The 57318-nt window shown below is 68.8% G+C and carries 53 protein-coding genes, 2 tRNA genes and 1 other RNA gene (1 of these 56 only partly in view); 22 read left to right on the forward strand and 34 right to left on the reverse strand.

Annotation, left to right across the window (positions count from 1 at the left end; genetic code table 11):
* Positions 1–165 precede the first annotated feature (165 nt).
* The 6 genes from ABZX37_RS38905 to ABZX37_RS38930 all read right to left on the reverse strand — a co-directional run bounded on the left by ABZX37_RS38905 (position 166) and on the right by ABZX37_RS38930 (position 3861).
* Positions 166–663 (reverse strand): YbaB/EbfC family nucleoid-associated protein, encoded by a 498-nt coding sequence (locus ABZX37_RS38905; protein ID WP_354748318.1) that lies wholly within the window; start codon positions 661–663, stop codon positions 166–168.
* The gene (locus ABZX37_RS38910) at positions 660–1040 is read right to left on the reverse strand and encodes a YbaB/EbfC family DNA-binding protein (RefSeq protein ID WP_354748320.1); all 381 of its coding nucleotides are present in this window, start codon (positions 1038–1040) and stop codon (positions 660–662) included. Before ABZX37_RS38910 ends, ABZX37_RS38905 begins: the two co-directional genes overlap by 4 nt.
* Positions 1041–2156, reverse strand: a complete 1116-nt coding sequence (locus ABZX37_RS38915; RefSeq protein WP_354748322.1) for a C40 family peptidase — start codon at positions 2154–2156, stop codon at positions 1041–1043.
* A complete protein-coding gene (locus ABZX37_RS38920) occupies positions 2153–2467 on the reverse strand; it encodes a hypothetical protein (RefSeq protein WP_354748324.1) in 315 nt (104 codons plus the stop codon). Before ABZX37_RS38920 ends, ABZX37_RS38915 begins: the two co-directional genes overlap by 4 nt.
* Positions 2468–2545: 78 nt before the next feature.
* The gene (locus ABZX37_RS38925; RefSeq protein ID WP_354748326.1) at positions 2546–3346 is read right to left on the reverse strand and encodes a thioredoxin domain-containing protein; all 801 of its coding nucleotides are present in this window, start codon (positions 3344–3346) and stop codon (positions 2546–2548) included.
* 5 nt (positions 3347–3351) lie between these two features.
* Complete coding sequence (locus ABZX37_RS38930; RefSeq protein WP_354748403.1) at positions 3352–3861, reverse strand: MauE/DoxX family redox-associated membrane protein; 510 nt, start codon at positions 3859–3861, stop codon at positions 3352–3354.
* A gap of 98 nt (positions 3862–3959) precedes the next feature.
* Between ABZX37_RS38930 and ABZX37_RS38935 the strand changes: the two genes are divergently transcribed.
* The 4 genes from ABZX37_RS38935 (at position 3960) to ABZX37_RS38950 (ending at position 8954) form a co-directional block, all read left to right on the forward strand.
* Positions 3960–4790 (forward strand): glutamate ABC transporter substrate-binding protein, encoded by an 831-nt coding sequence (locus ABZX37_RS38935; protein WP_354748328.1) that lies wholly within the window; start codon positions 3960–3962, stop codon positions 4788–4790.
* Positions 4787–7207 (forward strand): ATP-dependent helicase HrpB, encoded by a 2421-nt coding sequence (gene hrpB, locus ABZX37_RS38940; protein ID WP_354748330.1) that lies wholly within the window; start codon positions 4787–4789, stop codon positions 7205–7207. Before ABZX37_RS38935 ends, hrpB begins: the two co-directional genes overlap by 4 nt.
* Before the next feature lie 77 nt (positions 7208–7284).
* Entirely contained in the window at positions 7285–8199 is a 915-nt protein-coding gene (locus ABZX37_RS38945; RefSeq protein WP_354748332.1) for an ATP-binding cassette domain-containing protein, read from the forward strand.
* Entirely contained in the window at positions 8196–8954 is a 759-nt protein-coding gene (locus ABZX37_RS38950; protein ID WP_354748334.1) for an ABC transporter permease, read from the forward strand. The genes ABZX37_RS38945 and ABZX37_RS38950 overlap by 4 nt, the downstream gene beginning before the upstream one ends.
* Here ABZX37_RS38950 and ABZX37_RS38955 read toward each other — a convergent pair whose 3' ends face one another.
* Positions 8955–9506: a TetR/AcrR family transcriptional regulator gene (locus ABZX37_RS38955; RefSeq protein WP_354748335.1), complete on the reverse strand. Its 552-nt coding sequence runs from the start codon at positions 9504–9506 to the stop codon at positions 8955–8957.
* 52 nt (positions 9507–9558) lie between these two features.
* Between ABZX37_RS38955 and ABZX37_RS38960 the strand changes: the two genes are divergently transcribed.
* Positions 9559–10698: an FAD-dependent monooxygenase gene (locus ABZX37_RS38960; RefSeq protein ID WP_354748337.1), complete on the forward strand. Its 1140-nt coding sequence runs from the start codon at positions 9559–9561 to the stop codon at positions 10696–10698.
* Here ABZX37_RS38960 and ABZX37_RS38965 read toward each other — a convergent pair.
* Both ABZX37_RS38965 and ABZX37_RS38970 read right to left on the reverse strand, forming a co-directional pair.
* On the reverse strand, positions 10670–11317 hold the full coding sequence (locus tag ABZX37_RS38965; RefSeq protein ID WP_354748339.1) for a response regulator transcription factor: 648 nt from the start codon (positions 11315–11317) through the stop codon (positions 10670–10672). The genes ABZX37_RS38960 and ABZX37_RS38965 overlap by 29 nt on opposite strands.
* On the reverse strand, positions 11314–12861 hold the full coding sequence (locus ABZX37_RS38970; protein WP_354748341.1) for a histidine kinase: 1548 nt from the start codon (positions 12859–12861) through the stop codon (positions 11314–11316). Before ABZX37_RS38970 ends, ABZX37_RS38965 begins: the two co-directional genes overlap by 4 nt.
* An 81-nt stretch (positions 12862–12942) precedes the next feature.
* Here ABZX37_RS38970 and ABZX37_RS38975 point away from each other — a divergent pair, with 81 nt between their 5' ends.
* Positions 12943–13152: a hypothetical protein gene (locus ABZX37_RS38975; protein WP_162834652.1), complete on the forward strand. Its 210-nt coding sequence runs from the start codon at positions 12943–12945 to the stop codon at positions 13150–13152.
* Positions 13149–13877 carry a hypothetical protein gene (locus ABZX37_RS38980; protein ID WP_354748343.1) on the forward strand — a complete coding sequence of 243 codons (729 nt, stop codon included), beginning with the start codon at positions 13149–13151 and terminating at the stop codon, positions 13875–13877. Before ABZX37_RS38975 ends, ABZX37_RS38980 begins: the two co-directional genes overlap by 4 nt.
* Here ABZX37_RS38980 and ABZX37_RS38985 read toward each other — a convergent pair.
* The 8 genes from ABZX37_RS38985 to hutH form a co-directional block, all read right to left on the reverse strand.
* A complete protein-coding gene (locus tag ABZX37_RS38985) occupies positions 13874–14095 on the reverse strand; it encodes a hypothetical protein (RefSeq protein ID WP_182895320.1) in 222 nt (73 codons plus the stop codon). The two genes, ABZX37_RS38980 and ABZX37_RS38985, sit on opposite strands and share 4 nt — an antisense overlap.
* Positions 14096–14106: 11 nt before the next feature.
* The gene (locus ABZX37_RS38990; protein ID WP_354748345.1) at positions 14107–15237 is read right to left on the reverse strand and encodes an inorganic phosphate transporter; all 1131 of its coding nucleotides are present in this window, start codon (positions 15235–15237) and stop codon (positions 14107–14109) included.
* A 239-nt stretch (positions 15238–15476) separates the two neighbouring features.
* Positions 15477–16775 (reverse strand): NAD(P)/FAD-dependent oxidoreductase, encoded by a 1299-nt coding sequence (locus ABZX37_RS38995; RefSeq protein ID WP_354748347.1) that lies wholly within the window; start codon positions 16773–16775, stop codon positions 15477–15479.
* Positions 16776–16954: 179 nt separating this feature from the next.
* On the reverse strand, positions 16955–18100 hold the full coding sequence (hutI, locus tag ABZX37_RS39000; protein WP_354748349.1) for an imidazolonepropionase: 1146 nt from the start codon (positions 18098–18100) through the stop codon (positions 16955–16957).
* Positions 18088–19392 (reverse strand): formimidoylglutamate deiminase, encoded by a 1305-nt coding sequence (locus tag ABZX37_RS39005; RefSeq protein WP_354748351.1) that lies wholly within the window; start codon positions 19390–19392, stop codon positions 18088–18090. The genes hutI and ABZX37_RS39005 overlap by 13 nt, the downstream gene beginning before the upstream one ends.
* The gene (locus tag ABZX37_RS39010) at positions 19389–20585 is read right to left on the reverse strand and encodes an allantoate amidohydrolase (RefSeq protein ID WP_354748353.1); all 1197 of its coding nucleotides are present in this window, start codon (positions 20583–20585) and stop codon (positions 19389–19391) included. The genes ABZX37_RS39005 and ABZX37_RS39010 overlap by 4 nt, the downstream gene beginning before the upstream one ends.
* Positions 20582–22243: a urocanate hydratase gene (hutU, locus tag ABZX37_RS39015; protein ID WP_354748355.1), complete on the reverse strand. Its 1662-nt coding sequence runs from the start codon at positions 22241–22243 to the stop codon at positions 20582–20584. Before hutU ends, ABZX37_RS39010 begins: the two co-directional genes overlap by 4 nt.
* 2 nt (positions 22244–22245) lie before the next feature.
* A complete protein-coding gene (gene hutH, locus ABZX37_RS39020) occupies positions 22246–23772 on the reverse strand; it encodes a histidine ammonia-lyase (protein ID WP_354748356.1) in 1527 nt (508 codons plus the stop codon).
* Positions 23773–23953: 181 nt separating this feature from the next.
* Here hutH and ABZX37_RS39025 point away from each other — a divergent pair, with 181 nt between their 5' ends.
* Positions 23954–24739, forward strand: coding sequence for an IclR family transcriptional regulator (locus ABZX37_RS39025; protein WP_354748358.1), 786 nt, complete (start codon positions 23954–23956; stop codon positions 24737–24739).
* A 2-nt stretch (positions 24740–24741) separates the two neighbouring features.
* Here ABZX37_RS39025 and ABZX37_RS39030 read toward each other — a convergent pair whose 3' ends face one another.
* Complete coding sequence (locus ABZX37_RS39030; RefSeq protein ID WP_354748360.1) at positions 24742–25677, reverse strand: alcohol dehydrogenase catalytic domain-containing protein; 936 nt, start codon at positions 25675–25677, stop codon at positions 24742–24744.
* 92 nt (positions 25678–25769) lie between these two features.
* Between ABZX37_RS39030 and ABZX37_RS39035 the strand changes: the two genes are divergently transcribed.
* From ABZX37_RS39035 to ABZX37_RS39050, 4 genes are all read left to right on the forward strand, one after another.
* Entirely contained in the window at positions 25770–28325 is a 2556-nt protein-coding gene (locus tag ABZX37_RS39035) for a LuxR C-terminal-related transcriptional regulator (RefSeq protein ID WP_354748362.1), read from the forward strand.
* Between the two features lie 469 nt (positions 28326–28794).
* Positions 28795–30402: an AMP-binding protein gene (locus tag ABZX37_RS39040; protein WP_354748364.1), complete on the forward strand. Its 1608-nt coding sequence runs from the start codon at positions 28795–28797 to the stop codon at positions 30400–30402.
* A complete protein-coding gene (locus ABZX37_RS39045) occupies positions 30399–31076 on the forward strand; it encodes a tRNA-dependent cyclodipeptide synthase (protein WP_354748366.1) in 678 nt (225 codons plus the stop codon). The genes ABZX37_RS39040 and ABZX37_RS39045 overlap by 4 nt, the downstream gene beginning before the upstream one ends.
* A 15-nt stretch (positions 31077–31091) precedes the next feature.
* Complete coding sequence (locus ABZX37_RS39050; RefSeq protein WP_354748368.1) at positions 31092–31832, forward strand: class I SAM-dependent methyltransferase; 741 nt, start codon at positions 31092–31094, stop codon at positions 31830–31832.
* Positions 31833–32219: 387 nt separating this feature from the next.
* Here the strand turns inward: ABZX37_RS39050 and ssrA are convergent.
* Positions 32220–32594: a transfer-messenger RNA gene (ssrA, locus tag ABZX37_RS39055) on the reverse strand.
* Between the two features lie 177 nt (positions 32595–32771).
* Here ssrA and ABZX37_RS39060 point away from each other — a divergent pair.
* From ABZX37_RS39060 to ABZX37_RS39080, 5 genes are all read left to right on the forward strand, one after another.
* Positions 32772–33464, forward strand: coding sequence for a sensor domain-containing protein (locus ABZX37_RS39060; protein ID WP_354748370.1), 693 nt, complete (start codon positions 32772–32774; stop codon positions 33462–33464).
* Positions 33461–34594, forward strand: coding sequence for a sensor domain-containing protein (locus ABZX37_RS39065; RefSeq protein WP_354748372.1), 1134 nt, complete (start codon positions 33461–33463; stop codon positions 34592–34594). Before ABZX37_RS39060 ends, ABZX37_RS39065 begins: the two co-directional genes overlap by 4 nt.
* 57 nt (positions 34595–34651) lie before the next feature.
* The gene (locus ABZX37_RS39070) at positions 34652–35293 is read left to right on the forward strand and encodes a response regulator transcription factor (RefSeq protein WP_009073303.1); all 642 of its coding nucleotides are present in this window, start codon (positions 34652–34654) and stop codon (positions 35291–35293) included.
* 101 nt (positions 35294–35394) lie between these two features.
* Positions 35395–35613, forward strand: coding sequence for a hypothetical protein (locus ABZX37_RS39075; protein WP_344269261.1), 219 nt, complete (start codon positions 35395–35397; stop codon positions 35611–35613).
* A 102-nt stretch (positions 35614–35715) separates the two neighbouring features.
* The gene (locus ABZX37_RS39080) at positions 35716–37017 is read left to right on the forward strand and encodes an acyltransferase (RefSeq protein WP_354748375.1); all 1302 of its coding nucleotides are present in this window, start codon (positions 35716–35718) and stop codon (positions 37015–37017) included.
* On the opposite strand, the gene ABZX37_RS39085 is transcribed toward ABZX37_RS39080, so the two are convergent.
* The 9 genes from ABZX37_RS39085 to ABZX37_RS39125 form a co-directional block, all read right to left on the reverse strand.
* Positions 37007–37903, reverse strand: a complete 897-nt coding sequence (locus ABZX37_RS39085) for an amidohydrolase family protein (RefSeq protein ID WP_354748377.1) — start codon at positions 37901–37903, stop codon at positions 37007–37009. The two genes, ABZX37_RS39080 and ABZX37_RS39085, sit on opposite strands and share 11 nt — an antisense overlap.
* The gene (smpB, locus tag ABZX37_RS39090; protein ID WP_116206697.1) at positions 37900–38382 is read right to left on the reverse strand and encodes an SsrA-binding protein SmpB; all 483 of its coding nucleotides are present in this window, start codon (positions 38380–38382) and stop codon (positions 37900–37902) included. Before smpB ends, ABZX37_RS39085 begins: the two co-directional genes overlap by 4 nt.
* Positions 38383–38520: 138 nt before the next feature.
* Positions 38521–39414 (reverse strand): permease-like cell division protein FtsX, encoded by an 894-nt coding sequence (gene ftsX, locus ABZX37_RS39095; protein WP_037359041.1) that lies wholly within the window; start codon positions 39412–39414, stop codon positions 38521–38523.
* A gap of 45 nt (positions 39415–39459) precedes the next feature.
* Entirely contained in the window at positions 39460–40149 is a 690-nt protein-coding gene (ftsE, locus tag ABZX37_RS39100) for a cell division ATP-binding protein FtsE (RefSeq protein WP_009073292.1), read from the reverse strand.
* A 98-nt stretch (positions 40150–40247) separates the two neighbouring features.
* Positions 40248–41351 carry a peptide chain release factor 2 gene (prfB, locus tag ABZX37_RS39105; protein ID WP_354748380.1) on the reverse strand — a complete coding sequence of 368 codons (1104 nt, stop codon included), beginning with the start codon at positions 41349–41351 and terminating at the stop codon, positions 40248–40250.
* Between the two features lie 64 nt (positions 41352–41415).
* Positions 41416–41916 (reverse strand): helix-turn-helix transcriptional regulator, encoded by a 501-nt coding sequence (locus tag ABZX37_RS39110; RefSeq protein WP_344268867.1) that lies wholly within the window; start codon positions 41914–41916, stop codon positions 41416–41418.
* A gap of 240 nt (positions 41917–42156) precedes the next feature.
* Positions 42157–42230 (reverse strand) — tRNA-Met (locus tag ABZX37_RS39115).
* 765 nt (positions 42231–42995) lie between these two features.
* Positions 42996–43069: transfer RNA gene (locus ABZX37_RS39120), tRNA-Met, on the reverse strand.
* 67 nt (positions 43070–43136) lie between these two features.
* Complete coding sequence (locus ABZX37_RS39125) at positions 43137–46106, reverse strand: UPF0182 family protein (protein ID WP_354748406.1); 2970 nt, start codon at positions 46104–46106, stop codon at positions 43137–43139.
* Between the two features lie 166 nt (positions 46107–46272).
* On the opposite strand from ABZX37_RS39125, the gene ABZX37_RS39130 reads away from it, so the two are divergent.
* On the forward strand, positions 46273–46827 hold the full coding sequence (locus tag ABZX37_RS39130) for a PPA1309 family protein (protein WP_344268864.1): 555 nt from the start codon (positions 46273–46275) through the stop codon (positions 46825–46827).
* Between the two features lie 94 nt (positions 46828–46921).
* Here ABZX37_RS39130 and ABZX37_RS39135 read toward each other — a convergent pair whose 3' ends face one another.
* Positions 46922–48043 carry a PDZ domain-containing protein gene (locus tag ABZX37_RS39135; RefSeq protein ID WP_354748382.1) on the reverse strand — a complete coding sequence of 374 codons (1122 nt, stop codon included), beginning with the start codon at positions 48041–48043 and terminating at the stop codon, positions 46922–46924.
* Between the two features lie 89 nt (positions 48044–48132).
* Here ABZX37_RS39135 and ABZX37_RS39140 point away from each other — a divergent pair, with 89 nt between their 5' ends.
* Positions 48133–49557 (forward strand): zinc-dependent metalloprotease, encoded by a 1425-nt coding sequence (locus ABZX37_RS39140; RefSeq protein WP_354748384.1) that lies wholly within the window; start codon positions 48133–48135, stop codon positions 49555–49557.
* 501 nt (positions 49558–50058) lie between these two features.
* Here ABZX37_RS39140 and ABZX37_RS39145 read toward each other — a convergent pair.
* A complete protein-coding gene (locus ABZX37_RS39145; RefSeq protein ID WP_344268851.1) occupies positions 50059–50568 on the reverse strand; it encodes a M48 family metallopeptidase in 510 nt (169 codons plus the stop codon).
* Positions 50569–50784: 216 nt separating this feature from the next.
* On the opposite strand from ABZX37_RS39145, the gene ABZX37_RS39150 reads away from it, so the two are divergent.
* The 3 genes from ABZX37_RS39150 (at position 50785) to ABZX37_RS39160 (ending at position 54303) form a co-directional block, all read left to right on the forward strand.
* The gene (locus ABZX37_RS39150) at positions 50785–51870 is read left to right on the forward strand and encodes a ThiF family adenylyltransferase (RefSeq protein WP_354748385.1); all 1086 of its coding nucleotides are present in this window, start codon (positions 50785–50787) and stop codon (positions 51868–51870) included.
* A 61-nt stretch (positions 51871–51931) separates the two neighbouring features.
* Positions 51932–53275, forward strand: coding sequence for an AarF/ABC1/UbiB kinase family protein (locus ABZX37_RS39155; protein ID WP_354748387.1), 1344 nt, complete (start codon positions 51932–51934; stop codon positions 53273–53275).
* A gap of 455 nt (positions 53276–53730) precedes the next feature.
* Positions 53731–54303 (forward strand): hypothetical protein, encoded by a 573-nt coding sequence (locus ABZX37_RS39160; RefSeq protein WP_354748389.1) that lies wholly within the window; start codon positions 53731–53733, stop codon positions 54301–54303.
* 434 nt (positions 54304–54737) lie between these two features.
* Here the strand turns inward: ABZX37_RS39160 and ABZX37_RS39165 are convergent, their stop codons facing one another.
* The 4 genes from ABZX37_RS39165 to ABZX37_RS39180 all read right to left on the reverse strand — a co-directional run.
* On the reverse strand, positions 54738–54920 hold the full coding sequence (locus ABZX37_RS39165) for a hypothetical protein (RefSeq protein ID WP_354748391.1): 183 nt from the start codon (positions 54918–54920) through the stop codon (positions 54738–54740).
* Complete coding sequence (locus tag ABZX37_RS39170) at positions 54917–56071, reverse strand: methyltransferase domain-containing protein (protein ID WP_354748393.1); 1155 nt, start codon at positions 56069–56071, stop codon at positions 54917–54919. The genes ABZX37_RS39165 and ABZX37_RS39170 overlap by 4 nt, the downstream gene beginning before the upstream one ends.
* A 706-nt stretch (positions 56072–56777) precedes the next feature.
* Positions 56778–57125 carry a WhiB family transcriptional regulator gene (locus ABZX37_RS39175; protein ID WP_354748395.1) on the reverse strand — a complete coding sequence of 116 codons (348 nt, stop codon included), beginning with the start codon at positions 57123–57125 and terminating at the stop codon, positions 56778–56780.
* Between the two features lie 153 nt (positions 57126–57278).
* Positions 57279–57318, reverse strand: the end of a protein-coding gene (locus ABZX37_RS39180) for a hypothetical protein (RefSeq protein ID WP_354748397.1). Its footprint extends 239 nt past the window's final position; only the last 40 of its 279 coding nucleotides appear in the window; its start codon lies off the right edge, out of view; its stop codon occupies positions 57279–57281.

Consider the following 57318-nt stretch of genomic DNA (forward strand, 5'->3'; position numbering starts at 1 on the left):
GGATACCTCGACGAACCAGACACAAACACATCCTTCCCCAAGCCGAAGCCAAGGATCAGGGTGTCCGGCACACCGGGGGAACCTCACACAATCAAGCTTCGGGGTGCCCCACGCAACCACCACCCCCGAAGGGGGCGTCAGCCCCCGACAAAAAACCTCCCACCCTCACCGATCCGACCGCAACGAAGCCGGATCAAAGTCCTCCCACTCATCACTATCCACAGTGGACTCAACAGGAGCAGAAGCAGCAGGAAACCGCCTCTCCCCCACCCTCTCCCCCCGCAACCGCTGGAACTCCTCCACCGTCATCCCAGGATCATCATCCGAAGAACGAGCCGGCGCGGCCCGCCCGGACAACGCCTCCACGAGCAACCCAGCCTCCTCCCCCAGCAACAACCCCACCCGGTTGAAGCAATCCTGCTCAGCCTCAGCCATCGCCACCCGCACCACCTCAAGCACTAGAGCCGAGACCCGAGATGGATCCGCCGATGCCAACGAAGGCGCAAGCCACAACCGCTTCAACGCCCCCAGCGCATCCACCGTCACCTCAACCGACCCATCCACAGCATGAGCCGACCCCCGCGCCTCCGTCATCAACGAGGCGACCTGTCCCAACGCGGCCTCGCGAGACCGAGCCAGCTCAATAAGCTCTCGGGTCTTCACAACACCACCGGCTCTTCGTCGTAGAAATCCGGATCATCCTCAGCCAACGCCGCATACCCCAACGAAGCCACCGCTTCCGCACCCAAAACCGGTGCCAGAACCTGATGCATCCGATCCCCAGCCCGCCGCTCAGCCCGCCTCGACAGCTCCAGAATCTGCGAAGCAACAGCCTCCGACCCACTGCGCAAAGCAGCCCGAGTCAACGTCAGTCCAGTCAGCAACCCACCAGGCGCGACCTCGACCGAAACCCCGCCAGCAGCAGCCTTCCCCACCACCGGCCCAGCCCGCTCGAACCGCGCGGCAGCCGCCTCCCCGGTCCGGGAGGCCTCCTCCATCACCCGCGCCACGGCGCGATCCATGTCGAATTCAGCCACCACTCACCCCGTAGGCCGGTAGAACCCAATGAACTGCTGCCCGGCATTGGTCGTCCGGATCTTGCTGATCTGCACCGGATCCCCGGCCTCGACCATCTGCCCGTCGCCGATCACCATCGCGACGTGCCCGGACCACACCACCAAATCCCCCGGCAGCAACTGATCCATCGACGGCACCTCAGCCCCGACGGTCTGCTGCTTGGCCGTCCGAGGCAACTGCAGCCCAGCGTCCTGATAGGACGTCATGGTCAACCCGCTGCAGTCGAGCCCCTGCCCGCGCGCGGTCCCGCCCCATACATACGGCACACCCAGCTGAGACAACGCCGCCCGAACCGCTTTGGCCGCGGTCTCGTTCGGGGCCATCACGGTTTTCCCGCCCGGCAGGTTGATCCCGACCCCGCTGCCGGGCTGCGGCGGAACGGCCACCGGCAACCGCGGCTTCCCGGCGAACCCGCCGCCGCCTCCACCGCCGCCACCACCACTATCCCCACCGCCGCCGTGGCTGACGTGCGCCCCGTTGCTGTTGAACGCCTGCGGCACTGAGGTCGTGGCGCTGCTCGCGGAAGTCGAGTCCGACCCGCCGAGCCGCTGCCCCAGCCCGGTCAGTTTCCCGAGCGTCTCCTCGGTGAACGTCGCCGCCTGACCGGTCAGCTGCCCGATCTTCGTCTGCAGCTGCACCAGAATCTGCCGAGCCGCGGCCGCCCGGCTTTCCGGCGGCTGGATCCCGTTGACCGCGGCCAGCGCCTTCATCGAAGACGCGATCTCCCGCAGAATCTGGTCCCGCACCTGATCATTGCGGATCTCGCCGACGTGCAGCGTCTCCGCCGCCTCCGCGACCGCCCGCTCGATTTCCGCGCTCTCGTCGAGAAGGTCCTGGACTTCCTTCTCCAGGTCCTTCGACGTCGCGACCGCCCGCTCGGAGGTCGCCCCGGAACTGGCGTGCGCCAGGTTCACCCGCTGAGCACCCGCGTGCTGATTCGCCTGGCCGACGGACGTCTGCAGCGCGACATGCCCGTCGCGCGCGCCGTTGATCGCCGACGGATCGTGCTTCAGCTTCGCGGCGAACTGATTGGTGGTGTCCAGTCCGTTGCGGACCAGATGATCGACCGGAGCGTTCACGAAAACCTGCGCAACGCGTCGCCGTGTTCCTGCTCGACCGCGGCGTAATTGCCCTGCGTGCGCCGAGCGGCCTCGCCGACGTCGTGCCAGCCGCCGCCGAGCGCGTGCATCCGTTCCTGCAACGCCCGCATCCGCGCCCCGTACGCGCCGGCGAAGCCGGATTCGTCCCCGATCGCGGAAAACCCGTCGCCGGACAGCGTCGCGTGCGGACCGAGATGTGCTTTCGCCGCGGCGCGCACCTCGTCGCCGAGTGGGTCGACCTGCTTCGCGTAGTTCTCATACGCGCCGTCGTCGACATGAAAACCGGACACAACCCGCCCCTCCCCTGAGCCCTGCGGCCCAGGTTAGCGGACGGGTTGTGCCCGGACAGGCGAATTGACCGGATCAGGTCAGCCGTTGAGGATCTTCGTCAGCCAGTCGCCCTGGGCCGGGACGGCCTTGCCGTTGACCGCGACGGTGGGCGTGCCGAAGCCGACCTGGCCGTTGCCGAAGTCCTGCTGAAGGTTCTGGTCGCCCTGGATCTGCTGGAACGCCGCCTGCAGCGGCTGGTCGAAGGTTCCGGCGTTGACCGCCTGCGCGAACTTCGGGTCGCTGATCCCGAGGTCCTGGCCGAGCTTGATCAGCTGGGCCTTGTCGTACCCGCGGCCGCCTTCCTGCGGCTGGTTCTTGAACAGCGCGTCGTGGAACGCGGTGAACTTCTGCTGGTCGGCTGCGGCGAGCGCGGCGTTGGCCGAGTCGAGCGAGTAGCCCGGCGGGTCCGAGTTCTTGTTGAGCAGGATCACCATGTGGTAGCGCACGGTGAGCTGGCCGTCGTTGATCGCCTTCTCCATCCGCGGCCCGTAGTCCTGCTGCAGCTTCGCGCAGTACGGGCACAGGAAGTCCGCGTACAGGTCGATCGTCTTCGGCGCGCCCGGCTTGCCGACCGACACCACCGCCCCGTCCCGCTTCTCGACCACGCCCGGTCCGAGCGCCGAGGTCGTGCCCGGCTGGATCGCGCTGTCCTGCGTGGCGTTCTTGCTCGAGTTGATCCAGAGCACGCCGCCGATCACGAGCGCGGCGACCACCACGATGGCCACCACGATCGCGATGATCTTGTTCCGGTCGCTCTTCGAGCCCCGCGCCTGGGCGACCGACCTCGCGGCCGCCGCCTGCTGACGGCTTTTCCGCGCGTTGCGCGCAGCTCCACCCACTGTTCCTAATTCCCTTCCGCGATGCTCTTGGGGTAGTCGTCCGGGGACTCGTCCGAGTTCCCGGCGTTCCTGCCCTTGCCCCAGCCGAGCCAGCCGTCGACCGAGAACCACGTGCGCGGCCGTGCCAGCAGCCACACCGCGAGCAGGGCGAAGCCGGTGTCGCGCAGGATCTCCTGCGGGTACTCGGTCTGCCCGGCGTCCACGCGCCCGCCGCCGCCGAAGCAGCCGCAGTCGATGCTCAGCCCGCGCGCCCACGACTGCGCGATGCCCGCGACGAGCACGGCGAGCAGCAGCAGCGAGGCGCCCGCGACCCAGCGCGTGGCCAGCCCGGCCAGCAGCAGCAGCCCGAGCACCAGCTCCAGCAGCGGCAGCCCGGTGGCGACCGGGCGCACGAGCGCGTGCGGGAGGACGTCGTAGGCCTGCACGGCGATGTACGTCTGCCCCGGGTCGGCGATCTTCAGGCCGCCGGACACGAGCCACACGGCAGCCAGCCCGAGGCGGGCGAGCGTCCCGATGGTGTCGAGTACAGGTTGGGGCAGTCGGCGCACGCGCTTAGGCTAGCCGTCTGACCTGAGAACCATGTGAGCAGCCGAGCGGCGAAGCGGAGGCACCGATGCGGTTTCGCGCAGTGCTCGCCGCCGTGTTTCTGCTGGTCAGCTGCGTTTCCTGCGGATCGTCGACGGTATCCAAAGACGATCCGCTTCCTACCCGGGCGCGTGACGGCAACCACCTGACCATCGGGATCCGGTTCGACGCGCCGGGCCTTTCGCAACGAACTGTGGACGGCAGGCTCGCCGGTTTCGACGTCGATGTCGCTACTTTCGTCGCGCGCGAACTGGGTGTCGAGCCGGACCGCATCACCTGGCACGAGACCACCCCGGCGCGCCGCGAGACCGACCTGACCTCGGGCGCGGTCGACCTGGTCGTGGCCACCTATTCGATCACCGACAAGCGGAAACAGCAGGTCAGCTTCGCCGGACCGTACTTCGTCACCGGCCAGGACCTGCTGGTGCGGCTCACCTCGCCGGACATCACCGGCCCGGAAAGCCTCAACGGCAAGCGGCTCTGCTCGGTCACCGGGTCGACGCCGGCGCAGATGGTGAAGGACAAGTTCGCGCAGCGGGTGCAGCTGGTCGAGTACCCGCGGTACCCGGACTGCGTCACCGCGCTGCTGGCCAACCAGGTCGACGCGGTCACCACAGACGCGGTGATCCTCGCCGGGTACGCCGCGCAGAATCCGGAACTGCTGAAGGTGGTCGGCCGCCCGTTTTCCACTGAGCGGTACGGCGTCGGCCTGCGCAAGGGCGACACCGAGGGCCAGCACGCGGTGGACGACGCGATCCGGAAGATGGTGTCGACCGGGGCCTGGCGGAAGTCGCTGGAGACGAACATCGGGCCGTCGAACTATCCGTTCCCGAATCCACCGGAGATCACCGAGCAGTGACCGACCTAGCCTCGCTGCCGGACCTGCCCGTCCGCGCGGTGCTGCCGTCCGTGCTGAGCGCGCTCGACGACCACGGCGCCGCGGTGCTCGTCGCCCCGCCCGGCACCGGCAAGACCACGCTCGTGCCGCTCGCGCTGAACCGCGGCGAAGGACGCGTCGTGGTCGCCGAACCGCGTCGGCTCGCTGCCCGGGCCGCGGCCGGGCGGATGGCGGCATTGCTGGGCGAACCGGTCGGCGAGACCGTCGGGTACGCCGTGCGCGGCGACCGGAAGGTGTCGTCGCGCACGCGGATCGAGGTGGTCACGTCCGGTCTGCTGGTGCGGCGGGTGCAGCACGATCCCGAGCTGGCCGGGGTGTCGACGGTCCTCCTGGACGAATGCCACGAACGCCATCTCGACGCCGATCTGCTGCTCGCGCTGCTCCTCGACGTCCGCGCCGGGCTGCGCGACGACCTGCGGCTGCTCGCGACCTCGGCGACGGTCGCGTCCGGACGGCTGGCCGAACTGCTCGGCGACGCTCCGGTGATCACCGCACACGCCCGCACGTACCCGGTCGAGCTCAGCTATCGCGCTCCGACGCGCGGGGAACGTCCGGAAGCCGCGGTGGCATCGGCGGTCCGGCAAGCACTGTCCGAAGGGGACGGTGATGTGCTCGCGTTCCTTCCGGGCGCGGGAGAAATCGCGCGGACGTCGTCGCTGCTGAGTTCGCTGGACGCCGACGTGCTGCCACTGCACGGACGTCTTTCCGCTGCCCGGCAAGACGAAGCGTTGCGGCCACGGGACCGTCGCCGAGTGGTTCTCGCGACCGCCGTCGCCGAGTCGAGCCTGACCGTTCCCGGCGTCCGCGCGGTCGTGGATTCAGGCCTCGCGCGCGTCCCCCGAGTCGATCACCGGCGCGGTCTCGCCGGGCTCGCCACGGTGCGGGTTTCAGTCGCGGTGGCGGAACAACGCGCTGGTCGTGCGGGCCGAGAAGCGCCTGGTCGCGCTTATCGATGCTGGCCAGAGCACGAGCAGGCGACGCTCCCCGCGTACCCGGAGCCGGAAATCCGCACTGCCGAACTGGCGCGGTTCGCGTTGGAACTCGCCTGCTGGTCCACTCCGGACGGAACCGGGCTCGCCTGGTGGGACCCGCCCGGCGAAGGCGCGCTCGCCGCCGCGCGAAGCCTGCTTCAAACGCTCGGAGCAACCACTGCCGACGGTGCTGTCACGCCGCGCGGACAGAAGATGGCGGACCTCGGATTGCATCCCCGGCTGGCGCGCGCGTTGCTGGACGGCGCGGAGGCCGTCGGAGCCCGCGCTGCGGCGGAAGTAGTTGCCTTGCTCGACACTGGAGCGACGCTGACCGACGTCGAAGCCGAGCTGCGACGCCTCCGTTCCGCGCACGACGACGCGGCCCGCCGCTGGCAGCGAGACGCGAAACGGTTGGCAGGATTGGTCAATTCGCCAGCCAAAACCGCCCCGGACGCCGCGTTGGTCGTCGCCCTCGCACATCCGGAACGCTTGGCGCGGCGACGCAGTGGTTCGGCACCGGTGTATCTGATGGCCAGCGGCACCGCGGCCGAACTGCCCAACGGGAGCGGCCTGGGCGACGCCGAATGGCTGGCCGTCGCCGAAGCCACCCGCGACCCGGGCCGCGTGCACGGCACCATCCGGCTCGCCGCGACCGCCGACGAAGCATTGGCGACTCAAGCCGCGCCGACCCTGGTGTCCGAAGTGGACGAAGTGCATTGGGACGGCGACGTCGTCGCTCGCCATGTCCGCCGCCTGGGCGCGATCGTGCTGTCCGAAAAGCCTTTGCGCAAGCCGGATCCGCAGCTGGTCCACGACGCAGTGGTCGCCGGACTCCGCGCCGAAGGTCTCGGCTTGTTGCGCTGGAGCCAAGACGGCACCCGCCTCCGTGAACGTCTCGCCTTCCTGCACCGCGCACTGGGCGAGCCGTGGCCGTCGGTGGATGACGAAACCCTGTTGTCCGATGTAGACACTTGGCTGGACCTCTCGAGGGTCCGCCGACGAGCCGATCTGGCGAACGTCGACGCCGGAACCTCCCTGCGCGGCCTGCTCCCCTGGCCCGAAGCAGCGCGCCTCGACGAACTCGCCCCGGACCGGCTCGAAGTCCCGTCCGGCTCGCACTACCGCGTGGACTACCGCGGCGACCAGCCAGTGCTCGCGGTGAAGCTCCAAGAGACCTTCGGCTGGACCGAGACGCCATCACTCGCCGACGGCCGCGTGCCGGTGGTGCTGCACCTGCTGTCCCCCGCCGGTCGCCCGGCCGCGGTCACCGCCGACCTCGAATCCTTCTGGCGCACCGGATACGCCGCCGTCCGCGCCGACCTCCGAGGCCGCTACCCGAAACATCCGTGGCCGGAAGACCCCGCGACCGCCCAACCGACCCGGCACACCACCCGCAGGGCTCGCTGACCCCTGCCTAAAGTCGGGGTCGGTCCAGGACGGTCGGCCGATGTCCGAGCACCCCGCGCGGGCGCAGACTTCGCCCTATGATCACGTTTCGCGGATTGACGAAGCGCTACGGGCAGAAAACGGTGGTCAACGGCCTCACCTCGGTCATCGAGACGGGCACGGTGACCGGGTTCCTCGGCCCGAACGGCGCGGGCAAGTCCACCACCATGCGGATGACCGTCGGCCTCGACCGGCCGGAGTCCGGCGACGCGCTGATTCGCGGCAAACCGTATGCAGAACTACGGTTTCCGCTTCGCGAGGTCGGTGCACTGCTGGATGCGAAGGCCATGCATCCCGGACGCAGCGCGGGCAAACACCTGCTCGCGATGGCGCGCAGCAACGGAATCGCCGCCAGCCGCGTCGAGGAGGTGCTCGCGACGGTCGGGCTGAGCGACGTCGCGGGCAAGCGCGCCGGGACGTTTTCGCTCGGCATGAGCCAGCGGCTCGGCATCGCCGGCGCCCTGCTCGGCGACCCGGGCGTGCTGATGTTCGACGAGCCGGTCAACGGCCTCGACCCGGACGGAGTCCGCTGGGTGCGGCAGCTGATGCGTTCGCTCGCCTCCGAAGGCCGCACGGTCTTCGTGTCCAGCCATCTGATGAGCGAGATGCAGCTGACCGCGGACCGGCTGCTGGTCATCGGCAAGGGTTCGATCCTCGCCGACGCGGCGATCGGCGACTTCATCGCGGGCAACTCGAGCCGGTCGGTCGCGGTGCGCGTGCCGGACCCGGCCGAGCGCGCGAAACTCGCGGACTGGCTGCGGGGGAACGGCCGGACGGTGGCGCCCGGGGAGGACGGCGAACTGCTCATCGACGAGGCGGGCGTGGCCGAGATCGGGGATCTGGCTCACGAACTGGGCGTCCGGCTGCACGGGCTCGCCGAGCGGACCGCTTCGCTCGAGCAGGCGTATATGGAACTGACCGCCGGATCGGTGGAATACGGGGTTACGGCATGACGAAGCTGGCGATTTCGGCGGAGTGGACCAAGTTCTGGTCGGTTCGGGCGACGTGGTTGTCGCTGATCGGCGGGGTGCTGCTGATGGCGTTCTACTCCGTCGTGTCGGGGATCTCCCAGCACGTCGGGGATGATCGGCAGCAGTCCGCGCACGGCATTGTCAACGCCGGGGCGATCTACCTGGTCGAGTTCTGCGTGCTCGCGGTCGCGACGTTGTTCGTGACCAGCGAGTACACCAGCGGGTCGATTCGCTCGACGCTGCAATGGGTCCCGGTGCGCGCCCGGGTCACCGCGGCCAAGGCAGCGGTGCTGGTGCCGGTGCTTTTCGTTTACGGCGTGGTGGTCGCGGCTGTCGGCATGGGGGTCGCGTCGGTGCTGATGCGTGGGGCTGGGGGTTCCACGTCGCTGTCGCAGGGGACGATCACCGCGCTGGGCATGGGAGCGTATTTCGCGCTGCTCGGCGTGCTGTGCCTGGGGATTTCGTTCGTGCTGCGCAGCGCGGCGGGGACGTTGGTGGTGGTGATCGTGCTGCTGCTGCCGTTGCCGATGCTGATGTCGTCGTACGTGCTTCCCGGCGCGATGAACTATTTCCCGGCCTTCGCGGGGATCAACGCGATGGTGCCGCCCGGCGACGTGAACCCGTTGTTCGGCAGCATGCCGCCATACGGGCCTTGGGTCGGCGTGCTGGTCTGCCTCGTCTGGGCGGTCGCCGGAATCGGTGCCGGGACGGCGATGCTGAACCGCCGCGACGCCTGATCAGGCCTGCGACAACCCCAATCCGGCGAGCACGGCACGGGCTCCCTCCACCAGTTCGGCTTCGGCCGGCGGGTTGAGGGAGCCCGTGCCCGCCAGCGCGTCGAAGATCGATCCGTCGAGCCAGCCGATGAGCACGCGGGCGTGGTCCTCCGGCGTCGGAGAACCGGCCGCAGCGAGCACTTCCGCACACCGCCGACGCAATTCCAGCCCACCGGCGTCGTACCGGGCCCGCAACTCCGGCCGTCGGACCGATTCCAGCGCGAACTCGTAGCGCGCGAGCATTCTGGTGCGGCCGACGGTGATCGACCGGTACACCATCGTGCCCAGGAACTCCGCGAGTTCTCCCTCCGGCGGCGCGACTTCGGCCTGGTCCAGCGCGACCATCCGGTCCGCGGCCAGTTCCAGCAGCGCGGCACGAGTGCGCGCGTAATACGACGTCGAGCCCGCGGGCAGCCCGGCCGCCCGGTCGACGGCGCGGTGAGTCAGCCCGCGCATGCCTTCGGCCGCGATCACCTCGACCGCTGCGTCGCCGATCACAGCTATCCGTTCCACCACCGGGACACTACAGGTGTAGAGTCCTCTACAGACGTAGAGGAGGTCGGACATGGCTTCGCGACGCGCGGTCGTGGTCGGGGGCGGCATCGGCGGACTGGCCGCGGCGATCGGATTGCGCCGCGTCGGCTGGGAGGTCACGGTGCTCGAACGGGCACCGGAGCTCACCGCTATCGGCGCAGGAATCTCGTTGTGGCCCAACGCGCAGCGGGCGCTGGCCGAACTGGGGGTCGAACCTCGGATCTCAGCCCAGCGCGGTGGCGGGCTGGTCGACTGGCGCGGACGTCGGCTGGCCAAGTGGGACGCCGACCTCTTCGTGCGCAGCCACGGGTTGCCGCTCGGCGCGATCCACCGGGCGAACCTGATCGAAACGCTGCGGTCAGCCTTGCCGGACTCGTGCCTGAAGACCGGGGTCGAGGTCACGAACGTCGAGCAAAACGGCGTGGTACACCACGGTTCCGGCTCGATCGAGGCCGACCTGGTCGTGGCCGCAGACGGGATCAACAGCCCGATCCGGCAGGCGCTTTTCCCGGCCGCACGCGTGGAGTACAGCGGTGGTGCGGCGTTCCGCGGCATCGCCAAGCTGCCGCTGCGGCCCACGCTGAGCACGACGTGGGCGGCGGGTATCGAAATCGGGGTCCTGCCGTTGCTGGACGACGAGGTGTACTGGTGGGTCTCGGAAGCCCGCCCGGCCGGGATCCGCCACGACGACGTCCGCGCTTACCTGAGCGAGAAGTACGCTCGCTGGCACGAACCGATCCCGCAGCTCATCGACGCCACCCCGGAAATCCTGCTGCACGACACGCATCACCTGGCGACCCCGCTGCCCAGTTACGTCCGGGGCCGCATCGCGCTCCTCGGCGACGCGGCGCACGCCATGCCGCCGTTCCTCGGGCAAGGCGGTTGCCAGGCGTTAGAGGACGCGGTTGTGCTGGCCTCGCACGCAAAGGAGTCCACAGTGGACGAAGCACTCCGCCGTTATGACGCCGAACGTCGACCGCGCACGCAGAAGGTCGCGAAGGCGTCGATCCAGGCCGGTGCCAGCGGACCGCTTCTCCGCAACCCGGCGGCGGTCGCGCTTCGGGCGACATTCACCCGGCTGCTGCCCGCGGCGGTCACCACCCGGATCGGAGCCAGCATCAGCCGTTGGCAACCGCCGAGGCTTACACCAGCCCCGCCTCGAAAGCCGTGATCGCGGCCTGCACCCGGTTGCGCACGTCCAACCGGGTCAGGATCGTGCTCACGTGCGCCTTCACCGTGCCCTCCACCACGAACATCCGCGCCGCGATGTCCGCATTGGACAGTCCCTCGGCCAGCAACACCAGCACTTCCCGTTCCCGGTTCGTCAGCACGTTCACCCGCTCGCGCGCGGTCGCGGCCCGGCTGAACCGGCTGCCGGACAAGCGCGTGATCACCCGGTGCGCGACCTTCGGCGACAGGAAGGCCGCACCGTCGGCCACCGCGTGCACCCCGGCCAGCAGTTCGCGCGGATCGCCCGCCTTGAGCAGGAATCCGCTCGCGCCGAGGCCGAGAGCGCGTTCGATGTACTCGTCCTCGCCGAACGTCGTCAGCATGAGCACGCCGGTGTCCGGGAGCAGTTTGCGGATCTCCTCGGCCGCGGCGAGCCCGTCGAGGCCGGGCATGCGGATGTCGAGCAGCGCGACGTCCGGCCGGTTCGCGCGCGCCAGTTCGATCGCCGCCCGTCCGTCCGCGGCCTCGGCCACGACCTCGATTTCCTTGTCCGAGGCCAGAATCGCGGCCACGCCGGCGCGGATCATCGCCTCGTCGTCGGCCAGCAGTACGCGGATCACGGTTCGTCCTCACTGTAAAGGTCTTTGCTCGCCACCAGACCGTCCACAAAGCACAGCCGGTAGACGGCGTGGTTGAAGTTGAGCCAGCTCCGGCCGGCTCCGTAGTACTCGCAGGTGCTTCGGTAGGGCTGCGGCGGCACGTTGATCGCCGGAAGCGTCGTGCGCTGGCGGGAGGGCAGCATCGGTTCGACCGCCGAGTGCGGCATGCCGAGCTGGATCCGCTCGTACGAGTCCGGCGGCAGCTCCGACGACGACCACTGGGCCACGAACGCCACCCCGGCGCCGCCGATGATCACCCCGAACAGCCCCAGCGGCACCACGATCGCCTGCACCAGGCTCGACCGGACGGCGCGGCGGGCGCGTTCCAGCTCGCGCGCGGCCTGCCCGATCACCTCGTCGTCCTGCTCCGGCACGGGCGCGGCGTCGTGCGGCAGCCGCGCCGCCACCTCGAACCCGCCGTCGGACGGACCCGCGGTCAGGCTCCCGCCGACCAGCCGCACCCGCTCGTGCAGGCCGATCAACCCCCGCTTTCCGGACCGGACGGGCAACGGCCCGGCGGGCGGCGGCGCGTTCCGCACCCGGACATCAGTCGCCTCGTTCGTGCTGGTCACGTCGATCGAAACGGCCGCGCCAGGCGCGTACTTCGCCGCGTTCGTGAGCGCTTCCTGCACGACGCGGTAGACCGCCCGCGCGACCATCGGCGGTGCGTTGTCGAGACTGCCGAGCCGCGCGCCGATCTCGATCCCCGACGCCCGCGCGCGGTCGATCAGTTCCCCCAGATCGCCCTGCACCGGCTCGACCGGCGCGGCGTCCTCGCGGAGCACACCGATGATCTCGCGCAGCCGTTCCGTCGCCGTCGCCGCGCCCGCCCGGAGCTGTCCGGCGGCTTCGCGTTGCTTGTCGCCTAGTTCGCTGTCGACCTCCAGCGCCGCCGCCCGCACCGCGATCAGGCTCAGTTCGTGGCCGAGCGAATCGTGCATGTCGCTGGCGATCCGGGCCCGCTCCCGCAGCCGCGCCTCCTGCGCGACGAGCCGGTGCCTGCTCTCCATCTCCTCGGCGCGCCGCCACCCGTCCTGCGCCAGTTCGCGCCGCAGCCGCACGTGCCGGCCGAGCAGACACGGCGCGACCCCGGCGAACGCGAGCGTGCCGAGCACCGCGCCCCACGCGTCGAAGCTCGACGTCGGCAGGAGAGCGAGCGGGATCCCGGCCACCGCGATGGCGAAAAAGCTGATCATCGCCACGCGTGCCCTGGCCAGCCGCAAGCCGGCCAGGTACGAGATCACGACGATGAGGAAGAACTCCCACACCGCGACCCGGCCGCCCCAGCCGAACGCGATGACGATCGCCGTCGCCATCGCCACCACCAGTGCCACCGCCGGGTACACCCGGGCAGTCGCCATCGCCACGGTGACCGACGTCAGGCCGTAGGCGAGCTCCCAGCCGTTCGGGCTGTTCGGCGCGTCGAGCAGGACGAACCCGCACAACGCGGCCCAGAGCAGCACGTCGAACGCCACGCGCCAGCGGAACCGCGTCGCCTCCTTCATTCCGCTGACGCTACAAGGGCCGCCCGATTCGTCACCACTGCCGAAAGTCAAGGTCGGGATCGTGGGGCATGATGGGTCACCATGGCTGAACGCACCCTGGCCGAGCAGCTCGGCGCTCCGCTGCCTGACGGCATCGAAACCCTGCCTGAGCAGCACAAACAGGATCTGGCAGCGGCATTGCGCGACGCCCGGCACCGGCAGGCGCAGGCGCTCGCCCGCGCGGGTGAGGAGAGCCTGAAGTACGTGCCCGCCCTGCTGCGCGGCGCGGTGCGGAAAGCGGTCGGCCTGTGAATCCCGAAATCCTCAAGCTCGCCCGGGTGCTCGACGTCGACCCGGCCCAGCTCGATTACCTCGCCGACGTCGACCAGGGCGAGGTGCGGCTGCTGCGCGAGCAGATGACGACCACGCTGTTCGACGCGAACCTCGTTGTGCTGGAGCGGATGGCGCTGGCGAGCAAGCTGCTCCCGGCGGCGGTGACCTCGAAGATCGCGGAGAAGGTGTTCGGCCCGCTGCTGTGCGCGCGGATCGCCGGGCTGGTGGATGTGTCGCGCGGCGTCGACGTCGCGAAGCGGCTGTCGCCGAAGTTCCTCGCCTCGGTCGCGGCGGAGCTGGACCCGCGGCGTGCGACGTCGATCATCACGCGGATCCCGGTGACGACCGTCGTGGCGGTCGCCGAGGAACTGACCCGCCGCGAGGACTGGATCACGCTGGGCCGGTTCGTCGGCCACCTGCCGGACGACACGGTCCGCCGCTGCGTCGGCCTGCTGGACGACGCCGGTCTCCTGCAGACCGCGTACGTGCTGGACGACCGGAGCCGGATCGACCACGTGCTCGGCCTGCTCGGCAACGACCGACTGCCCGCGTTGGTCCGGACCGCCGCGGCGGACGAGACGCTGTGGGCACCGGCGCTGGACGTCCTGGCGCACCTAGACGAAACTCGCCGGGCAACGGTACGACCGCTGCTCGACGAGCTTCCGGAAGAACTGCGAACCCGCGCCGAGGCGGCGCTCGCCTAGGCCACGATCAGATAGATCCCGTACCCGATCACCGCGGCGCAGATCGCGAAGCACACGACCGCACCGGTCAGCTGAACCGTGCCGCTGCCGCCGTGCGCCCGGGCCGTCACGCGTTCGGACAGACCGCGCACGCCGTACGCGAACAGCCCGGTGAGCACGACCACCGCGGCCAAAGCCACCACGAAAACGATGCCGAGGGCACCCCAGTTGATCGCCATGTCGTGCTCCCTCAGGCCGCGACCGGGGCGGGCTCAGCGCCCTCCGGCTCGTTGTTGACGGTGGCCGGCGTGACCGGGTTGCGCCGCGACGCGAGCCAGATTCCCAGCGCGAGCAGCACTCCGACGCCGCCGACGAGGACAGTGCCCCAGCTGCCGCGAGTGGAGACCGCGGCGGCGATGGCCCCGACGATCGCGGCGGCGGGCAGCGTGAGCGCCCAGGCGATCACCATCTTGCCCGCGACGCCCCAGCGGACCTCGGCGAGTTTCCGGCCGAGCCCGGAACCGATGATGCCGCCCGAGGTGACGTGCGTGGTCGACAGCGCGAAGCCGAGGTGCGACGAGGCCAGGATGACCGCCGCGGAACTCGTCTCGGCGGCGAACCCTTGCGGCGTCTGGATTTCGGTGAGCTTCTTGCCCATCGTCTGGATGATCCGCCAGCCGCCGAAGTAGGTGCCGAGCGCGATCGCCGCGCCGGAGGCGAGGATGACCCACACCGGCGGGTTGGACCCGGGCGCGAGCGAACCGCCCGCGATCAGCGCGAGCGTGATGACACCCATCGTCTTCTGCGCGTCGTTGGTGCCGTGCGCGAGCGAAACCAGGCTGGCCGAAAGGACCTGGCCGGTCTTGAAACCCTTGCCGACGACGTCTTGCCGCGACTTGGCGGTGATCCGGTAGACGAGGAACGTGCCGACGATCGCGACGACGCCCGCCACCACCGGCGACGCGATCGCCGGGATGAGCACCTTTTCGACGACCTTCGCGAAGTGCACCGCGTCCGCGCCGGACGCGATCCAGGTCGCCCCGATCAGCCCGCCGAAGAGCGCGTGCGACGAACTCGACGGCAGCCCGACCAGCCACGTCACGAGATTCCAGACGATGGCCCCGACCAATCCGGCGAAAATCACCACCGGCGTGACCTTGGTGTCGTCGACGATGCCGCCGGAAATGGTTTTCGCGACCTCGATCGAGAGGAACGCGCCGACGAGATTCAATACCGCCGAGATCGCGACCGCGACCCGGGGTTTCAGCGCGCCGGTCGCGATGGAAGTGGCCATGGCGTTGGCCGTGTCGTGGAACCCGTTGGTGAAGTCGAAGGCCAGCGCCGCGACGATCACCACCAGGACGATGAGAGAAAAGTCCATGCCCGCTCTCCAGGTCGGAGTGTCCTGTGAGAGTGACGGTACCGACGCGGGCGGTGTCTCCAGATCCCTCAGCGAGTGGCCAGTAGTTGAACTCTAAATGAACGAGATCTTGCCGCCGCCGCTGGTTTTCCGCTGTTCACCTGCTGGTCCTTTTTCATCGTTGCCCCGATGGTTGGTGACCGCGCGCGGGGCTGAGCGCGAGGGCAGGAAAACTGCCCCCACGCTCTTCTCGCGGCTCTTTAGGAAACGGTCTTTAAGGACATTTCCGGCAACGGGTTCTGTCCCAGGTGCTGCGCACCGTTCGCCGCGGACTCGCGGACCGCGGCGAATCCGTACCGGCGCATTTCCGCCTCGTATTCCCCGATCGCGTCGGGATTGCCGCCGCGCAACGCGGCGGCGAGGGCGGCACCGTCGCGCATCGCGGTGTTCGCCCCGGCCCCGGCGGCCGGGCTCATCGCGTGGATCGCGTCGCCGACCAGGCTGACCCGCGACGGCTCCCACGGCCCGATCGGCACGCTGGTCCGGATCGAGACGAGGAATATCGTTTCCGGGAGCCAGCTCTCCACGATCCGGCGCACCTTCGGATGCCAGCCGGAGACCCGGTCGAGCACGAGTTTGTGCATCTCGTCCCCGGACAGCGCGCGGAGTTCGTCATCAGTCTTCCCGAAGATCTCTTGGCGAGCACCGAAAGCGCAGGTCATGTACGACTTGTCGGGGCTGAGCCGCACGCCGGGCGCGAGCCGCGCGCACGCGTCGGCGATCGGCTCCGGATAGTCGACCGGCGCGACTCCGATCATCGCCTTGCCCGGCCCGGAAATAATGTTGAACACCGAGAACATGGCCGGGTCGAAGAGTTCCCGGTTCGCCTCGGTGAGCGGAATCTTCCCGTACAGCTGGCGCAAGCCGGTGTCGGCCACCCGCGCGTACGGAAGATATTGGCGGCGCACCGGCGAATTCACGCCGTCCGCGCCGACGAGAACCGAGCCGCGCGCCTGCGTCCCGTCGGCGAAGTGCGCGACCACGCCGTTCTCGTGCGTTTCGTACCGCACGAACTCTTTGCCGAAGTGGACGTTGCCGAGTCCCTCGAACAGAATCTCCCGGAGGGTGAACCGGTTGACGTTGCGCTGGACATCGCCGTCGTCCAGTACGAACTCGGTGACCGGCTTCAGCTGGCTGTCGTAGATCGTGGTGACGTTGCGCGGCTGGCCCGACGTGGCCCGGAACAGCTCGTGCAGGTGCGGCGGGAGCACGTCCCGCAACGCCTGGTCGCCGCGGGAATCGATGTGCAGCCGATAACCCTGTCGGCGTGCGTCCAGCGCGGAGTCTCGTTCGTAGACCTCGCACGGGATACCGGCTTTGCGCAGCCCTTGGGCGAGACACAGCCCGCCGAGCCCGGCTCCGATCACGAGCACCGTGTTGTCGGCACTGCCTACGGCGGCATTGCCCGCGGCATTGCTTGCTGCGGCACTGCTTGCCGCGGCATTGTCTACGGCGGCATTGCCATTGCCCGTGCTGTCGGTGGCAGCGTTATTCGCCATCAGCGAAGTCCCTTCCGTACCAAATTCTGGTTCGAGAGGGACGCACTGGGCTGGCCCACGCCGGGCGCTTGGAAACAGAGCGAATGGATCGTCCAGCCTAACCCATACCGGACAATGGTCTTTCGCGCGTCCTGTTCCCTTTCACGTTAGCGCAGCCGCGGACTCGGTCGCCACCCGGATTAACGCAGCTTTGCCCCTTTCCGCCACACCGAGTGGGTCAACGGGACCCCGGGCCGATAAGCGAGATGCGTGGTGGACGGAGCGTCGAGTACGTGCACATCCGCCCGCGCACCCGGCCGCAGATACCCGACGTCCTCGCGGCGAAGCGCCCGCGCGCCACCGGCGGTCGCCGACCACACGGCCTCGTCGACAGTCATCCGCATCTGCAGCACCGCTGTCGTCACGCAGAAGGCCATCGACGTGGTGTACGAACTGCCCGGATTCGCGTTGCTGGCCAACGCGACCGTCGCACCAGCGTCGAGCAACCGCCTCGCCGGAGCGAGCGACTGCCTCGTAGACAGATCGCACGCGGGCAACACCGTCGCGACCGTGTTGGACGACGCGAGCGCTTCAACGTCGGCATCGCTCAGGTACGTGCAGTGGTCGACGCTCGCCGCATCCAGCTCCACCGCCAGCCGCACTCCGGGACCCTCGCCGAGCTGATTGCCGTGCACCCGCAGCCCAAGCCCGCGCTCCGCCGCCGCCTTGAGCACCCGCGCCGACTGCGCCTCGTCGAACGCACCGGTCTCGCAGAACACATCGGCCCACCGCACGTGCGACGCGACCGCGTCCAGCATCTCGCCGCACACCAAGTCCACATAGGACTCCGCGTCGGCACCCGGCGGCACGAGGTGCGCCCCGAGGAAGGTCACCTCATCCGCGACCGCACCGGCGATCCGCGCCGACCGAGTCTCGTCAGCGACATTGAGGCCGTACCCGGTTTTCGTCTCCAGGCAGGTGGTGCCCTGCGCAGCCGCTTCCTCGACATGTCGACGGAGATTCGCCGCCAGCTGCTCGTCCGAAGCCGCCCGCGTCGCATCGACGGTGACCGCGATTCCGCCTGCCGCGTAAGCCTGTCCGGCCATCCGCGCCTCGAACTCGGCGGTGCGATCGCCCGCGAACACGAGGTGAGTGTGACTGTCCACCCACCCGGGCAGCACCGCGCGGCCCTCGACGTCTATGCGCTCGTCGGCGTCTGGAGCCTGTGCGGCCGGACCGACCCACGCGACGGTCTCGCCGTCGAGCACCAACGCGGCATCGCGGAGTTTGCCCAGTTCCGGGTCGTTCGTGGTGAGCTCGCCGATTCCGGTGATCAGAACTGCCACAGCGCCTCGATCTCCTTGGCCAGTAAGGTTTCCGGTCGTTCGATCAGCACGTGCGCACCGTCGCGCACCACTTCCCGCCCCGCGACCACCACGGTACGGACATCCGCGGCCGCGGCGGCGAACAGCACGCCGGACGGTTCGATCCCGGCCGTACGCACGGTGTCCGTCGCGACGGTGACCAGGTCAGCCCCAGCACCAGCCGCGAGAGTGCCAGTCTCCGGCCAGCCCGCAGAGATGTGCTCGGTCCCGGCGGTGAGCAGTTCCTCCGCGGTGAACCGACCGCGTTCCTCGCTGGCGAGCCGGTCGTCCAGCTCCAGCGCCCGGGTCTCCTCGAACGCGTCGACCACCGCGTTGCTGTCGCTCCCGATGCCGAGCCGTGCGCCCGCGTCGAGCAGACTCCGGGCTGGTCCGATGCCGTCGCCGAGGTCCCGTTCGGTGGTCGGGCAGAAGCACGCGCCGCTCTTGGAATCGCCCAGCCACTTGATGTCCTGCTCGGTCAGGTGCGTCGCGTGGACCGCGGTGAGCCGCTCGCCGAGCACGCCGTAATCCCAGAGCAAACCGGTCGGCGTCCACCGGTACGCGGCCTCGCACTGCTCGTTCTCCGCGCGCTGTTCGGACAGGTGGATGTGCAACGGCCGGTCCTTCGGCACCGCGCTGTCCACCTTCGGCAGCTCGTACTCCGGCACCGCGCGCACGGAGTGGATCGCCCCGCCGACCCGGAACAGGTCGTCTTCCTTCAGCAGCGCGACGCGTTCCGCCCACTTCTCCGCGGAACCGTCCGAAAACCGCTGCTGCACCTCGTCCGGCGGCACGCCGATGCCGCCCGCGAGATAACAGGTGTCGAGCAGGGTCATCCGGATCCCGGCATCCCGCGCGGCCTGCCGCAGCGCGTCGCCCATGGCGTTGGGCGACGCGTACGGTTTGCCGCCCGGCCCGTGGTGCAGGTAGTGGAACTCGGCGACGCTCGTGTACCCCGCCAGCACCATTTCCGCGTAGACGCCGCGGGCGAGCCGGTAGTACGAATCCGGATCGAGCCGGGCGGCGAGCGAGTACATCCGCTCCCGCCACGTCCAGAACGTGCCCCGCTCGTGGTGCGTCCGGCCGCGCAACGCGCGGTGGAACGCGTGCGAGTGACCGTTGGCGAACCCGGGCAGAGTAAGTCCATTGAGGACAGTTCCGGTCCGCTCCGCGTTGGCGACCACCGAAACGATCCGGCCGTCGGCGATCTCGATCCGGACCGCGTCCGCGACACCCTCGGGCAGCCAGGCCCGTTCGCACCAGTAGGTGGTCATCTCGCGAGCCGCTCCAGCACCTCGGCGAGCGCCCGGGCACCGGCCTCGACGTCGTCCGCCTCGGCGAATTCCTCTGGCGCGTGACTGATCCCGGTCGGATTGCGGACGTACAGCATCCCGGACGGCACGAATCCCGCCAGGATCGCCGCGTCGTGCCCGGCACCGGTGGGCAGCTCAGGCGGAGCGCCCAGCCACTCCCCCAACGACCGCCGCAGCGACTCGTCGAACACCACGTCGTCGGAGTACGACTCGCGCGTGACGGCGAGCTGGCATCCCTCCGCTTCCGCAGCGTCCTGCGCCGCCCGGGTGATCTCCTCGACCAGCTCCGGCGTCGACGTGCCCGGCACCCGCGCGTCCAGCCAAAGGTCCACAGTGGACGCGATCACGTTCGTCCCGCCCGGCGTGGGCACGAGCCGTCCCACGGTCGCTCGAGCGTCCGACAACTTCCGCGCCAACCGTCGCACTGCCACCACGGTCTCGGCGGCGGGCAGCATCGGATCCACACGATCCGCGAGCAACGTCGCGCCCGCGTGGTTTCCCTGTCCGGCAAACGAGAACCGCCACCGGCCGTGCGCGATCACCGTGTTGCCGACCGCCACCGGCGATCCGAGGTCGATCAGCCCCCTGCCCTGTTCGACGTGCAGTTCCAGGAACTGCCCGATCAGCCCGAGCCGGTCCGGGTCCGCGCCGACGCGGTCGACGTCCAGCCCGGCCTTCGCGGCGGCCTCGGCGAACGTGACGCCGGACGGATCCCGCAACGCCCGGGCCCGGTCCGCGTCGATCGTCCCGGTGAGCAGCCGCGAACCGAGACACGGCACGCCGAAGCGCCCGCCCTCCTCCTCGGCGAACACGACCACCGCGAACGGCTTGTTCGGACGGAACCCCTTGGCCTGCAACGCTTCCACTGCCGCCAGCGCACTCACGACGCCGAGCGGCCCGTCGAACGCGCCACCGCCCGGCACGGAGTCCAAATGGCTGCCGGTGACGACCGCGTTCGCGCCGGGAGCGCCCCACCACGCCCACAGGTTGCCGTTGCGATCGGTCTCGACGTCGAGGCCCAGCTGCTGCGCCCGTTCGACGAACCACGTGCGCAGGTCGTGCTCCGGCGAATCGAACGCGTGCCGCGAGTAACCGCCGCGCCGGGCGTCGCGCCCGACGTCGGCGATCTCGCCGAGCAGCCCGGATGCGGTCACGCCTGCTCCCGCATCGGCACCCGCACGCCACGCTCGTCGGCGACCTCGGCCGCGCGGTCGTACCCAGCGTCGACGTGCCGGATGACGCCCATGCCCGGGTCGTTCGTGAGCACCCGCTCCAGCTTCTGCGCCGCCAGCGGCGTGCCGTCCGCGACGGACACCTGCCCGGCGTGGATGGACCGGCCCATGCCGACCCCGCCGCCGTGGTGAATGGACACCCAGCTCGCGCCGGACGAGGTGTTGACGAGCGCGTTGAGCAGCGGCCAGTCGGCGATCGCGTCGGAGCCGTCGGCCATGCCCTCGGTCTCGCGGTACGGCGAGGCGACGCTGCCCGAGTCGAGGTGGTCGCGGCCGATCACGACCGGGGCCTTCAGCTCGCCGCTGGCCACCATCTCGTTGAAGCGCAGGCCGGCCAGGTGCCGTTCGCCGTAGCCGAGCCAGCAGATCCGGGCGGGCAGGCCCTGGAACGCGACCCGCTCGCCGGCCAGCTTGATCCAGCGGGCCAGCGATTCGTTCTCCGGGAACAGTTCCAGCATCGCGCGGTCGGTCGCGGCGATGTCCTCCGGGTCGCCGGACAGCGCGGCCCAGCGGAACGGCCCGTTGCCCTCGCAGAACAGCGGCCGGATGTAGGCGGGCACGAAACCGGGGAAGTCGAACGCGCGCTCGCAGCCGCCGAGTTTCGCCTCGCCGCGCAAGGAGTTGCCGTAGTCGAACACCTCGGCGCCACGGTCGAGGAACCCGAGCATCGCGTCGACGTGCTCGGCCATCGACTCGCGCGCCCGGTCGGTGAACTCGTCCGGCTTCTTCGCCGCGTAGTCCTGCCAGTCGTCCACGCTGATGCCCTTGGGCAGGTAGGACAGCGGGTCGTGCGCCGAGGTCTGGTCGGTGACGATGTCCACCTCGACGTCGCGGCGCAGCAGCTCCGGCAGCAGTTCGGCGGCGTTGCCGACCACGCCGACCGACAGCGGACGCCGCTCCTTCTTCGCCGCCGTGACCCGCCGGATCGCGTCGTCCAGGTCGTCGGCCACCTCGTCGAGGTACCGGTGCTCGACGCGGCGGTGCGCGCGCTGGGCGTCGACCTCGATGCACAACGCCACGCCGTCGTTCATCGTGACCGCCAGCGGCTGCGCGCCGCCCATGCCGCCGAGACCGGCGGTGACGGTGAGCGTGCCGCGCAGGGTTCCGCCGAAGCGCTTCTTCGCCACCGCGGCGAACGTCTCGTAGGTGCCCTGCAGAATGCCTTGCGTGCCAATGTAAATCCACGAACCAGCGGTCATCTGGCCGTACATGGTGAGACCCTGCTGCTCGAGCCGACGGAACTCCGGCCAGGTCGCCCAGTCGCCCACCAGGTTCGAGTTCGCGATCAGCACCCGCGGCGCCCACTCGTGCGTGCGGAACACTCCGACCGGCTTGCCGGACTGGACCAGCAGCGTCTCGTCCTGCTCCAGCGCGGTCAGCTCGCGGGTGATCGCGTCGAAGCTCGCCCAGTTGCGCGCGGCACGGCCGGTGCCGCCGTAGACGACCAGGTCGTCGGGCCGCTCGGCGACCTCCGGGTCGAGGTTGTTGTGGAACATCCGCAGCGCGGCCTCGGTCTGCCAGTTCTTCGCGGTCAGCGAGGTGCCCCGGGCGGCGCGGACGGTACGGGCGGTGCTTGTCATGCTCAGGCCTCCAGTTCGGCCGCGGCCAGGACAGCGCCCGACCGCACGAGTTCTTCGGCGGCCGCGATCTCGGGCGCCAGGTGACGGTCGGGGCCAGGACCCTCGACCTTGGTGCGCAGCAGGTCCCGGACGCGTCCGGTGACCGGCGAGGGCTGCAGCGGCGCGCGGAAATCGAGCGCGCGGGCCGCGGTGAGCAGTTCGACGGCGAGCACGGTGGTCAGGCCGTCGACCGCCTTGCGCAGCTTGCGCGCGGCGGACCAGCCCATGGACACGTGGTCCTCCTGCATCGCGCTGCTCGGGATCGAATCGACCGAGGCGGGCACGGCGAGCCGCTTGAGCTCGCTGACCACGGCGGCCTGCGTGTACTGCGCGATCATGTGTCCGGAGTCGACGCCGGGGTCGTACGCGAGGAACGGCGGCAGCCCGTGCGAACGCGCCTGGTCGAGCATCCGGTCGGTACGGCGTTCGGCGATGCTCGCCACGTCCGCCACCGGCACCGCGAGGAAGTCGAGCACGTACGCGACCGGCGCGCCGTGGAAGTTGCCGTTCGACTCCACCCGGCCGTCGGCCAGCACCACCGGATTGTCCACAGCGGACCAGAGTTCCCGCTCCCCAACCAGTTCCGCGTGCGTCAGCGTGTCCCGCGCGGCTCCGTGCACCTGCGGCGCGCACCGCAGCGAGTACGCGTCCTGCACGCGGTTACAGTCCGGACCGCGGTGGCTTTCCACGATCTTCGATCCCTGCAGCGCCGCGAACATCCGCGCCGCGCTGGTCGCCTGACCCGGGTGCGGCCGCAATGCCTGCAGATCGGCGGCGAACGCGCGATCCGTGCCCAGCAACGCCTCGACGCTCATCGCCGCGGTGAGGTCCGCGACGTCCAGCAGCCGGTGCAGATCGGCGGCGGCGAGCAGCAGCATGCCGAGCATGCCGTCGGTGCCGTTGGTGAGCGCGAGGCCCTCCTTCTCGGCCAGCACGACCGGCGTGATCCCGGCCGCCCGCAACGCGTCCGCGGCGGGCTTTCGCTCGCCCGCGTGGAATACCTCGCCCTCGCCCATCAACGCCAGCGCGACCGCGGCCAGCGGCGCGAGGTCGCCGGAGCAGCCGAGCGAACCGTACTCGTGCACGACCGGCGTGATGTCCGCGTTGAGCAGCGCCGCAAGCGTTTGCGCCGTCTGCGGGCGCACGCCGGTGTAGCCGCTGGCCAGCGTGCGCAGGCGCAGCAGCATCAGGGCGCGCACCACTTCGGTCTCCACCGCGGGCCCGGCGCCCGCGGCGTGCGAGCGGATCAGGCTGCGCTGCAGCGCGGTGCGGCTCTCGACGGGAATGTGGCGCGTGGCGAGCGCGCCGAACCCGGTCGAGACCCCGTAGGTCGGCGACGTGGCGTCGGCAAGGTCTTCGATGTGCTGGCGAGTGGCGGCGAGGTTCTTCTCGACCGCCTCGGCGAGCCCGACGTGCGCGTGCCCGCGGACGACGTCGACGACCTGCGCCGCGGTCATCGGCTTCGAGCTCAGGAGGACTGGTTCCGGCATGCCGCCATTGCACCTCCCGGCGGGCTCCGGCGACAGTGCGGAGTTGGCGGTAGTGTCTGGTATCCAAGACAACACGTGGCGAGAGCCTCGGCTACCGGAGCGAAGGGACCCCTCATACTCCGTCTGGGCGGTGCGAGGGGTCCCCTCGCACCATTTCCTGAGGAGGCGGAGGAGTCCCCCGGTGAGCAGTTCCGACGTTCCCGCCCTGCGCAACGGCCTCTCCGTGCTGCGCCTGCTGGCCGGCCACGCGGGCCCGGTCTCGGCGGCGGCCGTCGCCCGCGACCTCGACCTGCCCCGGTCGACGACGTATCACCTGCTCAACGAACTGACCGCGGCCGGTTTCGTCACCCACCTGCCCGCCGAACGCCGCTACGGCCTCGGCATCGCCGCCTTCGAACTCGGCTCGGCCTACCTGCGCCACGACCCGCTGGAGCGGCTTGCCGGACCGCTGCTGCGCAAACTGGTCGACCGCATCGGCCACACCGCACACCTCGGCGTCCTGCACGGCAACGAATCGCTGTACCTGATCAAGGAACGCCCAGCCCGCCCCGAAACGCTCGTCACTGACGTCGGCGTACGCCTGCCCGCACACCTGACCGCCTCCGGCCGCGCGATGCTGCAGCATCTGCCAGCCGCACACGTCCGCGCCCTGTTCCCAGCCGCCGCGTCGTTCGTCTTGCGCACTCCGCGCGGCCCCAATTCGCTGGCCGCGTTACGCCGCACCTTGGCCACCGAACGCCGTCTGGGCTGGTCAGTGGAAGACGGTCACGTGACAGCGGGCTTCGCCTCTGTCGCCGCCCCAGTGTTCGACCATGGTTCCAGGCCGATGGCCGCGATCAGCGTGACGCTGCGCCACCTCTGCCCAGACGACCGTCCCTGCGAAGAAACCTTCCCCGTTCTAGCCGAAGCCGTCGCCGCGACAGCCGCGACGCTCACCACCCACATCGGCGGCAACCGGCCGGAATGAGATCACGGTTCGAGGACCACCTTGATCGCCCCAGCCGCACGGTCACCCGCGACGCGGAACGCCTCCCGCGCGTCCTCAAGCGGGTACCGGTGGGTGATGATCGTCCGCGCCAGTTCGGGATTCCCAGCCAGCATTCCCGCGACCTCCTCGACCTCCCGCACCCCGTCGTGGCGGCCGTAAGCGATGCTGCTGACGTAGGTCAGCTCCTTGACCTGGCTCACCGCACTGCCCGGTACCGGCATCCGGTCCAGGTAGACGCCTAACGGAACGATCCGCCCGCCCGGCCGAGCGGCCTCAGCGGCCCGATCAAGGCTGGTCGCGCTGCCCGCCGCGTCGATCACCACGTCGTACGCACCGTTCGGCCTGCCGAATCCGAGGCGTTCAGCCGCCTCCAACTGCGCCGGGTGCCGCGCTTCCAAATCCGCTTCGAAACCTTGGCCACGAGCGGCCGCGGCGGCCAGCAATCCGATCGAACCGCCACCAACCACGAGGATCCGTTCCCCCTCACGAGGCTGCGCGCGCCGCACCGCGTGCCAGGCCACCGCGCCGGGTTCGATCAGGCACGCGTCCCGGACGGACAGCTCCGGCGGCAACGCCAGCAGCGTGTACTCGGGCACGACGATCCGCTCAGTCATCCCTCCGTCGCTGAAGACCCCGAGGTTCCCGTGCCCCTCTTCAGTGCACCGCTGCGGATAGCCCGCGCGGCACTCGTCGCAGGCTCCGCCGTAGACGGTCGGCTCGACGAAGTACGTCTGGCCGGAGTCGTCCACTCCGGCGAACTCGTGGCCGTAGACGAATCCCATCACGCCGGAGCTGGCGAGCAGCACGTCTGTCCCGCAGATCCCGGCGGAAGCGACGGAAATCCGCACCCCTGGTTCGTCCGGCTCGCCGACCTTCACGACGCGGATGCCTTCGCCGGTGTTCACGACTGCCTGCACGTACTTCTCCCCTGGTCCGATCGGTTCCTCATCAGCCTGTGCGAGCACGAGGTGAGCGGCCCTCACCCCATCGGGGTGATTTGATCGACGCCATGAAAGTCGTGCGACGGCAGGTGCTGTTCGAACGGCTCACCGCGGCAGCGCGGGTGACGGTGGTGTCCGCGCCCGCGGGCAGCGGGAAAAGCATGCCGGTCCGGTCGTGGCTCGAGGATGCGGACCTGACCGACCGCGTTGCCTGGGTCAGCTCGCGCGAGACGTTCTGGCCGACGGTGCTCAACGCGCTCCGCCACGCCAGTCCACTCGTGCGACCGCTCACCCCAGCACCGGATCTCGACGCGTCGGCGATGGTGGAACGCCTGCTCACCGACGTCGCGCCGCTGACGGAACGGCTCTGGCTGGTGATCGACGACGTGCACGAACTGAGTGCCGCCGACGCCCGCCAGCTCGAACTGCTCGCCCTTCGTGCCCCGGCGCACCTGCGGCTCGTCCTGATCACGCGGCACGAGCTCCGGGGGCTGCACCGCGTGCGGCTGGACGGCGAGCTGACCGAAATCCGCGCGGCCGACCTCCGGTTCACCCTCGACGACGCGAGACAGCTTCTGGACTTCGCAGAGGTGAGGGTGTCCGGGCAAACGCTTGCGTCGCTGTTGGACCGGACCGAAGGCTGGGTTGCCGGGTTGCGACTGGCGGCCCTATCCCTTGCCGGGCACCCGGATCCGGAGCGGTTCGTCGCCGAATTCTCCGGCAGCGAGCGGACTGTGGCCGAGTACCTGCTGGAGGAAGTGCTGGAACGGCAGACCCCCGAAGTACGGGAGTTGTTGCTGCGGACGTCGATTCTCGAGCAGGTCAACGGAGAACTGGCCAACCTGCTCACTGGCAGCACGGGCGGTGAACGCATCCTCCAGGATCTGGAGCGAGCGAACGCCTTCGTGCACTCCGTCGACACCGGACGCACGTGGTTCCGCTACCACCGGTTGTTCGCCGGTCTCCTGCGCCTGGAACTGCGCCGCACCGCGACGGACGAAGCCGCATTGCACCGAGCCGCCGCCGAATGGCTCGCCTCCAACGGACGTCCGACCGAGGCGATCCGGCACGCCCAAGCCGCGCGGGATTGGCCGCTCGCCACGCGGCTGCTAGCCGACCACTGGCCAGCCCTCAACCTCGACGGCCGATCCGCCACCGCACACGACCTGCTCACCGGCTTTCCCGCGGAAGTCATTGCGGTACAAGCAGAACTCGCGACTCTGCGCGCCGCGGACGAACTGGCGCACGGCTCGGTCGAGTCCGCACAGCGATATCTGGACCAGGCAGAGCGAAATGCAGTCGCCGAAGACCGGCGAGAACAGGCGTCCTTCTTACGCGACCTCGTCCGGCTGATGCTGGCGCACCGTCTCGGCGATCTGCCCGCGGTGTCCGGATTGGCCCAGCGACTGCCCGCGCTCAACGAAGACCTGCGCGCGCTAGCCCTGATCAGCCTCGACAGCCCGGAATACTGGACTGCGAACTTCGCGGGCGCACGGCGTCACCTGGAACGCGGCCGCACCCGCGAACAGCGGCCGTACCTGGAGTTCAGCAGCCTCGCCTATCAAGCGGCGAACGAGTTCTTCCTGTCCTTCGACCAGGCCGCCGACCATGGCGGGCAAGCCGTCGCACTGGCCGAACGGCACGGCTGGACGGACGAACCGGCCGCCGGGGTCGCGTACATGACGCTCGGCGCGGTCCTTGCGTGGCAAGGACTTCTCGACGAATCGCAGCGGTGGGTCCGACGTGCCGAGCGGACGATCCGACCCGAAGCCCAACCGCTGGCCGGGATGGGCATCGCGCACGTCCGCGCGACACTGGCGATGGCACGCGGCCGGAACGCCGAGGCGGTGGCCGCTTTCAGCGTCGCCGACCGGCTGGCCCGGCTGCTGACCGCGCCGAACCCGATGACGCGCGCCATGCGCGGCTTCCAACTGCAGGCCTTGGTCCGGCTCGGCGAGACCGAGCGCGTCGAAGGGATTGTCGCGAGCTTCGACCGCCGTTATCGCGACCACGGCGAAGTGCGGATCGTACGCGCGATGCTGCATCTCGCCGCCGCCGATCCGCTTGCCGCGTCGGACGCTCTCGCGCCGGTGCTGGACCGCTCCGCGCCGGTGGTCTGGCCGACCTGGCGAACCCAGGCGTACCTGCTGGAAGCCGTCGCCCAGGACAGGCTCGGGCACGCGACCGCCGCCGGGCACGCCCTCGAACGCGCGCTCGATCTCGCCGAACCGGACGGCGCGCTGGTCTGGTTCCTGCTGCACCCGACGCCGGATCTGCTCGACCGCCACGCCGCACACCGCACCCGGCACGCCGGGCTCATCGCCGGCATCCGCGGTCTCCTGGCCGGACGGGCTTTCTCGGCACCGGCACCGCTGCTGGATCCGTTGAGCGAAGCCGAAATCCGCGTGCTGCGGTACCTGCCGACCAACCTGTCGATCCCGGAAATCGCCGACGCGCTGACCGTCTCGCGGAACACGGTCAAGACACACGTCCGGAATCTCTACCGGAAACTCGGCGCGCACCGCAGAGCCGCGGCAGTCGAACAAGCCCGCACGACCGGACTGCTCGCGCCGTCCTTGAGTGAAGCCCACCTCCCGGCAATTCCCCCAGAAAATAAACGCTAGCCCCAGAACGTCCTCACGAACGAGCATACCTTAACCGAAGCGCGCACCCGCGCAACCACGCCTTTCCAGCCGCGACAAAACCGACACAACGGCACTTCAGCGTCACCACGCCGGTTCCCCCACTTGTCGCAATACTCGCGTTGGCCGGTCCCAACGGACGATTGACAGTCACTATCCGCTCAGGTATAGCTCTTAATGGGTTTAAAGCGAAACTCAAAACATCAGGGGGCTTGAGTGGATTCGCTTCAGTACGTTTCTGCCTGTTCGCTTACCGGCCACCGGTAGGCCATCTTCACTGATCCGGGCGTCGCGGGGGCGATGCCCGGATCAGCTTTGCGCTGCCAGCCGAACATTCCCTCCAGTGATTCGAGCGTCATTCGAGTCGCTGCGATTACCCTTGCCCGCATTTGGCCAAGGGCGGCGAGCGGCCTTGTGATGCCGCATTCCACCGCATAGGAGCACTTCACCGATGAAACCGAACTGGGCTTTCAACCTGGGCGAACTGTTCGATCACCGAAGCAGTTCCGGCAAGCCCATGACGTTCCACCTGTCCCGGCCGCTGGACATCGACCGGGAAAGCCGCTCGACCCTGGACCTCCCCGCGCTGGCCGCACTGGTCAAGGACTCCGCGGGCGTGCTGAGCAAAGCGGGCGTGAAACCCGGCGATCGGGTGGTCGTCTACAAGGCCAATCATTTCGACTGCATTCTGCTGGCCGCCGCGATCGCCCGGATCGGCGCGGTCGCCGTGATGCTGTCCGGCATGCTGGGAAAGGAAGCGGTACAAGCCCTGATCCGGCGCGTAGCACCGGCGGCGGTCGTGACTGACGCGGAACGCATCGAACGCGCGGAAATCTCGCCAGCGGTGTTCCCCGATCTCGCCGGAAAGATCTTCAGCGTCAACGGCGATTCCCCGCACGCACAGACCTACGCGGACCTCAAAGCCGAGCCGCACCCGCACCCCGTCCCGCGCCGCGACGACGAACTCCTGATGCTCACCCACACCTCGGGCACCACCGGCATCCCCAAGCTGATCATCTTCCCGCCGGCCACCATTCAAAAGCAAATGGCCAGGCTGGAATGCCGCCATTTCCCGCCCCTGACGTTCCGCCGCAACGACGTCGTGGCCATGTTCACGCCCTACGTGCACGCGCGAGCCTTCACGTGGATCTATTCGGTGCTGACGCTGTCCCCGGCCACCGTTCTGGTCATGGACGACAGCTCCCCGGACGTGGTCGACCGGGTTTTCCGCCGCTACCGGCCGACTTTCATGGAAGCGCTGCCCATCGACTACGCGGCCATGGCCCCGCTGATCCGCACCGGCGCGGACAACCCGTTCGCCCGCATCCGCCTGTTCGCCGGGAACTTCGACGCGATCCGCTGGCCGGTCATCCGCCGTTTCCTGAACGCGTCCCGGCACCCGTTCCCGCTCTGGCGCGACGGTTACGGCCAGTCGGAAACCGGCGGCATGGGCATGACCGTGCTCTCGCGCCGCTCCGCGAACCGCCCGCGCGACCACAAACCCGGCCCGCGCGTCGTGGGCCGTCCCATGCCCGGTTTCGTCACCCTCAAGATCGTCGACCCCGTCACCTTCGAACCGGTCGACCGCGGCCGCCCGGGCCTGGTGCTGGCCAAAACGAAGGCCCGCTGCGCCGGCTACTACGGCGAACCCGAACGCTGGAAGGAAAAACTGGTGGGCGACTGGTGGAACACCGGCGACATCGGCATCCTCACCCCGACCGGGGCGTTGAAGATCGTGGACCGGGAGGTCAACGTCTCGTCCGGCATCGGCTACCTGGAATTCGAAGACACCCTGGTGGACCGCCTGCCTGAGGGCTCCGACGTGGCCATCCTCCCGCGCGAAAACGACGTGCCCCTCCCCGTCGTCGCGACCCGGGACGGCCGCCTGGACGAAGCCGACTGGTCCCGCGCCCGCACCGGCCTCCCCGACCTGGCGGACCCAGTAGTCATCGCGACGGCGGACATGCCAAGAACGGCAACGGGAAAAATTGTCCGGGAAGAACTCCGCCGCACCCACCTGAACACCGCGGCCACCCCCGGCTCCGGACGCTGGACATGATCAGCAACGGCTTCAGCGTGGAACCCCTGACCACGTCCTGCCGAGAAGTCTGGGAATCCCGCCGCCACGCGGTTTTCGGCGTCAGCCCAGGAAACAGCTACTTCAACGTGGACCGCCTGCGCGGCACTTTGGACTGGCTGCAAACGGAATTCAAGCAAATCGACGTCATCATCCCCGACAGCGCCCTGAAACACACCTTCACCGCCCTGGGCTACGACGAGGCCAAAGCGGCGAAGAAGGCCAGATCAGAAACCAACGTCCTGCGAAACCGAGTACTCCGAGCCTGGACCGACCTAGGCGGCCCAAGACCAGCCGACGGCCTGCACCGCATGTCCGAACTCTCGGCAAGCCCTGTCTACACCGAGGCCTTGGCGCACTGCGCCCACCTGACCGCGACAGACCCCACCCTGTCCGCCGCCAGCACAGAAATGACCAAAGAAGTCCTGGCCGCCAAAGGCTTAACGGGCGACGCCACCCCCGCCCAAATCGCCGAGGCGAAAAACTACCTCATCGCCGAACTACCATTCTTCGTGTCTTCGTGCAGAATCTTCGACGTAGACGCCTCCCTAAATTTCTATCACCAGCCCCTCCCGCTGGCGAACGTGATCTTCTCGGACACCTCAGCCCTGAAACCAGACCCCGGCCAGGGCTACGCCACAATCCGCCCCGTCTGAACACGGAGACCTCGCATGACCGAATCCGTAGACCAGTACGACCAGGTAGCCACCACCTTCGCCGACGTAGAAGCAGTAATCAGCTTCGTCCGGGAAAACCTGGAATGGCCCTCATTCCAAGAACTCCTAGGCGACCTGAGTGGCCTGCGAGTACTGGACGTAGGCTGCGGCGAAGGCAGCTTCACCCGCCGCATCAAACAACTAGGCGCCGCCCAAGTAGTGGGCACCGACCTGTCCCCCGGCATGATCGCCCTGGCGCAGCAAGCAGAAGCGCGGGCCCCGCAAGGCATCACCTACGAAGTCCAAGACCTGGCGACAATGCCGCCCCAAGGCGAGTTCGACGTGGTAACGGCCATCCACGTCCTGCACTACGCGGACACCCGGAAAACCATGCAAACCATGGCGAACACCATGCAAGCCAACCTAAAACCCGGCGGCCGCCTAGTCGTCCTGAGCGCGAACGCGGACTCAAGCGAAGAATCCGAAACCGCGGCGGGCTTCCGCACGCACCGCCCCGCCAACCCCCAGGAAGGCGACAAGTTCAAGGTAGCCGTCCTGACGACCCCGCCAACAGAAATCGAAGTACACCACTGGCCCACGGCAACCATCGTGGACGTCCTGCGCACCGCGGGCTTCACCAACATCGCCTGGGCCCCGGTAAAACCCTCGGCCACCGTCGCCCCCGCCGACCAAGACCGAGCCGCCCGCTGCGCGAAAAACCCGACAAGCCTAACCCTGACCGCCACAAAGCCGTAGCCCCGCGAAGAACCCGGCTCGCGCTCAACCCGACCGCGAGCCGGGTACCCAACAGAACCCACTAGTCAAGGCGCCAAGAACTTTCAACGACACCACCCGGCGCAGCCCGCGCCGACCAACACCCCCGCCGACCCGAACTCCAGCACCCGTCACGAACACGCGCCTGCCATCCCCACCAGCTGCCACCCCAACAGCAAAGCCAAACCCGCAGCGGACACCACCGCACCACGACCCTGACGGCAACCGTCCCACAAAACGCGCCCACCACGATGGGGGTCCAGGGGGCGCAGCCCCCTGGCGGGGGTTTGGGGGTCCGACCCCCAAAGGAGATGACGAAGAAGAGCCCTGGCCCACGCGTAAAGCGTGGGCAGGGCTCTCCCGCGAATCGAGTGGAGGTGCCGGGAATTGAACCCGGGTCCTCTAGCGCCTCCTCAAGGCTTCTCCGTGCGCAGTCCGCTCTGTCTCTGCTTGGCCCCTTCAGTCACGCGAACAAGCTGAAGTGACGAGCCCAGCCACTGTTTGCTTCCCAACCAGGCCCCGTGGCCGGGACTGGAGGTGAGCCTCCTAGCTGATGCCGGAAACCGGGTCGGAGGCGACCCCGGGCCGACAGACTTGCTCTACTGCGATCAGGCAGCGAGAGCGAAGTCGCGCTGGCTATTGGCCTTGGCGCTTATTAGGTTGCGATGACGCTTACGGTGGTCTCTCGCCTGCACCGGCACGCTTCCCTTGATTCAACGTCCAGAGTCGAAACCGTTCACCCCCTTGTAGGTGCTCGTAACCTACCCATCATAACTCCCCCGGCAACCCGATAATTCCGGCATGGGCAAGCAGCCGGGGTAGGGCTGTCCCCACCTCGAAGATGCCCGCTCGCCCCCTGGTTGCCCGCCACCGGTCCGGCCATGCTGAGCAGGTCAGTTTCCGCAGTGAGGGAGCCCCGCCATGGTCACCGTGCCCGCCGGTCGCAGTTTCGGGCGCCGCACTCCGCCGTTGGGCGGGGCGCTGGCTTATCTGCTGCTCAACCTGCCCATCGGCATCCTCTCGTTCACGCTGATCGTGACGCTCGCTTCGGCCGGGTTCGGGACGCTCATCGTGTGGCTGGGCGTTCCGCTGCTCGCGCTGCTCATCCTGTTCGCGCGGATCGCGGGCCGGGTCGAGCGGGGGCGGGTGTTCGCCCTGCTGGACGTGTACGTCGACGACCCCTACCTTCCGCTGCCGCCGTCCGGGCAGAAGCAGCGCTGGCTGACCCGGCTGAAGGACCCGGCGACGTGGCGCGACCTGTCCTACCTGTTCCTGCTCTTCCCGCTCGGCCTGGTGGAGTTCGTGCTGGTCGTGACGGTGTGGGCGGTCAGTTTGGGCCTGGTCACGCTGCCGATCTACTACCGCTTCCTTCCGGACGGCGTCTACGCCTTCCCGAGCTACGATGTGCAGTGGTTCGTCGTCGACTCGACGGTGACCGCGCTGCCGTGGGCGGCGCTGGGGGTGTTGTTCGCCGCGATCGCCGTGGCCCTGACGAAGGGGCTGGCGGCGCTGCACGCGGCGTTCGCGACCGGGCTGCTGCGGCCCACGGTCGCCCAGCGGCGTCGCATGGAGCGCTCGTGGAACGAGATCGACGGGATCACGGTGGCCGGATGACTTCGCAAGACCCGCCTCCGGAGCAGCCCCGTCCGAATCCGGCCCGCACGATCGCGTACATGATCCCGTCGTTCGTGCTGCGGCTGCTGCAGTTCATCCTCATCGTGGTCGGCGGCACCGTCGGCACGGCGACGCTCATCATCTGGATCGGCTTCCCGATCCTGCTGGCCGTCACCGGGTTCATCCGCTGGTCAGGCGACCTCGAACGCCGCTGGGCCCGCCGGATGCTCGGCACCCCGCTGGCGCCGGTCGAGCGGCTTCCGCTGGAGGGGCAGTCGCTGACCCGCCGCTGGCTGACCCGGCTGTCCGACCCGACGACCTGGCGCGATCTGGCCTACCTGATGGTCGCGTTCCCGCTGTCGATCGTCGAATTGCCGATCGCGATCGCGTCGATCGTGCTGCTGCCGATGGCGATCTGGGTGACGCCGTGGCTGGGCTGGCTGCACGGCAACCTGGCGCTGTCGATGCTGGGCCCGAACCGCACGAAGAAGCTCGAAAAGAAGGCTGAGCACCTGCAGGCGTCGCGGGCTCGTGGCGTGGACGCCGCGGAGGCCGAGCGCCGCCGAATCGAGCGTGACCTGCACGACGGCGCGCAGCAGCGGCTCGTGGCGGTCGCGATGAGCCTCGGCCGGGCGAAGTCGAAGTTCGACAACGACCCGAACGCGGTGCGCGACCTGATCGACGAGGCCCATTCGGACGCCAAGCTCGCCGTTTCCGAACTGCGCGACCTCGCCCGCGGCATCTACCCCGCCGTGCTCGGCGACCGCGGTCTCGACGCGGCTCTGTCCGCGCAGGCCGCGAAGTCGCCGATCCCGGTGGACGTGCACGTCAACGTCGAGCCCCGGCCGCCGGCCGCGGTCGAGACCACGGCCTACTTCATCGTCGGCGAGACCCTCACCAACATCGCCAAGCACTCCGGCGCGACCGAGGCGACGGTGAAGGTGTGGCGTTCGGAAACGCACGTCATCACCGAGATCACCGACAACGGCCACGGCGGCGCCGAGGTTCGCCATGGCGGCGGGCTCGCCGGGCTGGCCGACCGAGCGGCGACCATCGACGGCGTGATCACCGTCGTGAGCCCGGTCGGCGGGCCGACGGTCATCAGAGCGGACCTGCCGTGTCAATGGTGACCCGTCCGTGAGTGAATAGCCTCCGGGAGCTTTTCACTCACGGACCTGGGGGCTTTGATGCGAGTAGTGATCGCCGAAGACGCCGTGTTGCTTCGGGCGGGGGTCACCCGGTTGCTCGCCGACGAGGGCATCGAGACGGTCGCCGCGGTCGACAACGGCGACGACCTGCTCGGCGCGATCACCGAACACCGTCCTGACCTGGCGATTGTCGACGTCCGGATGCCGCCGACCTTCACCGACGAGGGCTTGCGCGCGGCGTTGGCGGCCCGCAAGGAGATCGCTGGCCTGCCGGTGCTCGTGCTGTCCCAGTACGTCGAGGAAAGCTACGCGGTCGAGCTGCTGTCCGGCGGGGCTGGCGGCGTCGGCTACCTGCTGAAAGAGCGCGTCGCCGACGTGGACGAGTTCCTGGACGCGGTCCGTCGCGTCGCGGACGGCGGCACCGCCATCGACCCCGACGTCATCGCCCAGCTGATGGCCCGCGGCCGCCGCAACCCGCTCGATTCGCTCACCGCGCGTGAATCCGAGGTACTCGGACTGATGGCGCAGGGACTGTCCAACAACGCCATCGCGAACTCGCTGGTCGTGTCGCACGGAGCGGTCGAAAAGCACATCGGCAACATCTTCTCGAAGCTCGGCCTCGAGGCAAGCTCCGAAGAACATCGCCGGGTCCGCGCGGTGCTGACCTACCTTGGCCGTTGAACCTGGCCGCTGAAACCCCTCACTCGAACTGACGGCAGCCCGGGCGGGCCTCCCTCGCCTACCATGGACTGATGCCGCCCGAACCGAGCGAGGAGAGCCCGATGTCCGACCGCAGCGTCCGCTTCTTCGGCGGCCCGCTCGACGGCCGGGTGCAGGAACTCGCCGACGAGGAACCGGTTCCGGGCACCGTCGTGCGCCACATCCACCTGCACGGCGGCCCGAAAATCGAGACGCGGTACGAACTCGGCCTCACCGAGGACGGCTGGGCGTACCGGGTACAGGCGCACGAATCCGAACCGGAACCGGACACCCTCCCCTAGGGAGGTAGGGCCAACCCCACCTCGCACCCCCTGCTGGCCTGAACCCCTTTTCGGTGGTCTGCACCGCTGTTTCCGCCCCCGGAAACCGACAAGCTCTTCAGCATGACGACGAGCCAGCTGCCGACCCGCGCCCCACGGGCGTCCCGGGACAAGTTTCTCGACGTGGTGCGCGCCGGAGCGATCCTCGCGGTGGTCGCGCAGCACTGGACGATGCCGGTGCTTTCCTTTTCCGGCAACACTCTTTCCACCGGCAACGCCCTCGCGACGCCGGGCTGGTGGATCATCACCTGGGCGTCGCAAGTCATGCCCCTCGTCTTTTTCGCCGGCGGCGCGGCGAACCTGATCTCCTTGCGCCGCGCGGAATCCACCCGCGCCTGGTTCGCCGGACGGGTGCGCCGGCTGCTCGTTCCGGTGCTGCCGCTCATGGCGGTGTGGCTCGTCGCGCCGGATCTGTTGCACGGCTTGGGAGTTCCGCCACAGCCAGTGCAAGTGGCCAGCGCGATCGCCGCGCAGCTGCTGTGGTTCCTGTCGGTCTACCTGCTCACCGTGCTGCTCACGCCGCTGATGGTCGCCGCACACCGGCGCTGGGGTCTCGCGGTGCCGGCGGTGCTGGCCGGACTGGGCGTTCTCGTTGACGTGGCGCGGTTCTCCGACCTCGGCCTGATCGGGTACGCCAACGCCGTCATCGTCTGGGTCGCCGTGCACCAGCTCGGTTTCCACTACGTCGAAGGCCGCCTCGGCTCGCTCAGCCGCCGTGCCGCGCTCGCCGTGTCCGCCGCCGGTTTCGGGGTGACGGCGCTGCTGATCGCGTTCGGTCCGTACCCGGCGAGCATGATCGGCATGCCGGGCGCGCCGGTGTCCAACATGAGCCCGCCGACCGTCCTGCTGCTGTTCCTGGCGCTCGGCCAGATCGGGTTCCTGCTGGCTTTCCGCGAGAAGCTCGTCTCGCTCCCCCGCGTCACGGCCGCGCTCAGCTGGCTCAGCCCGCGGTTCATGTCGGTCTACCTGTGGCACATGCCGGCGCTGGTCGTGGTTTCCGGCGTGACCGTGTTCGGCCTCGGCTACTCGACGCCGACCCCGGGTACGTCGATGTGGTTCCTCATGGCACCCGCCTGGTTCGCGGTGTGCGGCGCGGTGCTGCTGGGCCTGCTGCGCCTGTTCGAGCGCTTCGAGACGCAGCCGGACGGCCTGGTCGTGACCGCACGGACGCCGCAGCTGGTGCTGGCGGGCCTGCTCGCCTCCGGCGGTCTCCTCGGCCTGGCCGCGCACGGGTTCGCACCGCTGCGCGACGGCGTGCTGAACGGTCCGCTGCCGTGGGTGGCGCTGGTCGCGGCCGGGTTCGCGCTGGCCGGACGTCAGGTGTCGCTGCCGCGCGGCCGGGCCCTCGTGGCGGTCAAACGCTGAGCAGCTTCGCGGGGGTGTCGTGCAGCACCGCTCGCAGGAACGGCTCGCCAAGGCGATCGTCGGCTGCCCAGCCGGCGATCGCCTTCAGCTGTGTGGCGTAGGAGTACGGGATGTTCGGGAAGTCGGTGCCGAGCACGACGCGGTCGGCCACCTCGGCCAACCGGACCGTCCAGTCCGGCGGCAGCGGCGACATCGCCTCCGCGAACGGCACGCCGACCATGGTGGTGTCCAGGTGCACCCGCGGGTAACGGGCCATCAACTCGAACGCGGTGGTGAACTGGGGCATCGCCGCGTGCGCGAGGACGGCGGTAAGCCGCGGATGCCGTCGCAGGACTTCCTCGAACACCTCGAGCCCGGTGAAATCGCCGCGCAACGGCCCGTGTCCACAGTGGATCACCACCGGTACGCCCGCTTCGGACAGCGAACCCCACACGCCATCGAGCAGCTCGTCACGCGGGTCGTACGCGCCGACCTGAACGTGCGCCTTGAAGCACCGGGCCCCCGCACGCAACGCACTGTCCACATAGGATGCCGCGCCCGGCTCCGGGTAGAACGTGCCAGTCGGCACCGCTTCCGGCACCTGCTCGGCGAACTCCAAAACCCAGGACGTGAGCCACTCCGCCATGCCCGGCTTGTGCGGGTACACCAGCGGCGCGAAGGCTTTCACGCCCAGCGCGCGCAGCGTTTCGATCCGCTCCGCCTCAGGCGTGCGGTAGTGGATCGGCCAGGGCGTGCCGTAGTGCTGCTCAGCGCGGTCGAAATACGCCCACACCTTGTCCAGCACGGGCTTCGGCAGGAAGTGGACGTGCAGGTCGACGATCCCGTCGAGGCCGAGCCCGGCGATCCAGCCCGGGACGTCGGCGTCGGCGGCCGGACCCGCGCTCACTCCGTGAACCGGCCCTTCAACGCCCGCCCCATCGCGCGGCTGATGTCCTTCTGCGCGTCGCGTTTGGCGAGCGACTGGCGCTTGTCGTAGGCCTTCTTGCCCCGGGCCAGCGCGATCTCGACCTTGACCTTGCCGTCCTTGAAGTACATCGACAGCGGCACCAGCGACAGACCGCTTTCCTTGGTCTTGCCGATGAGCCGCTCGATCTCGCGCCGGTGCAGCAGCAGCTTCCGCGTGCGCCGCGGCATGTGGTTGGTCCAGGTGCCCTGGGTGTACTCGGGGATGTGGACGTTGCGCAGCCACACCTCTCCGTCGTCCACCGTCGCGAACGCGTCCACAAGCGACGCTTTGCCGGCCCGCAGGCTTTTGACCTCTGTGCCCACCAGCACCATCCCGGCCTCGTAGGTGTCCAGGATGGAGTAGTCGTGCCGAGCCTTGCGGTTCGACGCGATGACCTTCTGTCCACGTTCCTTGGGCATACCGGCCAGTTTACGTGGCGTCCAGGCGATCAAGCACGCCGGTTTACGGCCGGTCACCCGGCGAAGTCAGTGCTGCTGGAGACGCACGAACCGCCCGGCGAAAACGTTCGCCGGGCGGTTCGGATGCGAAGGAAGCGGCTAGTGGCGCACGTACAGCCGCAGCGTGACGTACCCGGTGATCGCCGAGATCACGATCGACACCGCGAGCAGGATCGGCGCGACCGGGAACAGCACCTCCAGCGTGGTGATCTGCGGGAACACTTCGCCGGTGAAGACCGTGTCGAGGAAGGACAGCTTCGTCAGAAGCAGGAACACCACCCCGAGCACGGCGCCGACCGTGCCGGCGACCACCGCCTCCAGGAGGAACGGCAGCTGGGTATACCACCGCGTCGCGCCCACCAGGCGCATGATGCCGACTTCCGTCCGCCTCGTGAACGCCGAGACCTGAATGGTGTTCGCGATCAGCAGCAGGGCGGCGACGGCCATGATGAGCGCCATCACGAACGCGATGTTCCGGACTCCGTTGAAGACGTTGAACACGCGGTCGAGGAACTTCTTCTGGTCGTCGACCTTCTTGACGCCGGGCTGGCCGGTGTACTGCTTGATGATCGCGTCGGACCGGTCCGGGTCCTTCAGCTTCACCTGCAGCGACGCGGGCAGCGCCTCGGGGCCGGTCAGCTCGAGCAGTTCGGGCTGGCTCGCGAAGATCTTCTTGAACCGGTCGTAGGCCTGGTCGCGGTTCTCGTAGACGACCGACTCGACACCGGGGTTGTTCTGCAGCGACTGGCGGAGCCCGTTGCAGAGCGCCTGGGTGCAGTTCTTGTCGTTCGCGCTCACGTCGTCGACCAGCGAGACCGAAACCTCGACTTCGGCGAGGAAGTTCGCCTTCATCTTGTCGATCGTGCGCACGGCGAGCAGACCGCCGCCGAGCATGGCGAGCGAGACCGCGGTGGTGAGGATCATCGCGATGGTCATCGTGACGTTCCGGCGCAACCCGGTGACGACCTCGCTGAAGACGAAACTGGCTCGCATCGCTCTAGTAATTCCTTGGGTCGGGGCGGAAAAGGGCGGGGTGCGTCAGCGGCCGATGCCGTAGACGCCTCGGGCGTCGTCGCGGATCACGCGACCGAGCTGCAGCTCGACGACCCGCCGCCGCATCGAGTCCACGATGGAATGGTCGTGCGTGGCCATCAGCACGGTGGTGCCGGTGCGGTTGATCCGCTCCAGCAGCAGCATGATGTCCTGGCTGGTGTCCGGGTCGAGGTTCCCGGTGGGCTCGTCGGCGAGAAGCACGAGCGGGCGGTTCACGAACGCACGGGCGATCGCGACGCGCTGCTGCTCGCCGCCGGAGAGCTCGTTGGGCAGCCGGTCGGCTTTGCCGTCGAGGCCGACGAGTTCGAGCACCTCGGGCACGACCTTGCGGATCGTGGGCCGCGGTTTCCCGATGACCTCGAGCGCGAACGCCACGTTTTCCGCGACGGTTTTGTTGGCCAGCAGCCGGAAGTCCTGGAACACGCAGCCGATGGTCTGGCGCAGGCGGGGGACCCGGCGCCGGGCGAGCTTGGCGACGTCGAAGTTCGACACCATGACCCGTCCCTTGGACGGCACCTCTTCCCGCAGCAGCAGCCGCAGGAACGTCGACTTCCCGGAACCGGACGGGCCGATGAGGAAGACGAACTCACCCTTGTCGATCTCGACCGACACCCGTTCGAGGGCGGGACGGGTCGAGGTCTTGTAGACCTTGGAAACCTCTTCGAGCCGGATCACGGTTCGGCATCCTACCCATGGGCCCCGTTAAGCCCGGGTTGCCGGTGCCTTGGGCGACCCGCGCCTCGTCCCGGCGCGGGTCGCCGCCGCCTCGCGGATCAGACCGCGTTCGTCTGCTTGCGCCAGCGGATTCCGGCTTCCAGGAAGCCGTCGATGTCGCCGTCGAGGACCGCGGTGGGGTTGCCGACCTCGAATTCCGTACGCAGGTCCTTGACCATCTGGTACGGGTGCAGCACGTAGGAGCGCATCTGGTTGCCCCAGCTGGAGCCGCCGTCCTTGAGCGCGTCCATTTCGGCCCGTTCCTCCTCCTTTTTGCGCTGCAGGAGGCGCGCCTGGAGGACCTTCATCGCGGCCGCCTTGTTCTGCAGCTGCGATTTCTCGTTCTGGCAGGAGACGACGATGCCGGTCGGGATGTGGGTCAGGCGGACCGCGGAGTCGGTCGTGTTGACGCTCTGCCCGCCGGGGCCGGACGAGCGGTACACGTCGACGCGGATGTCCTTTTCCGGGATGTCGACGTGGTCGACTTCCTCGACCTCGGGCAGGACCTCGACGTGCGCGAAGGACGTCTGCCGCCGGCTCTGGTTGTCGAACGGCGAGATCCGCACGAGGCGGTGGGTGCCCTGTTCGACCGAGAGCGTGCCGTAGACGTACGGGGCGGTCACCTTGAAGGTGGCGGACTTGATGCCCGCTTCTTCGGCGTAGGAGATGTCGAAGACGTCCGTGGGGTAGCCGTGCCGCTCGGCCCAGCGCAGGTACATGCGCAGGAGCATCTCGGCGAAGTCGGCCGCGTCGACGCCGCCCGCTTCGGAGCGGATGTTGACGACGGCGTTGCGGTCGTCGTATTCGCCGGACAGCAGGGTGCGGACTTCGAGCGCGTCGATGTCTTTGCCGAGGTCGGCGAGGTCGCCCTCGGCCTCGGTCATGCTGCCGCTGTCGCCCTCGTCGGCGGCGAGCTCGTAGAGGACGCCGAGGTCGTCGAGGCGCTGGCGCAGTTCGGAGACGCGGCGCAGCTCGGCCTGCCGGTGGGACAGCTGGCTGGTGACCTTCTGGGCTTCTTCGACGTTGTCCCAGAGGGTGGGGCTGGACGCCTGCTCCTCGAGCTCGGCGACCTGCGCCCGCAGCGCGTCGAGGTCCATCACCGACTCGATCTGGGTCAGCTTGCCGGTCAGGTCCTTCAGCGCCGCATCGAACTCATCACTCACGCCGGACAACGTTACGGCAAAACCCACGACCGGTCGCGAACCGGTCGTGGGGCCGTGGCGAAGCTCAGGCCTGCGGGATCGAGTCGAGCAGCTTCAGGGCGGCCTTGGCCTGCGCCTGGGCGAACTCGGCGACTGCCTTGGCGTAGGGGCCGTCGGCGGTCTTGGTGGCGTTCTTGGCCTCTTCGAGCTGCGCCTGGTAGGTGGTGCGGGCGCTGTCGAGCAGGGCGCTGCGCTGTTTGGCCGTCAGGGAGCCGGCGTGCACGAGCCGCAGGATGAGCGGGCTGCGCAGGTGGTCGGGTCCGGCCTCGGACGTGAGCCACGTCTTGAAGGCCTTCTTGCCTGCCGCGGTGAGCACGTACTGCTGGCTCGAACGGGGTCCTTGCTTGCCGAGCCGGACGAGACCCTCTTTCGAGAGCGCCGGGAGCTCGCGGTAGACCTGGCTGCGGGTGACGCTGAAGAAGGCGCCGAAGCGCTCGTCGGCGCCCGAGACGAGCTGGCCGCCTGTGGCGGGGCCGTCATGGAGCAGACCGAGCAGAGCGGCGGCGGTTGCATTCAATTCGGACACCCCTCTACGGTCCCACTTATCCGCCGCTGTGTCCACAGTGGTCACGAATCAGTCCATTGTGGCCAGCGGCAACCCCTCTAACAGCCCAGTCCGCTGGTATGTCCACAATAGACTCTGCCACGCTCCGCAACCACCGCCGAAACGATCACCGCGCCGCAACCACCACCCGAGCGACGGCCAAATGGCGCACAAAAAAGCCGGGGCCCGTGCATCCGCACGAGCCCCGGCTTTGTATCCACGTAGCGGGGACAGGATTTGAACCTGCGACCTCTGGGTTATGAGCCCAGCGAGCTACCGAGCTGCTCCACCCCGCGTCGTTGTGAAAACAACAATACACCCCCCAAAACACCCTATGACACCACCCCCCAAAACACCATCCGACCAGCAAAAACACCACAACCAACCCCCAGAGCCAGCCACCCCACCCCGCCCAACCCCCCACGAATCCCACCGCCCCAACAAACAACCCCCACGCTTTCCGCACCCCACCCCCGGCACACACCGCCAATGACGGAATATTCCACCGCCCCAACGATTCCCGACCCTCTACAAGAGAACAACCAAGAGGTCTAAACCTGTCAAACCCACCCGATCCCCCACCGCCCCAAAAAACCCACCACCCCAGACGCTCCCCACAGCCGCGACGCGGCGGCTTGGCTCCCCGCCCTCCAAACCGAGCAAGTCTTCCGACCCCGACTAGGCAGCACCGGATTGGCGACTAGGTTTTTGCCCTCCAGGCGAGTTCAGATCCATTGGGCCGCCAAGGATCGCCCCCCTCACGAACCGGAGCACCCAGCAAGACCGCCCCGCGCCTCACAACGAACGAACCCGTCGCAACCAACGAAGACCAACCGCCCCGAAAACAAACGCAAACCCCGCACCCACCTCACCTGACCGGCCAAGCTCGCTCCGCGAGCAAAGGCCCCCCACGACAAAGGTGAGGATCCAGTCCAGAAGCACCCCGGCCGGGGGTCCAGGGGGCTTGCCCCCTGGCGGGGGTCTGGGGGTTCGACCCCCAGAGGCAACAACGAAAGAGGCCCGTCTTCGCGCTTTTTGCGAAGACGGGCCTCTCACCTCTGTAGCGGGGACAGGATTTGAACCTGCGACCTCTGGGTTATGAGCCCAGCGAGCTACCGAGCTGCTCCACCCCGCGTCGTAGGACCTACCTTACGCCCTGGTTTCCAGCGGGCGCAAAGCAGGTGCCTATTACGTAACCGAGGTCACCCGCCGGGCTGGGACGGCGGCCCGCTGGAGGCGGGCGGGGTAGTCGGTTTGGCGGAGTTGTATTCCTTGGTCGCCGCGTCGAGCGCGGCGAGTGCCGCGCCTTGGTCGGTGAAGTTGCCGGACTGCTGTGCGGCCTTGAGCTTGGCGAGCGCGGCCTGGATGTCGGCGACGGCCTTGTCCATGGCCGGGTTGCTGCCGCCGGTGCTGGGCGGCGGCTGGGCGGTGCTGGACGTCGGCGGGGTCGTCGTGGTGCCGGGGTCGCCTTCCTTGGGCGTGGTGGCCGCCGCGCCGGTGCCCTTGCCGAAGACCTGGTCGAGCGCCTCGTTGAGGGTGGACGCGAAGCCGATCTTGGCTCCGTAGGAGACGAGCACGCGGGCCAGCTGCGGGTAGCTGAGCTGGTTGCGCTGGCGGATGTAGACGGGTTCGACGTAGAGGAATCCGTCGGCGACCGGCAGCGTGATCAGGTTGCCGTAAATGGGAATGACGTTGGGGTTGTTCAGCAATGTCCGGTCTTGGGCGACCCGGGGGTCGCTCTGGAACCGGTTTTGCACCTGGACGGGTCCGTCGACCTGGTTCGCCCCGCTGGCCGGCGGTAGTCGCAGGACGCGGATGGTGCCGTAGTCCTGCGGATCGGACGAGACGGACATCCAGGCGGAGAGGTACTGCCGTTGCAGACCGGTGAGCGCACTGGTCAGCTGGAAGGTCGGCCTGCCTTCGCCCGCCGCGTTGGCGAGGACGTAATAGCCGGGCTGGTTGGCGACATTCGCTCCGGCCGTGGTGGAACTGCCGTCCTCGGTCGGGTCCTGCGGGACGCTCCAGAACGCCTGCTGCGCGTAGAACTCCTGCGGGCTGTCGACGTGGTAGCGGGCGAGCAGTTCGCGCTGGATCTTGAACAGGTCCTCGGGGTAGCGGAAGTGCGAGCGCAGTTCCGGCGAAATCTCCGAGCTGGGCTTCACGACGCCGGGGAAGACGTTCTCCCACGCCTTGAGGACGGGTTCGTTGTCGTCGATCGAGTACAGGTTGACGGTGCCGTCGAACGCGTCGACGGTCGCCTTCACCGAGTTGCGGATGTAGTTGATCGAGTTGTTCGCCTGTTTGGTGACGCCGTTGAGCGAGTCGTTGGTCGCCTCGCCGAGCTGCGTCTGCTGGGCGTACGGGTAGTTGTCGAGCGTGGTGTAGCCGTCGACGATCCACTGGATGCGGCCGTTGACCACCGCCGGATACGGGTCGCCGTCGAGGGTGAGCCACGGGGCGACCTTGGCGACGCGGTCGCGCGGTTCGCGGTTGTACATGATCTTCGAGCCGTCGCCGATGGCGTCGGAGAAGAGGATCTTCGGCTCGCGGTACTCGGCGGCGAACATCAGCCGGTTGAACCAGTTGTCGAGCGAGACGCCGCCCTTGCCCTGGTAGAGGTAGTCGCGCTTGGCGTCGGTGTCGTACTCGCCGGGAGCCTTGCCCGGAGTGCCGCCGACGATCGCGTAGTCGGACTGGTTGGTGAGCTCGCCGTAGTAGATCCGCGGCTGGTCGACCTTGATCCCCGGCTGGCCGTTGACCGAGCCCGCGCCGGTCGGGTTCGTGGTGTCGCTCGTGGTGGCGATCGGGTAACCGCCGTCGGAGTTCGAATCCTTCACCGCACGGTCGATCGTGTTGGCGGGCGCGGCCACGAATCCGTTGCCGTGCGTGTAGACCATGTGCTTGTTGATCCAGTTGGTCTGGTTGCCGCTCAGCCCGTCGGTCTTCATTTCCTTGGCGGCCACGATGTAGTCCTGCATCGTGCCGCCGATGTTGTACCGGTCGATGTCCAGCTTGGACGGGAAGCCGTAGAAGTTCTCGCGGCCGACTCGCTGGGTGAAGGTGTCGCTGAGGATGTTCGGATCGAGCAGCCGGATGTTGGAGACCGTGCCGGTGTCGGCCTTCACCGCGTCCGCCGTGGTTTCGGTCTTGCCCGGGTACTGCTCGTACTTCACGTTGCCGAGTCCGTACGCCGCGCGCGTCGCGTCCATGTTGCGCTGGATCGACGGCGCTTCCTTCTCGTTGGCGTTCGGCTTGACCGAGAACTGGTCGAGGATCGCCGGCCAGGCGACGCCGACCAGCACGCCGGAGAGGATCAGCAGGACCAGCGAAATTGCCGGCAGCTGCAGATTCCGCAGGAACGCGCCCGCGAAGAACGCGATCGCGCAGATCACCGAAATGCACAGCAGGATCAGCTTCGCCGGGAGCACCGCGTTGAGGTCGGTGTAGGTGGCGCCGTTGAACAGCGGCATGTTCCGGTCGGACAGCAGCAGGTTGTACCGGTCGAAGAAGTACTCGACCGCCTTCAGCAGCACGAAGAGCCCGACCGTGATGGCGAGCTGCGCACGGGTCGGTCCGGCCAGCTGGCCGCCGCGGCCGGCGAGCCGGATGCCGCCGAAGATGTAGTGCGCGATCAGCGCGCCGAAGAACGAGACGACGACGGTGACGAACAGCCAGCCGAGCAGCCAGTTCACGAACGGCAGGGTGAAGGCGTAGAAACCGAGGTCGATGCCGAACTCGGGATCCTTCTGGCCGAACGAGGTGCCGTTGAGGAACAGCTGGATCGTCTGCCAGTCCCCGGTCGCCGACGCGCCGGAGATGACGCCGGTGAGCACCGGGATGCCGATGCCGAACAGCCGGATCCGGCTGACGATCACCGAGCGGTAGCGCGACAGCGGATCATCGCGGCCGGACACCGGCACGAACACCGGCCTGGTCCGGTACGCGATCAGCAGGCTGACCGCCAGCGCGCCGCCGACCAGCAGCCCTACCGCGAGGAAGAGCACGATGCGGGTGACCAGCTGCGTGGTGAACACCGAACGCGCCTGCAGTTCGCCGAACCACAGCCAGTCCACGTAGGTGTCGAGCAACCGGACGCCGGCCAGCAGGGCCAGCACGATCACCGCGGCGATGATGAGAAGGATCCGGCTGCGCCGGGACAGCTTCAGGCTCACCGGGGGCCGAGTCGCCACGGCAATGCTCCTGTCTTCGTGAACATGTTCGCCGGGGACAGCTGTGTCCCCGTGACCTCTAACTCTACGGACGGTGCCCCGAGTTCCCGGGACCACCCAAACCGGGCACGTACGGCGCGTCGCGAGGACGCCTGACACGATGGTCGCCATGCCACCGAGTGAGCCGTCTGCCGCCCACCCTGTCGCCGGGCTGGCCCGGGAAGTCGAAGAGTTCGTCGCCGCCGCGGGCTGGAACCAGCCGCCGCAGTTGTTCGCGCTGGTGCCGACCGCCGCGCTGCTGGACGAACAGCCCGAGCTGGCCGGTCAGCTCGACCGCGCGAACCCGCTGACCCCGGTGGCCCAGGAGGCCCTGCCGGACGGCGATCTCGCCGAATCGCTCGGCCGGATCGCGTGGCCGGACATCGTGGTCGGCTGCGCGCTGGCGCAGGAGATCATCGTGCTGCCCCCGGACGTCGAGGCGGAACTCGAAGGAATCGCCGAGGCGGACGCCGAAAGCCTCCGCCGCGCCGCCGCGGACCACCCGCGCCGCACCGAGGCGCGGCTCGTGGCCGCCGTCCTGCGCGAGGGCGACGCGGCTTGCGTGATGCGGCTGCGCGGCGTCCAGCCGGGCGACGAGGACGAGAACGCGGTCGACGAACTGGTGGAAAGCCCGGATCTCGCGCCGAATCTCGTGGACGCGCTGAAGACGACCCTGCAGCCCTGATTCACCGGCTGCTGCTTCCGTTAAGTCCGTGAAGGGCCCCTTGAGGGAATCAGATTCCCTCAAGGGGCCCTTCACGGACTTGCTCGAGTGCCGGTCAGCAGTGCTCGACCGGGCGGCCGGCCTTCAGGTTGTCCAGCTGCTTGAGCGCGTCGTCCAGCGTCGACACCTTGATGAGGTTGAGCCCTTCCGGCGCGGCCGATTTGGCCTCGGCGCAGTTGTGCTCGGGGACGAGGAAGTCGGTCGCGCCCGCTTCCTTCGCGCCGACGACCTTGAACGAGATCCCGCCGATCGGCCCGACCTGGCCGGTCTCGCTGATCTCGCCGGTGCCCGCGATGTGCCTGCCGCCCGCGAGGTCGCTGCCCGGTTTCCCGGGCGGGGTGAGCCGGTCGATGATCGCGAGGGTGAACATCAGGCCCGCCGAGGGGCCGCCGACGTCCTGCAGCGAGATGTCGACGGAGAACGGCGCGACCGCGCGGTCGACGGCGGTCAGCCCGAGGAAGCCCTGGGTGCGGTCCTCGCGCTGGGCGAGCGTGACCGGCACGGTGCGTTCCGGCTGGCCGAGGTGCTGGAAGGTGACCTGGACGCTGTCGCCCGGCTTGGTGTTGACGATCGAGGCGGCGACCTCGGCGGCCTCGCGCACCTGCTTGCCGTTGACCGCGATGAGCTTGTCGCCGGGGGCGAGGATGTGGTCGGCCGGACTGCCGGACACGATCTGCTTCGCGACGACCTGCACCGGATAGCCGAGGTGGCGCAGCGCGGCGACCTGGGCGTTGCTCTGCGAGTTCTGCAGCTGCTGGATGTTCTCCTGCTTGACCTGCTCGTTGGTCTCGCCGGGCTTGTAGTACTCCTCGCGCGGCGCGAGCGCGTAGCGGCCGCTGGCCCAGAGGCCGAGCGCGGTGAAGAGGTTGATGCCGTCGTTGAGCGAGACGGTGGTCATCCGCAGTTCGCCGCTGGTGCCGTAGGTCTGCTGTCCCTTGACCTGGATCACCGGGTTGCCCGCGGCGTCGCGGCCGAGGGTGTCGTAGGTGGGCCCGGGGCTGATCGCGACATACGGCACCTGGACCAGGAACCCGGCCACGACGAACACCAGGAACAGCACGCCGCTGACCAGCATCGTCCATCCGCGGCGGGTCATCCGCCGGTCGCTGCGGGCCGGCGCGCGCGACGGCTCGGCGCGGCGGGACTGGTTCGCGGTGTCCTCGTCCGGTTTTGTCACGAGCGACAGCGTACGGTGACTGTGTTCGCTTCCCGGTGAAGGCCACGGTTGACGCGCTGAGCCGGGTCGTACCCGCGTACGGTGGAGCTATGAGCAATCCCCCGTTCGGCTTCGGACCGCCCGATCCCGACAAGCGAGGCGACAACGACCCCTCGAACCCGGGCCAGCCCGGCGGAGCCGAGGCGTTCAACCAGCTCGGGCAGATGCTGAGCCAGCTGGGCCAGATGCTGAGCCAAGCGGGCTCGTCGAGCGGGCCGGTCAACTACGACCTGGCGAAGCAGATCGCGCTCCAGAACCTGAGCGGACGGGACGACGGCAAGATCGGCTTCGCGTCCGAGGGCGGCGATTCCTCGACGGCCGTGCGCGACGCCGCGCACCTGGCGGAACTGTGGCTCGACGCGGCGACGATCCTCCCCGCGGGCGCGACGACCACCGTGTCGTGGTCCGCGCGCACCTGGGTCGAGAAGACGCTGCCGACCTGGCAGCGGCTGTGCGATCCGGTGGCGCAGCAGGTGTCCGGCGCGTGGATGCAGGCGCTGCCCGAAGAGGCCAAGCAGGCCGCCGGTCCGCTGCTGTCGATGATGGGCCAGATGGGCGGCATGGCCTTCGGGTCCCAGCTCGGCAACGCGCTGGCGCAGCTCGCGCAGGAAGTCCTCACGTCGACCGAGGTCGGCCTGCCGCTCGGCGAGGCCACCACGTCGGCGCTGCTCCCGGCGAACATCGAGAAGTTCACTGAAGGTTTGGAGCTGCCCGCCAGCGAGGTGCTGGTCTTCCTGGCCGCGCGCGAAGCCGCGCACCAGCGGCTGTTCGCACACGTGCCGTGGCTGCGGCAGCGCCTGCTCGCGACGGTCGAGGAGTTCGCCCGCGGCATCACCGTCGACACCTCCGCGCTGGAGTCCCTGGCCGGAAGCATCGACCCGGCGAACCCGGCGAGCATCGAAGAAGCGATGTCGTCCGGCCTGTTGGAGCCCCAGACCACTCCCGAGCAGCAGGCCGCCCTGAAGCGCCTGGAAACCCTGCTGGCGCTGGTGGAAGGCTGGGTGGACGTGGTGGTGGCCGAGGCCATCGGCGACCGCCTTCCCGGAGCCGAGGCCCTGCGCGAAACGCTGCGCCGCCGCCGTGCGACCGGCGGCCCCGCCGAGCAGACCTTCGCGACCCTGGTGGGTCTGGAACTGCGCCCGCGCCGGATGCGCGCCGCGTCGTCCCTGTGGAAGCTCGTCGAAGACCGCCACGGCATCGAAAAGCGCGATGGCCTGTGGTCCCACCCGGACCTCATGCCGACCGCCGAGGACCTGGACGAGCCCCTGGACTTCGCCGACCGCATGGCCGAACCGCCCGCTCTCGCTTCGGACCTGGACCCGATCGCTGAGCTGGAGCGCACGGAGAAGGCCGAGCGCGAGGCCCGCGAAGCCAAGTCGGCCGCCGAGGGTGGCGGTGAGGCTAAGGATTCCGACACAGCCTCTGACGGCAAGGGCGACGAGACCCCGAAGGACGAGGGGAACCCGCCTTCCTAGGGCCTCTCAGCTACCTCGCCCGCGCGGACCGTCTCACCTGAGCTGAGACGGTCCGCGCGGGCTTTGTATTGCCAGCACTCCGCTCCGCACCCAACGCCCGCCCCTCGTTGGTTCCTCCACACCATCGATCACGGCGAGCCAGGCGACCGCTCCGCACCCAACACCCGCCCTCGCTGGCTCCTCCGCACCATCGATCACGGCGCGCCAGGCGACAGCCAAGACCTCGACGTTCGAGCCTTCCCACTCGGCCGCCCCGCTCACTTGAGACACCGCCGCTGACTTGTCTCCGGCCAGGCCGCCTCAGCCGTCTGGTCCCGCGTTCAGGATCGCCTGGCCCTTCTCCCGGCTGCGATCAGCCGTCCGCGCAGTCCTCCCCCGAAATCCTTCGCTCCACCGCAGCTGGCCACGAACTCCGCCCGGCCACGCCGTCCGCCCTCCAGAACCCTCCGCAACCAGCGTCCACCGGCTCTCCAACGCGGCCGAGCAGCCGCAGCCACCCCCTCAGTCCTCCTCCGAAATCCCCCACCCAGCCGCCGCCGAAAGCCCCTCCAGGTACCCGATCGCCCGTTCCGTCTTCGGATACCGGTTGACCAGCGTCCAGAACGCCGCGTCGTGCCCCGGCTCCTTCAGGTGCGCCAGCTCGTGGATCAGCACGTAATCCAGCACCCACTGCGGCACCCGCTGGAGCCGGTCGCTGACCCGGATGGTCGCGTCCACCGGCGTGCACGACGCCCACCGGGTACGCATCGGCGGCACCCACCGCACGCTGGCCGGCAGCGCTTTCCCGTCCAGGTACTTCGCCCCGAGCAGGGCGCAGCGCGCCAGCAACGCCGCGTCCGACGCCTTGGGCGGCGCCGCCTTCCGTCCTCCCGAGCGCAGCAGCCTGCGCTCCATCTCCGCGACCCAGTGTTTCTCTTCCTCGCGGGTCATCCGGGCCGGGATGAGGACCACCAGGGTGTCCTCGTTCCAGTACGCGGTGACCGTCCGGTGCCTGCGCTGGCTGCGCCGCACCTCGACCTTGTGTTGAGAAGTGTCCGACGGGGCCTTCTCGCCCCTGCCTCTCAGTGAGGGCATCCGTGCTTCGACCACTCGACAACGGTAAGGCTCAGCACCGACAACTTGGAGCGCCGAAAGGTCACAGCCCTGAGTTGTCCACAAGTAGATTTCCCTGTGGACAACTCGGCTTCTCACCCGCGAGTGGCGTTCCGGAGCTGCCAAGCTGGCCGCATGACCCTGTCCAGTGTTCCGCCGCCGGACGTGCTCCTCCCGGCGTATCCGACGTTGCTTCCGGGCATCCACGTGCTCGAACGCGACGGCAACGAGATCCAGTTCGGCCTCGACCCCCGCCACGGCATCATCGCCAACGGCCTGCCCGCTCCGATCGTCGACAGCGTCCGCAGGCTCGACGGGCGGCGCGGGCTCGAGGACATCCTGCTCGCTGTAGGCGAACACCGGGACCAGTTCCATCTGCTGCTGAAACAGCTCGCCGCACTCGGTTTGGTCACCGAAGCGGCGAAGAAGAGCGCGAAACGGGTCGAGACCGGGTTGTGGTCGCTGCGAGCCCGCCACTACCAGCCAGCGCTCACGGACCGTCGCTGGCAAAGCCTCATCGCGGTCCACGGCAGCGGACGGATCGCCGTGGCGGTCGCCGCGCTGCTCGCGGCGTCCGGAGTCGGGCACCTCGACATCCGTGCGTCCGGCAGAGTCAACGAAGCCGACCTCGGCTCCGGGTTCACACCGGCTGAGCTGGGCCAACCTAGGCAACGCGCGATCCGGACCGTCGTCGCCCGGGTCGCGCCCGACGTCACCACCGCCCGGAACCAGCGCCGCCTCCCTGACCTCGTGCTGCTCACCGACACGCTCGTCCCGCCGCCGGAAGAAGTGGCCGAACTGGTCGACTCGGCCACCTCGCACCTGCCGGTCCGGGTGTGGGAGGGCACGGGCATCGTCGGCCCGCTCGTGGTACCTGGCCGCAGCGCCTGCCTCCGCTGCTGTGACCTGCATCGGACCGATGCCGATCTGTCGTGGCCAAGGATCGCGACACAGCTGGTCGGCCGGATTCCACGGGCTGATCTGGGTGCCGTCCACGCCTGCGCTTCGCTCGCCGTGGCGCAGGCGATGCGGCTGCTCTCGCCGAGCGAAACCCCGCCGCCTGCCTGGAACGCCACGCTGGAGATCGACAACTTCGACGGAAAGTTGCACCGCAAGGACTGGGAGCCACATCCGGACTGCGGTTGCGGAGCGCCCGTACCGGTCGAGGAAGGCCCCTTACCGGCGGAGGAGGCTCCCGAGGAGGTGCTGCAAGAGACGTAGGCCACACCTAGGTGGCGTCAGCAGGCTGCGAGCGTCGTGCTCATCAAGGCAGAATCGCAGGGTGACCGACTTTCGCGACCGAACCGGAGACCGCGATTCCGCCATGCCGCGTCGCGGCGCTGCCCGTACCGCGAAGCTGGCGAGCCTCCCGCTCGGCATCGCCGGACGAGCCGTGGGCGGCTGGGGCAAGCGGCTGGCCGGGCAGAGCGCTGAACAGGTGAGCGCGACGCTCTCGGCCAAGGCCGCGGAGCAGCTGTTCGAGGTGCTGGGCACGCTCAAGGGCGGCGCGATGAAGTTCGGGCAGGCACTAAGCGTCTTCGAGGCCGCGGTGCCGGACGACATGGCGCAGCCGTATCGGGAAGCGCTCACGAAGCTGCAGTCGGCCGCGCCGCCGATGCCTGCCCGGCAGACCCATCGCGTGCTCGCCGAGCAGCTGGGCCGGTCCTGGGTCGGACGGTTCTCGCACTTCGACGACGAGCCGGCCGCCGCGGCGAGCATCGGCCAGGTGCACCGCGCGACCTGGCACGACGGTCGCGAGGTGGCGGTCAAGGTCCAGTACCCGGGCGCGGACGAGGCGCTGCGCAGCGACCTGCGCCAGTTGCAGCGCTTCAGCAGGCTGTTCCAGGCTTTTGTGCCCGGCACCGACGTGAAACCGCTTCTCACGGAGCTGGCCGAGCGGATGGACGAGGAGCTCGACTACCTCGCCGAAGCCGACAACCAGCGCGCGTTCGCGAAGGCGTTCGAGGGCGACCCCGAATTCCTGATCCCGCGCGTCGTGGCGAGCGCGCCGAAGGTGGTGGTCAGCGAGTGGGCCACCGGCACCCCGCTGGCCGAGATCATCTCGGACGGCGATCCGGCCACCCGCAACCTCGCCGGGCGGCTTCTCGCGGAGTTCCACTACTCGTCGCCGGCGCGGGCGAATCTCCTGCACTCCGACCCGCACCCCGGCAACTTCATGCTGACCGGCGACGGCAGGCTGTGCGTGATCGACTTCGGCGGCGTCGCGAAGCTGCCGCACGGAATTCCGCGGCACCTGGGCGAAATCACGCGACTCGCTTTGGACGGCCACTCCGACGACCTGATGCGGCTGCTGCGCGAAAACGGTTTCGTGCGCGCGGATTCGTCCCTGGAAGCGGACGAGGTGCTTGCCTATCTCGCGCCGTTCACCGAGCCGCTGGCCGAGCCGACGTTCCACTTCACGCGCCGCTGGATGCAACGGCAAGCGGGCCGCGTCGGCGACTCCCGCGGCAACGACTTCCACGTCGGCCGCTCGCTGAACCTGCCGCCGGAGTACCTGATGATCCACCGGGTCACGGCCGGATCGACGGGCATCCTCTGCCAGCTCGACGCCGAGATCCCAGCTCGCGGCATCGTGGAACGGTGGCAGCCGGGGTTCGCCGCCTAGTTGTCCACAAGCCGAGGCGACCCCGCCGAGTTGTCCACAGATTGCGCAGGGTGGTTTCGCTGAGTTGATCAAGCCGTCATTCTCGAGGTATGACGACTACGACAAGCACAGACTCCCTCGCTTTCGGTGACCTGGTCTCGCACGGAGTTCTCCACCGACGGCACCTGCGCGTCGCGGGAATTTCGGATCGAAGAGCCGCACAGCTTTCCGGCCCGGGCGGACCGTGGCGACAGGTGTACTCCGGCGTGTACCTCGTGCACGACAAACCTCCGAGCCGAGAAGAACTCCTGCACGCGGCCGTTGCCCGGTACGGTCCCGGAACCGTCGTCACCGGCACAGATGCGTTGTGCGCACACGGAATCAGCCATCCGCGGACCGCCGAGATCCATCTTTTGGTACCGCACAACCGAAGGCCAGCCAACGAACCGAGCGTCATCACGTACCGCACCGCCCGAATGCCCGAAGCGATCCTGATCGACGGCTTGCCCTACGCGAGCGCCGCCCGCGCCGCTCTCGACCTGGCCCGGCGGGAAAACGATCCGGACGAGATCGCAAGGCTGGTCTCGCTGCCGCTGTATTGGGGCTTAGCGGATCGCGCCGAACTGACGCGCGAACTGGACAACGGAAACCAGCGCGGCTCAGCAGCTGTACGCACTGTCCTGCGCAGCCTCGACGACCAAGAAACCTTCGCACACGGACAAGCACTCCGTGTCCTCCAACGAACACCGCTGCCCACCCCGCAATGGAACGTCGCAGTCTGCGACCGCCGCGGCCGACGACTCGGTACCGCAGATGCGTGGTGGGACGAAATCGGCCTCGCCTGGCGCTACCGCACCGCAGCGGGCCCCGAAGACTTCAGCCACCTAGCCCTGGCCGCGACCGGCACCGTGTTGTTTCGGTGCACCCCACGCCAACTCCGGGATTCACCGGAGGAGATGAGCACTGAACTCCTCAACGCCTACCGCCATGCGGCGCGCACTCCTCGCCCGAAAGTGCGCGCTGTCTACAAGACAGGAAATGCCGCATGACCCAAACCTGACGCACAGGCGGGACAACGCGGGCATTGCTGTCAGCCACTCGGCAGGCAACATGTCCTCGACGCCCCCGGCGTGGCCACGCGTTCACCGATACCCGGAGGCAACTTACTTCGGCTTACGCCCGAGGCGAGTGGCCAGCGCTCGACATGCCGGAAATTAATGCGCGCGCAACCCCAGTCGCCGATATTCGCCGGACAGCTTGCCGTTGACCTGCCGAAAACTAGCTGCGTCCAACCCAGGGCACCGGTATCGGGCGGAGAGGCTTTCGTTGACCGACCGAACCTAGCTGTGCCCGGCCCCGGGCACCGATATTCGCTGAACAGCCTGCCGTCGACCTACTGAAAACTGGCTCGTCCTAGCCAGGGCACCGATATTCGCTCAACAGGCCGATACTGACCGTCCGAATCTGGCTGCCCGCGATCCGGTCACCAGTATTCGTCCGGCAGCTTGCCTTCGATGTCCCGGACGTGGTTGCGCGCGCAGTCCGGACAGAGCCAGCGCTGCTCGCCGTTTTCCTTGGTGCTGACCCAGGCCAGGATCGCGAGCGGGTCAGTTTCGGCGGCACGCGCTCGACCGCACCGGGAGCACGTCGGGCCGGGCGCGGTCACGGCCGACGTCCGTGGTGCACGGTGCGCGCGCCGAGCAAGAAGAGATCGCGACGTTTGCCGAGGTAATGGGAGCTGTCCGGATCGAGCAAAGAAGCCAACGTCGCGCGGTCTTCGTCCGCGAGATGGTCGGCACCGTGCGTCGCGAGACGGGAAAGGTGGTGGTGCACATAGTCAGTGAGACCGTCCGGACCAGGTGCGGGGTGGTCCACCAACGCACTGAACGAGCCGACTTCGGCGAGCCCGGCCCGTTCGAGCGCGACTGTCCAGCCGTAGGGCATCGGCACGGCGCCGTCGATGCCCTCGCGCATCCCGACGAACCACTCAGCCTGCGCGGCCTGCAACCGGTCCTCTAGGCCGGGCCGTCCGACTCCGAGATCCCAAGGGAGGCAAGAAAAAGACAACCCGCCCTCAGCGAGAGCGACGACGCCGCCAGCCCGTGCGACAGCCGCAAGCGTGCCAATCGCGGCCTGCTGGTCCGGAAGGTGATGCACAACGCGCGACGCCCACACGAGATCCGCGGCGGGAAGCAAGTCAGGCAAGGCACTGTCGGCAAGATCGGCGACGATCGCCCGAACCTCGACTGTCGGCGCGGTTCCTCCGGCGGTTGCGAGGTCGGCCGCGGCCACGTCGGCGACCGCAGCACGAACCTCGGCTGTCGGTGCCGTACCCCCGGACGATGCAGCGGCGTCCTCATCCCCGTCAGCGACCGCAGCACGAACCTCGGCTGTCGGTGTCCTGCTTCCGGTCGCAGCGGTGTGGTTGCTCGAACCCGCGCCGGACGTGCGGTGGTCTCCGTCCCCCTCGCTCGCGACATGGCCTCGGCGTTCGGGCGGGAGGGCTGGGTTGTCTGCGCGGTTGTTCTGCGCTGCATCGGCGGCAGCGCGGACGGCGCGTTCGGCCTCGTGGAGAAGCTCGGGAGTCGCGTCGACCAGGATGATTGTGCCGCCGTGCTGGGTGGCCAGGGCTTGGGCGAAGTGGGTGCTCATCCCGCCTGCGCCGCAGCCCAGGTCGATCACCGTCGGGTTGGCGGGGAGTTTCGCGGCCAGGCGGGCTGCGATGGCGGCCTGCGCGGGGGCGTCGAGGGTGTCGGCTGCGCGGAGGAGGACCAGCCGGTCAGCCCAGTCGATGTGGTCGTGCGTATGTCCGGACACTGGCTCATTGAACACCCGTCCCCGGACGAGAACGAGCCTGGAAGGTCCCCCGACGGGCCTTCCAGGCTCATTCCCGCGAAGTGATCAGCGACGGGATTGGTCGCGCGGACGCCTGCCCCTCCCCTTGGGCAGAGCGTCGCTTCCCCGTTCCCGAAAACCGATACCGGTTGCTGACAGCCGAGCCGGTTGGGCAAGGCGAATCAGGCCGACGGCCTGGTCCGCAGCCGGATGATCGGGCGACGGAACCGGAGCCACGCTGCCTGAGATGAGCCGGGCAGCGCGAATCGACTCGGAGGCGGGATCAAAAGCCCGGGCGGCCGACGCTCGTCAGCAGAACTGGAGGCAATCCTGCTGGCGGGCATCGGCTTCCGGACGGTCCCAGACAAAGAGGCAGGTCAGGCGAGTCCAGCCGAAGCCGGACCCACCTCACCCGACCGAACTGGGGTCTAGCTGGGTGGTTGGAATCGCTCCGCTCGGCTGGTCGCCCAGCGGGCTACTCGCGACCAGCGGCGCGCGGCTCGCGCTCGGCGCCATGGACGTTGGATTTCATGTTCGGTTATCAGGTCGCGTATTCGCGCTCGGGACAGTTCTTCGTGAAGCAACATCTTCGTGGTCTCCTGAGACTTGTTCTGCTTGGGTTTCGGCTGCACACGGACCGGTTTTCCGGTGCGGGCCTCGAAATCGCGCGTGGTGATGAGGTCGACGGTCATGCGGCGGCGCTCCGGGCCGCGGCGACGGGTTCGAGGGCTGCGTTCTTGCGCGGACGGCCACGGGGCCGCTTGCGCGCGATCACCGCACCGCGCTCGAAGATCTCCCCTCCCCAGACACCCCACGGCTCACGCCGGGCGAGTGCTCCCGCGAGGCAGGCCTCGCGGACCGGGCAGCCGGCGCAGAACGCCTTGGCCCGCTCGAGTTCCGCGGGCGATTCGGCGAACCAGAGGTCCGCGTCGCGCGAGCGGCAGGGGAGTTCGGGCTCAGCGACCCCGTCGAGCAGGTCGCCGATGTCGAACCCTTCGGCTAAGGGGCCCTCAGCGAGGGCGATGGCGGCAGACATATCCGTGCTCCTTTGCGATTCGGTGGTGGTGTGGCGGTGGGCGATCGAACTGGACAACTTGTTCCTTCTTGTTGTGCAGCCAAAAAAACACGAAGGCCGCGGATCCGGTTACCGGTTCCGCGGCCTTCGTGAGCCTTGAGTCCTGACGTCAGGTCAGGAACTTCGCTCCCGTATCGACAACGGAACACGGAAC

The sequence above is a fragment of the Amycolatopsis sp. NPDC004079 genome (assembly GCF_040610415.1).
GTDB lineage: Bacteria > Actinomycetota > Actinomycetes > Mycobacteriales > Pseudonocardiaceae > Amycolatopsis > Amycolatopsis halotolerans.

Coding starts and splice junctions, on each gene's coding strand:
- ABZX37_RS38935 (WP_354748328.1), top strand. CDS start 3,960: ATGCGGTTTCGCGCAGTGCTCGCCGCCGTGTTTCTGCTGGTCAGCTGC.
- ABZX37_RS38945 (WP_354748332.1), top strand. CDS start 7,285: ATGATCACGTTTCGCGGATTGACGAAGCGCTACGGGCAGAAAACGGTG.
- ABZX37_RS38950 (WP_354748334.1), top strand. CDS start 8,196: ATGACGAAGCTGGCGATTTCGGCGGAGTGGACCAAGTTCTGGTCGGTT.
- ABZX37_RS38960 (WP_354748337.1), top strand. CDS start 9,559: ATGGCTTCGCGACGCGCGGTCGTGGTCGGGGGCGGCATCGGCGGACTG.
- ABZX37_RS38970 (WP_354748341.1), bottom strand. CDS start 12,861: ATGAAGGAGGCGACGCGGTTCCGCTGGCGCGTGGCGTTCGACGTGCTG.
- ABZX37_RS38975 (WP_162834652.1), top strand. CDS start 12,943: ATGGCTGAACGCACCCTGGCCGAGCAGCTCGGCGCTCCGCTGCCTGAC.
- ABZX37_RS38985 (WP_182895320.1), bottom strand. CDS start 14,095: ATGGCGATCAACTGGGGTGCCCTCGGCATCGTTTTCGTGGTGGCTTTG.
- ABZX37_RS38990 (WP_354748345.1), bottom strand. CDS start 15,237: ATGGACTTTTCTCTCATCGTCCTGGTGGTGATCGTCGCGGCGCTGGCC.
- ABZX37_RS38995 (WP_354748347.1), bottom strand. CDS start 16,775: ATGGCGAATAACGCTGCCACCGACAGCACGGGCAATGGCAATGCCGCC.
- ABZX37_RS39005 (WP_354748351.1), bottom strand. CDS start 19,392: ATGACCACCTACTGGTGCGAACGGGCCTGGCTGCCCGAGGGTGTCGCG.
- hutU (WP_354748355.1), bottom strand. CDS start 22,243: ATGACAAGCACCGCCCGTACCGTCCGCGCCGCCCGGGGCACCTCGCTG.
- hutH (WP_354748356.1), bottom strand. CDS start 23,772: ATGCCGGAACCAGTCCTCCTGAGCTCGAAGCCGATGACCGCGGCGCAG.
- ABZX37_RS39035 (WP_354748362.1), top strand. CDS start 25,770: ATGAAAGTCGTGCGACGGCAGGTGCTGTTCGAACGGCTCACCGCGGCA.
- ABZX37_RS39040 (WP_354748364.1), top strand. CDS start 28,795: ATGAAACCGAACTGGGCTTTCAACCTGGGCGAACTGTTCGATCACCGA.
- ABZX37_RS39045 (WP_354748366.1), top strand. CDS start 30,399: ATGATCAGCAACGGCTTCAGCGTGGAACCCCTGACCACGTCCTGCCGA.
- ABZX37_RS39050 (WP_354748368.1), top strand. CDS start 31,092: ATGACCGAATCCGTAGACCAGTACGACCAGGTAGCCACCACCTTCGCC.
- ABZX37_RS39060 (WP_354748370.1), top strand. CDS start 32,772: ATGGTCACCGTGCCCGCCGGTCGCAGTTTCGGGCGCCGCACTCCGCCG.
- ABZX37_RS39065 (WP_354748372.1), top strand. CDS start 33,461: ATGACTTCGCAAGACCCGCCTCCGGAGCAGCCCCGTCCGAATCCGGCC.
- ABZX37_RS39070 (WP_009073303.1), top strand. CDS start 34,652: ATGCGAGTAGTGATCGCCGAAGACGCCGTGTTGCTTCGGGCGGGGGTC.
- ABZX37_RS39075 (WP_344269261.1), top strand. CDS start 35,395: ATGTCCGACCGCAGCGTCCGCTTCTTCGGCGGCCCGCTCGACGGCCGG.
- ABZX37_RS39080 (WP_354748375.1), top strand. CDS start 35,716: ATGACGACGAGCCAGCTGCCGACCCGCGCCCCACGGGCGTCCCGGGAC.
- smpB (WP_116206697.1), bottom strand. CDS start 38,382: ATGCCCAAGGAACGTGGACAGAAGGTCATCGCGTCGAACCGCAAGGCT.
- ftsX (WP_037359041.1), bottom strand. CDS start 39,414: ATGCGAGCCAGTTTCGTCTTCAGCGAGGTCGTCACCGGGTTGCGCCGG.
- ABZX37_RS39130 (WP_344268864.1), top strand. CDS start 46,273: ATGCCACCGAGTGAGCCGTCTGCCGCCCACCCTGTCGCCGGGCTGGCC.
- ABZX37_RS39140 (WP_354748384.1), top strand. CDS start 48,133: ATGAGCAATCCCCCGTTCGGCTTCGGACCGCCCGATCCCGACAAGCGA.
- ABZX37_RS39150 (WP_354748385.1), top strand. CDS start 50,785: ATGACCCTGTCCAGTGTTCCGCCGCCGGACGTGCTCCTCCCGGCGTAT.
- ABZX37_RS39160 (WP_354748389.1), top strand. CDS start 53,731: ATGCCCGAAGCGATCCTGATCGACGGCTTGCCCTACGCGAGCGCCGCC.
- ABZX37_RS39175 (WP_354748395.1), bottom strand. CDS start 57,125: ATGTCTGCCGCCATCGCCCTCGCTGAGGGCCCCTTAGCCGAAGGGTTC.